The following is a 56881-nucleotide window of genomic DNA, read 5'->3' as shown; positions in this document are numbered from 1 at the left end:
CCACGCACCTTTACGCCCGTCCCGGTCGGCGGGCAGATGCTCAGCCAGTCGAGTCGCAGCGCGTTGCCGCAGGTGATCCAGTTCTCGGAATCGAGCGGCAGGAACTCGGCCAGCGCCTCCTTCTGCCCGCGATAGAGGACATCGCACTGATATTCGGCGATGATGAGCGCGAGGCGGGCGATCTCCGCCGGGAAGTCGCGCAGTTCGATGCCGCGAAAATTGGTCAGCGGGATATCGGTCCTGCGCTCGGGCTCGCCGCGCCGCCGGTTGATCTCCGCCTCGATCGCCCGAATTTCCTTGTAGGCGATGACAAGGAAGTTGCCGCTGCCGCAGGCCGGGTCGAACACCCTGATCTTCGCCATGCGGTTGCGCAGGTTGAGCAGCTTGCGCGCATTGTCGCCCGCCTCCTCAAGCTTGCCGCGCAGATCGTCGAGGAACAGCGGGTTCAGCACTTTGAGGATGTTCGGCACGCTGGTGTAGTGCATGCCGAGCGCGCCGCGCTCCTCATCGTCCGCCACCGCCTGGATCATGCTGCCGAAGATGTCCGGGTTGATCTTCGTCCAGTCGAGATTGCCGATGTGGATGAGGTAGGACCGAGCGATCTTGCTGAAACGCGGCACCTCGATCGAGCCGCTGAACAGCTCGCCGTTCACATAGGGGAAGCCATCCGCCCAGCGGGCGATGCCTTCCGCCTGGCGCCGGGCGATCGGCGTGTTCATCGCTCGGAAGAGTTCGCGGATCACCTCCGCCGTGTTGTCCGCGCCGCCCGAACTCATCTTCTCCACCGTGGCGGTGAAGCGATAGCTAGGGTGGAAGATGTCGGTGTCCTCGGCGAAGAAGCAGAAGATTAGCCGGGCCATGAAGTGGTTCATGTCCGGGCGACGCTCCGCGCTCGCCCAATCCGGGTTGTCCTGCAGCAGCGTCACGTAGAGCTTGTTGAGGCGACCGGTCGCTCGGATGTCGAAGGAGCTTTCGCGGATCTGCTCGACCGTGGTGATGCCGGCGAGCGGCAGGAAGAAGCCGAAATGGTCGGGGAAGTGGGCGTAGTCGCAGGCGACGGTTTCGCCGCTGGTCAGGTCTTCGGCCTGAAAATCCTCTCCGTCGGTGGCGAGGATGAATTTGGCTTTGTTGCTGGTAGTCTTGGGGCTGTCGCGCAGCGCGGTGAGCGTCGCGGCGACCCCGCCCGGCGCGCAGGTGGCGATGTGGATGTTGCTGCGCTGGAGCACGCCGCCTGAAAGGTCAGACTGATTGGTGTTGCCCTTCCGTAGCCGATCGAGCGTGGTCTTCTTGTTCCCGAAGGCGGTGAGGAACTGGAAGGGGAACTCGGCAGGGTCAAACGGGGCAGCGGCGACCTGGGTGACAGCTTCTTCGATCTCGACGGGGTTCATGCAGACGCTCTACCGGCAGGTCTCGGGCTGGTCACGTGGTCCTTGGGTCGGGGTTTAACGGCTTGCCTTTGAACGGCGCGACCTTGATCTCGCCTTCCCGGCGCCTTGCTTGGGCGATGTCATAGCTGTTCTGCATCCGCATCAGCGTGTCCATCGACACACCAAATGCTTTTTCGATACGCAATGCCATTTCGGGCGACAGGTGCGCCCGCTCGTTGAGCAGCGTCGACAGCGTGGCCCTCGTAACACCAAGCGCCTCGGCCGCCGCCGTCACGGTGAGTTCCAACGGTTCAATGATGTCGTGCTTGATGAAGCTGCCCGGATGCGCGGGGTTCTTCATGCGGAAACCGGCAATCGCGTTCATGGGTGGCCTCCTAGTGATAGTCCTCGTAGTCGAGGTCGATGATCTCGATGTCGTCGCCGTCGATCCGGAACGTCATTCGCCAATTCTTCGTCACGGACAGGCTCCACGTGCCTTTCCGGTTGCCGGTCAGCAGGTGTGCTTTCCAGCTCGGCACCGTTCGCAGCTCGTCCTCGCGCTCCATATCCTGGAGGAAGGTGACTATGCGCCTGATCTTGGGCACGGCAGCAGGCTGCAACCCATTGGCGTCGTCATCCTCGATGAAGCGCCGCAATCCCTTGTGGATCACGTTGCGAATTTTCATGCGCCTTGCTATGCTTTCATGTGTTAGGCGTCAAGCTACGCAATACGGGCAGCTCACAGGCATGATGACCCAATGAGGGGCGGCCCGGGCCACGGGATTCAACTTCTTCGAGGGCGGCGAGAGCACCATCAGTCGGCGTTTCATGGCAGTGGCCCACTGTGCGACTTTGGGGGCAGTCCGCTTCCGGCGGCTAAATCAGGCGCCGCAGTATCCAATAGACTGCCCAACTCCGTCGGAACGCTTCGCCAATGAGGCGCGCCCTCGCTATAACGCCATCATGTTTTCGCTCGAACACCCGGAGATTCTCACGCACCTCGGCAAGCTGATTTATGGATTTCAGCCCGTGCAGTTTCCCGATGGGCGCTATTGCCTGATTATAAAGGCCGGCAAGGAGTTCATCCTGACGGCACGCATCAACAACGGGTTCAAGATCTATCTTGTCCCCGACATGGCTGCTCCAGGTCAGTCGTTGGGTTTCATGACTGCCTTTTTTGACGATCATGACGAGCCGCTCGTTCTGTTCACGCCGCTTTACGCCGGTGACGACATGCTCCGGGACCTGGCCGGCGCCCTGCGCCAAGATAGCTTCGACCTCTACTTTTTCGACGAGCATGATCGAGAACTCATGGGCACGCGTGCTGCGGTACGCGATGGTGCACGGTTCCGATTGGCGATGGCCGAAACTCAGTTTCGGACACTCGACATGGACGATCTGGCCGCGACCTACGAGGCGATGGGCGGCTGGTTCGGGCTTCGAAATGCTGCTGATGATGATCAGGCATTCGCGGTTGAGTTAGGAGATCGGCTCTATGCCGACGATATGATGATCATCGACGCTCGCGATGAAGCTTATGATTTTCAGGGCTCGGACGGTCTGGTGATGGTGAACAGTCTCGAGCGTGACGAGCCAGGCGCATTTCAGGAGCGCGACATTGTGGCGCTCCTTCGCCGGGCCTTTCCAGGCGAAGCGATCTTCCTCAACCCCATGCGTGAGGATACCGGCAAAGAACTTACCGATGTCCTGGTCGTAACCGACGATGTCGTCCTGATAGTGCAAGCCAAGGACAGCCCCAACACCGAGCCATCGCTGCGCCGGTCGATCGACCGGAAACGTGCGGTGATCCGAAGCCATATCGACAAGGGCGCGCGGCAGTTGCAGGGGGCGCTCACTTACATCCTTGAGCGCGATTCCATCGTCTTGCGCGCCTCGAGTGGGTCGCGCGTCGTAGAGGTCGCTGATCGGGCGGTGGTTGGCCTCGTCATCGTGCGGGAGATGTTCGATGATGATTATACGGCCTGTAGCGCCCCCGTGCTTGCAGTGGCTGCTACCTGCGACCGGCCTTGCCTTCTTCTCGACTACGCTGCGTTGCACCTGATGGCGCTGCGGCTTCCCTCGCCAGCACGCCTGATCAACGGCTTGTATCAGATGTTCGCGGTGGCGATGGAGCATGGCGAGTTTCCCAAACCCCGGTTTTCAGGTGCCCCGCTGGAAAAGGCACCGGACGCATGAGTGCGATGTTCCAGAATGCGTTGGCTGCTATTCGGATGGGCATCGAGGATTATGCGCTCGATCGACCGGAGCGATCGTTATCGGCGGTACGTAATTTCTATGCTGGCGTTCTGTTGCTCGCCAAGGAGGTGCTCGTGCGACGAGCGCCGTTGGCCGATCCGGACGCGGTAATCGGCGCGCGATACAAGCCGATTCCTGACGGGCTTGGCGGGATCGCCTATATTCCAGATAGCCGCACGACCATCGATTTTGCGACGCTCGGTAAGCGATTCAAGGATTTCGGCCTCGAGATCGATCGCGCTTCGTTGACCGAGTTGAGCGACATCCGCAATCAGGTGGAGCACCGTTTCACAAACAAGCCGTCGCAGGTTGTTCGTGAGATTATCGCCAAGGCGTTCCCCGTCACGGCACAGCTGTTTCGGCTCGCGGGCGAAGATCCTCGCGTCCAGTTGGGAGAGGCGTGGACGACGATGCTCGAAGCGCGCACGCTTTACGAGCAGGAATTGGAACGCTGTCTGAAGACCCTTGGAGTCGTCGAATGGCGCTCGGCGACCGTGGCCGATGCGCATCTCCGGTGCGACGATTGCGGTTCAGATCTCATTGCGCAGAGCGACCCGCTCAACAGCGATCAAGCGAATATGGCGTTGCTCTGCCAAGCCTGCGGAGCCGCACCTTCCGTCGATGCCGTGATCCTAGAGTTGGTCGAACGTGCGTTGGAAGCGGATGCCTATATTCGGATGAAAGACAGCGGCGAATCTGGGCCTGTGTTCGAGTGCCGAGGTTGCGGTGAAGAGGCGTATATCGATTTCGAGGGCGGCTGCGCGCTGTGCGGCGAGGCGGTTCAGTGGGAGAACTGCATGGTCTGTCACTCGCGGATACCGCTTGAAGATGCGCTGGCGGGTTTTGACGAAGGCGTCTGCTCCTATTGTACCCATATCGCCGCGAAGGATGATTGAAGGCCTTTCGCGCAGATGAGATTGCGCAAATTTGGATATGATTGCGCAATCTTCCATTTAGTTGCGCATTGACTCATTTGGTTGCGCGGTTCAGGTTTCGCGCAACTAAGGAGTTTGTGTGGCACGACCGATTCCCGAAGCCGATCTGGCAGCAATAGAGGCAGCGGTAGCCCAGTACCCTGGCGGCGCGTCAGCAGCGCAGATCGCTGAGTCGCTCGCCGCGCCTGGTGCCCGCCGGACGCTCCAGTATCGCCTTCGCGCAATGGTTGATGCCGGCCGACTGCGGCTTGCCGGAGACGGCCGCGCCGCCCGCTACCATCTTGGTGGCGATGCTATTGCCGAGCTGGACGCAGCCGACATCGTTCCGATGTCGCCCGAGGGCAAAGCGGTCCTGGCCTATGTTCGCCAGCCCGTCACGGCTCGATTACCGGTCGGCTATGATCGCGGCTTCCTAGATGGCTACCGGCCGAACGAGACCTATTATTTCACCCAAGAGCATCGCGACCATCTGGCTGCGATCGGCAAGCCGCAGATCGAGGCTGCAGCCGCCGGAACCTACGCGAAGCAAATCTTGAACAGGCTGCTGATCGACCTAGCGTGGAACTCAAGCCGGCTCGAGGGCAACACCTATTCGCTGCTCGACACCCGGCGGCTGCTGGATTTCGGAGAGGCTGCCGAAGGTCGCGGGCCGCTCGAAGCGCAGATGATCCTCAACCACAAGGATGCGATCGAGTTTCTCGTCGCCAACGCCGACGATATCGGGTTCAACCGCTATACGATCCTCAACCTGCACGCGTTGTTGGCCAACAATCTGTTGGCCGACCCGGCGGCGGTCGGTCGGTTGCGGCACATCATCGTCGGCATCGATGGCTCAGCATTCCATCCGCTGGAAGTGCCTGGTCTTATCGAGGAATGCTTCGATCAGCTCCTCGCCACCGCAGCAGCTATCAAGGATCCTTTCGAGCAAGCCTTCTTCGTCATGGTACAGCTCCCCTACCTCCAGCCCTTCGACGATGTGAACAAGCGGGTGTCGCGCCTCGCGGCCAACATTCCGATGATCAGGGCCAACCTTGCTCCTCTATCGTTTACCGAGGTTCCGGGCGATCTCTACACGCGCGCCACGCTTGGCGTGTACGAACGCAACGACATAGCATTGCTGCGCGACGTCTTCCTCTGGGCCTATGAGCGATCCGCAGCGCGCTATGCGGCTGTTCGTCAATCGATGGGTGAACCGGACCCCTTCCGCTTGCGCTACCGCGAAAGGTTGCGCGACATCATCCGCGATGTTGTGCGCGGCCCAATGAACCGAAAGGCTGCGCGCGCGCACCTTGCTGAGATTGCGCGCGAGATCATTCCGGCAGCAGATCAAGACCAGTTTATCGAGGTCGCGGAGACCGAGTTGCTTGGCCTGCACGAGGGTAATTTCGCGCGCTACCAAGTCCGGCCTTCGGAATTCGCGGCATGGCGTGTGATCTGGAGCCCTGCATGACCGTCCCGACAATTCTCCGCTTGAAGATCGACCGCTTTCGGGGCCTCAAGACGGTCGACTGGAGGCCAAGCGCCGGCCTGAATCTGATCCTCGGTGGTGGCGATGTCGGCAAGACGACAATCCTCGACGCGGTTGCCTTGCTGCTGAGCCCGGTCAATCCAGCCAACCTGCCGGACACCGATTTCTACGGGCGCGCGATCAATGAGGGATTCTCGATCGAAGCGGTGCTGTCGCTGCCGGCGACCATTGGTATCCATAGCCAGCTCAAGCCGGCGTGGCCGTGGGACTGGAATGGCGCGGAAGCGATCGCCCCCAGTCTTGAGGGCGATGCTCCGGCGGACAGCAAGCCCGTCTATCGTGTGCGGGTCCGCGGAACCGAGGATCTCGAACTCTATTATGAGATACTGCAGCCCGATGGCAGCGCTGATCATTTTCCGGTCGCGCTCAGACGGCAATTCGGTCTGGTCAGGCTGGGCGGCGATGATCGTAATGATCGGGATCTGCGGCTGGTTCAGGGCTCTGCGCTCGACCGCCTTCTTTCCGACAAGGGGTTGCGATCGCGTATGGCGAGTACCTTGGCGGACCATGCCATCAAGGACGAACTCGCCGTTGATGCGAAGGCGTCGCTTGTAGACCTCGACAAGGCGTTCGGCGTTAGGAGCCTTCCGACCGGACTCGATCTGCAGATCACTGGCGGGCAAGGAGCGTCAATTGCATCGATGGTGGGGCTGACCGCCCAGCGAGGGACGATGACCTTGCCGCTCGCCAGTTGGGGAGCGGGCACACGCCGCCTTGCCGCCTTGGCGATCGCGGAGCAGAATCAGGGTGAGACGCCGATCACGGTAGTCGACGAGGTCGAGCGCGGCCTTGAGCCTTATCGCCAGCGCGTCTTGATGGAAAAGCTGCAGGAGATGCCGACGCAGGCGTTTGTCACGACCCATAGCCCGGCCACGATCAGCGCTGCCGCAAAAGCAACGCTTTGGTATGTCGATCATGCCGGGCAAATTGGGGAGATCAAAGGGAAGGTCACCGAGCAGCATCGTGCGCGTGACCCCGAGCTTTTTCTCAGCCGGATCGCGATCGTTGCGGAGGGTGCGACCGAATGCGGCGCCGTTCAGGCGCTCATCGGACGGGCGCTTGGCGGTGCATTGGCACCGCACGGCGTGCATGTCTGTGACGGCGGCGGCCATGAGTTCACGCTTGGGCTCCTACAGGCGCTGGCGAAAAGTCGCCTGCGATTTGGCGGGTTCGTCGACGAGGAAGGCAAGCATGCCGATAGCTGGAAGGCGCTGGAGGTTGGGTTGGGTTCTTTGCTCTTCCGTTGGGAGAAAGGCTGCATCGAGGAAGAAATTGTTGCCGCAATTGCCGACGACAAGCTGGAAGAGCTGGTCATCGACCCGACTGGGGAAAAGACCGGCACGCGGTTCTGGACCCTTGCCATGCGTCTCGGCATTGATGCGAAGGATATGGCGTCGATCCGAGCTGCCGCCGGCGACGGCCTGAAGGCGCTGATCCTCGAGGCCGCTCTCGGCAAGGTGCCCGATGGCAAGGAGAGCGAGAAGAAAGCCTATAGGAGCCAGAGCCAGTCCTGGTTCAAGACCGTTGCCGGAGGCCAGGAGCTTATCGACAAGATGTTCGGGCTTGGATTGTGGCCGACCTTCAAGCCGCGCCTCCTGCCATTCTGCAATGCTGTTCGGGGCGCGGTCGGGCTCGAAGGCCTTTCCGATCTCGGCGCATGAGCGATGCGTCGGTCACAGCGGCACTGCACTCGACCGCGCCGCTCGTCGTGATCGAAGCTCCGGCGGGTTGCGGCAAGACGCACCAGGGGGCAGCCTATGCACGGGATATGGCGCAAGGGACGCGAGAGCGCCTGCTCATCATCACGCACACCCATGCGGCCTGCGGCGTCTTTGCCGACCGCACCACCGGCCTCGGCCGCCATGTCGAAATCCGCACAATTGATAGCCTGATCGCGCAAATCGGCGGGGCCTATCATGCTGGTCTCGGTCTCCCGTCAGACATCGCGGCCTGGACCCGGCGAACCAAGCATGGCCATAAGATCTTGGCGGCCCGTGTTGCGCAGCTTGTTGCCCGCTATCCGATCGTGGCGGCCGCGCTCGCGACGCGCTATCCCACGATCGTCTGCGACGAACATCAGGATTCCAGCGCTGATCAGCATGCCATCGTGATGGCCCTGCTTCGGCAGGGCGCGCGCGTGCGCATTTTCGGCGACCCCATGCAGCACATTTACGAGGACGATGCTGCACAAGGTGTTTCGCCACCCTGCGATTGGGCTGTCCTGGTCGGACAAGCCAACGCCTTCGCTGATCTGGATACCCCTCACAGGTGGTCTGATGGCTGCCACGCTCTCGGCCAGTGGACGCTGTCGGCGCGGGCAACGCTGAAAGCCGGCGGAAAAATTGATCTTACTCGCGATCTCCCTGCAAGCGTCAGCGTCGCCTTTGCCGAGAATATTGCGCGCAATGCACAGGGCTATCAGTTGAACGACGCGAAATCGGTCTATGCCGCCGAGAAGAAATCGGACTCGCTGTTGATTTTGGCGCGCCACAACCATGTCGTGCGCGCGTGCCGCGGGATGTTCGGACGACGCCTTCCGATGTGGGAAGGTCATACGCGCAAGGCGCTAGAGATTCTGGTCGATGCTGTTCGCGACGCCAATGGGGCGCCAGTTATCATTGCCGCAGCCGTTGTCGCCTTTGTCGGCGCCACAGGAAAGGGGTTCAGTCCATCTGCCTTCGGCAATCAATTTGAACAGGAAGCGCGCGAACTGTGCGCAAAGGCACGGCGTGGCAAGCCTGCAACGATTCAGGAGCTGGCGAAGCATATTGTCGACCTGCCCGATCATCGCGGTGTCGCAGCGATGCTGCGTCATCTCGCCGAGCTCAAGGGCTCTGATTCCGGCTTCAGCGACGTCGCGTTCGATCATCACAGCGAATATTGGGATGCCGTCCGGCTGGGCAATTTCGACGACCCCGAAGCGGGCCTCGCCGAGATTACGAACCGACGGACTTATTCGCGGCCGAGTCCGCCAGCCAAGGCGATCAGCACGATTCACAAAGCCAAAGGTCTTGAGTGCCGAGGCGTCATCCTACTGGCCGGCGATGTGAAAAGTTTCCCCGAAAAGCCCGATGCCCGCTGTCTGCTCTACGTCGCATTGAGCCGAGCGAAAGATCGGCTCCACATTGTCGCGTCGCGAACGACACCCAGCCCTTTGTTCATCGTGTAGGAGCGCGCTGACGTGACGCTTTACATGACCAAAACCTGGGGGTTCAGCACCCCGTCTGGGCCGCTGCAGTTCAGTACCAACGGCTGGCGGACCAACGCCAGATCGACGCTAGAGCCAGGCGATATGGTCGTCATCGTGGGGACCAAGGGTGCCGAGACTGATGAAGATGAACAGGGCCGCATCCTCGGGTTGATGGAGCCAACCCGACATGTCGTCAGTTCGCTCGATTATGATCTGATCCGGGGACCGCAGGATCTCGATCCTGCTGGCAACTACAAATGGCCGTTCGGCTTAGAGTTGGTGCGTGCGTGGCGTTTCGACGATCCGCGACCGCTATTGACCGACATGGCGCCGCGGCGCTTCCACATGGATTCGGCACAAGGAATCGTTCGGCTTGAATCCAGTGAGGCAGATTCGATCCTCGCGCTTCCACGGACCGAGGTCGGGCTACTCAGCGCGATTGCCGCCCGCGCGCGGGTAGAAGGGGCCGATGCTGCACGACGCAAGGCCGCGCCGCCCCCGACCACCAAGCGAACCGGCATCATGCATATGCGACGGGCGCCGGCGTTCACCTATGCGATGGATATTCAGGGCGCGAAGCATTCGGCGGTCAAGATTGGCTGGGCATTCGACTGGTTGCAGCGCGAGCGTGTGTTCAATCATGCGGCGATGCCCGCTATCGGTGGGCTTCGCTACAAGACCAAGCTCCATCAGCTTTTTGATACCGCTAGGGATGCTTTTCGGATGGAGCAGTGGCTTCTCAAGCGTTTCGACCACCGGCGCCACGCCAACAATATCGAGATCGTCACGCCCCTTACGCTCGCAGAACTGCAGAGCGCTTGGACTGATTATCTTGTGATGGTTCGCCAGCAAGCTCGGTAGCCGAGTCCGGCTACAGGTTGAAATCTTCTTCGTAGAGGTCGCCTTCGCATTGCTCGGGCCGGAACTTCAGGAGCTCGGGTCTAGCAGCGAACCTGTGTCCGATATGGTATTGGATCTCCTTTGGCTTGCGGACGACCTTTGCGTCCAGAACCGGGGATGTCGCACTGTGCCGCGCGATCAGATCGTCGTGCGACCGGTCGCGAGCGAACGCCAAACCATAGGCGAAGCGTGCGGTAATGCGGTTGATCGACCGCACCTTTGACATATCGCTGAGTGTCCGGAAACGCGGCGTCTGCCCGAACCGGCGCAACCGGTTGGCGCCGTGTAGCGCGAGCGTCGGAGACAGTGGGAAGTAGAGTTCGACCTTCTCGTTGTTGATATAGGGATGACGGATGCCGGCGTCACTGGGGTCGAAATAGGCGACGGGATTATCGGATGTGATGAAGTCGACGCCTGTATCGTTGACGAGGATTTCGAACCCGAGCCGCAGCGTCAGGTCGCCGAAAGAGCGCATGTCGTCGGCCATCTTGCCGAGCGTCCGTTGCCGCTCGATCGCGATGTCGACGGTATCGAGTTCGTTTTCGTATCTTTTCAGCTTCTCGGGGAGCCTGCCCATCTCGGCGAATACCTTGAGACCGGTGCGTGTCTCAAGGGTCATGATCTCCTCGTTATAGTTGCGGGCGGCCGGAACGCGCGTGCGCATCATCGTCACCATCGCGTAGAGCCTGTGTAGCACCGCTCGATCGAGCGTCTCAATTTTCAGAGCTTTCATCACGGTCGGCCAATGGGTTTCGACGCCGCCAAACAGATCCTCGAAACTGTCGTTATCGCGCGTCCCGTCAGGCCGCGTCTGGCTATAATAATAATTCTCGAAGGCGATCTCGTCTGGACGGATATGAAGCGGCTTCGATGCATCGTCGCTACGGTAAGCGTGCAGTTTCTTTGCCGGCCCTGACACCCACGCGTTGAGGTAGGTCACAGAGACGAAATGGTGTCGTTTTCGTTCGGATGTCGATCCTTTAGATCCAAGCTGGTTCATCCACGGCATTATGCAAATCGGGCGCTGATCGGCTACCCTGCAATTGAATGATCGAGATTGGGGCTGGGCAAATCGTGGGTGATATCGCGGAGGATGAAGTGCGTGTGAGCGTGTGCGTGAATTGCGCCCGCCACCCGAGTCTCAAACACATCATACAGGCAGATAGCATTGCTGGTCTCTGCGCCCTTTGCGGTCGATCGGATGCGATCGTGCGCAGTCCCGACAGCACCGAGCCGATGGTGATGCTCATCCGCGCCTTGATCCGGTTCTACTGGGACGAGTTTGAATATAACGGCCATTGGGGCGGCGATTCAGTTCTCGACCTCTTTACCGACGACGGGAACCCGGTGTTGGAACCCGCCGTCACCGACGACTATCTCGATGATTTCGACTACCTTCTGCAGGAGCCTACCTATCCCCCGACGTCCGATGGAGTGGCGATCTACGCCGGCTTTGACGAAGGTGGCGGCCGGATGATCAACTTCGCGATCTCGCGCACCAATCCTAGGCCATTCGTTGAGTTGCAGCACCGGCTACTGAGTGAGAATTTCTTCGAAGTCGAGCCCGCCCTCGAAGCGCTGATCGATCCGTTCCTGTCGGATATAGCCCTCGAGTTACCCGTTGAGGAAATCTGGTTCCGAGCGCGGCTGGGAAACAAGGCAGTCTACCAGCATTTCGAAGGAGGCTGGACCAACAAGATCATACGCCAGCCTTGGCTAGGCAGCGATATCGGAGCGCCGCCGCCGCTCAACGCAGGGATTGGCAGGCTCAACCGGGCAGGCGTGTCGATGCTCTATCTCGCGTCGGACAGCTACACGGCTATTACAGAGATCCGTCCGCACCCCGGCCACTACATTTCGCTTGGCGGCTTCAGGAGCGTCGAGCCTCTGCGACTGGCCGATTTCAATCCGGACATCGCCCTGTTTTCGGCCAATGACGATCGGCTCGATCTGTATGCGGTCATCCAGGCCTTCGATCGGCTCATGAGCATGCCGGTCACGCCGGACGAGAAGACGAGCTATTTGTTGACGCAGTTGTTGGCCGAAGTGCTGCTGCGTCGAGGATTTGACGGTGTGCGTTTCCGAAGCTCGGTGTCCGACGGGATCAATATCTGCGTATTCCATCCCGCAAAATTCGAGTTTGCTGAAGGGCATTCAGAGGTCCGGCGATTGGAGAGCGTCAAATATGACGCGCCTGCTGTGCCGTCTCTCGTCGAGCCCAGCGGGGAGGATCTCCTTCTCAAGGGCTGAATGGCCTAGATGCTCTCGAGTCAAGCCGAGCGCTCATCGCTTTTCCGGCGCCGCGCTCAGATCAAGTTCGCTTGTCGGGGCAATTGCGGTTCGAGGAATGCTTCAGCGTCAAGCCCGCTCGCTTGCAGAAAAGGCGCGTCCCTCAGTTTGTCACGCAGCCCGAGCATTCGCTTCTCGGCTCGCTTAATGAATGTCGAATAGGTCATAGGGATAATCTTCACGCGACCATCCCATTTCGTGTCTTCGCCAGCTTCGGCGCGCTCGATCTTCGAGCCGAGTACATAGCAGGTGATCAAGGCGGACTCGGTCAGATATCCCTTGTTGATGAGTTCCGTGACATATTGCCATGGTTGGTTCTTTTCCTTGGCGCCAATGGTCACACCGACCCGCTTGATCTCCGCAATTACGAGACGTGCGACCCCATCCACCTCATGGCCGAGATCGTGGGAGTCGCGGCTATAAAAGCCGACGCTGCCATCGGGCAGCATTACGAAGTCGGGACGCAGGCGGCTGCCCAAATCCTTACGGCCGAACATCTTAGCGATGACCTCCGTCATGCCTCGGTTGCTGGTGAATTCCAGGCTTTCGAATTCCGGCCCAAACACCCACAGGCTGCGGTCGAACAAGGGCTGCAGATCGCCGACCTCGTCCATGGTTTCGTCGCGCAGCTTTTGGTCGAGCTCCTCGATGAGCTTCAAACGGGAGGCGATTTCGTCGAGGGCGAGCTTGGCGGTCCGCACCGTCCAATCGACGAGGAGTGCATAGAGCGCGTCGAGATCGCCGGGCTGCATGTCATGCAGCTTGGCAATCAGCGCGTATTTTGACGTGGCCAGTTCGAGATTAGCGAGGACTCCGGCGACCTGCTCTACCGTATCGGCACCGATCGTCGGGCAAGTGTCGATCACGGTGTCGACAAATTCATTCCAGCGATCGCGACTGACCGGCGGCAGCTTCGCGACGACAGGTCCGAATGCTTCGCGCACCGAGTCCTTGGTCTCACGGCGGCGCTCTGCACTAACTTCGCCCAGATAATCGCGAATCCGCGCATGGACCGCGGCGCGGGTCGCATGCCAGGCATCATTTTGGGGCCAAAATCCGGACCAGTCGGGCAGGACCGCATCGACGAGGAAGTCCGCGCGAACGATGAAGATGAAGCGCTTCGCTTCGCTGCTACGGCCGTCGAGAAGGCGTTCGGAATCGAAACCCAGCCAGCCGGGCGATCCCACCAACCGGGCATTGACGCGCCAGGCAATGCCGTGCTGCCGCGTCGTCTTATCCGCTTTCTGGGTGTCGATCACGATGAGATGGGCTGTGCCGAAACCAGGAACTTCGACATCTTCGGTCCGGCGCTGCCCCTCCGGAATGTCATCGAAGGTTACACGCGTCCCATTAATCGTCACTGCGAAGTTGGGATCGGCGAGAAAGCGCGTCCCAATGACCTCACGGGCCTCGTCAGACGTCATATGGGTGCCTGTAGGGCCGATCGCGCGAATCTCGGTGCCATGCCCCGCGACATTGGTTTCGGTTTCAGCGAGTAGGATCACAAAGGGCTGGGTGGCGCCGCGACGCACGTCGAAGCTGACGGCGACGCCCTCGCGCCAAGTCCGGACTCGGTAGGCTTCACCGAACCGAAATGCCGCATGGCGGCCTTTGCCGTTGCGCCCATAGGGAGCCCGGGCAGCCGCATCAGCAAGTTCGGGTGGCGGAGCCGACTCCTTCCCTTCCTCGCGGGTCTTATTATAGTCGATCGTGCCCCAGCGCTTGCGGAACTGCGGCTCGGTCATTCCCTTGCCATTGTCTGTGATCGAGAAACAGGCGCCGTCGCCACGATCGGGCCAGACGATATCCACGCGGGTTGCCCAAGCGTCCCAACAATTCGCCACAAGCTCGACGACGGCAACAGCGGGATCAGCAATGATCGATCCGGCATGCCGATCCAAAAACCGGCCATCAAACATAACACTCTGATCGTCGGCCATCTTCCCCCCTGTAAGGAACGTCCTAACAACCCGGGTGGCTGCCGTCACGTAATGACTGACGATGGGTGACCAGGAGAGGACTGCGCCATATCGACGATCGGCGGAGAAGCAGATGGTCGGCTCTTGGGAGTGGGAAGTTTGTGGCTGACTGACCGATACGGGTTAGAAGCGGCTGAGACGGCTTGCGCAAGGAATGTCCGCTTTTCCGTCAAACCATCTCACGAGCGGACAGTCAGGACTGTCCGACGTTTCGGCCATTCCAGCTCAGCGAATCGATGTCGGCTTTCGGGCAGTCGGAGCATAGCCTCCAATGGCCGAGATCAGGGCGCGAAGAAGCCGTTATCTGAGTGGCGAAGCTGGGCTCTCGTCCGGCTATCAAGTCCTCATCAGCGCCTCGACGCTTGCGACGGCGGAACCGCAAGCCGCCCGTCCTGGATAGGCAATGGCTATTGCATTAGCAGATCCCCAGGCAATCCCATCATCCGTTCGACCGCCGTTCCGATCTGTTCGGCCGCATCAAGGATGTGCTCGTCGTCGAGGTGGGCATAGCGAGACGTAGACTGGATGTTGGCGTGCCCAAGCAGCCGCCCGATCATCGGCAGCGTTTCCTTGTTCATCGCGGCGTGGCTGGCGAAGGTGTGGCGCAGGTCGTGGACGCGCAGCCCCGGAAGTTTTGCAGCATCGCGGAACTCATGCCAGTAGTGATCGAAGCTCGTCATCGGCCGCCGGTAGCGAGGGTTCCAGAAGATCCAGTCGATCCGATTGTAACGCGGAATCGTGCCGAAGATGGCTCGCGCCTCCTCCCCGAGCCAGACGGTCCGCGGACCTGTCTTGCCGTGGCGGAGCTTGATCCGGTTGCCGCGAAGGTCCTTCCAATGCAGGCTGAGGATCTCTCCTCGACGGCACCCGGTGAGCAGCAGGAGCGTGGCGGCGGTCGCGGCAAGTGCCCTAGCGCGATCTTCCGCCTGCCGTTCCGCCGCGAGTACCTCGCCAAGCCGATGGAGTTCATCCGTCGTGAGGAAACGCTCGCAGTGCTTGCGCTTGTTCATCCGGACGATGCGGCACGGATTGGTGTTCTCGAGCCGGTATCCCCAAGCCTCCGCCTTGTTCAGCATCAGTCTCAGTAAGGACAGCACCATATTGGCCGCGCCCGGCCCGGTCTGGTTGTTCAGGTCGGCGAACCACTCGGTGATGTGGGCCTCGTTGAGTTCGTCGATGAAGACGCCGACGAACGCCTGATCTAGATAGTTACGCCGGTAGCCAGAGTTGACCTCAAAGGTCTTCGCGCTCCAACGGACCGCCCACTTTGCCCAGAACTCATCGAGGAAGTCGTCGAACCTCGGCGCCGATCGAATGCGCGCGCGATCTGTCGCGGGATCCTGCCCTACCTGCGCATAGGCCAGCACCATGCGAGCAACCTTCGTCGCCTGATCGCGGGTGAGAACTGACGCCGGCCCGAGGGTGACGGTCCGCAGGCGGCCGCCCATGCGGGTCTGGACGATGTAGACACTCCGCCCGCTGGGATAGTGGCGGATGCCGAACCCGTGCTCGATCCCGAGCCATGTGGTTGAGCGCGCCTTACCTTTTGGCACGCGGACGAAGTTGCTGTCCGCGCCGACGCGGGCGAGCGCCTCCGCCACCACCTGCCTGAGGGCGAGCGCAGTCATCGGCCAAGGCCGATCGCGGCCGCGAGCGAGCCCGACACCCGCTGTGCGGCGTCAGCGATCACCTCGTCCGCCAGATGCGCATACTTGGCCGTGGTTTCCGGGAGCACGTGGCCCAGCAGCTTGCCGATGGTCGCCAGCGGCACATTGTCCATGATGGCGGTCGAAGCGAAGCTGTGCCGCAGATCGTGGATGCGCACGTCCGGCAAGGCGCAGCGTCGACGGAACTGCGGCCACCAAGGATCAAGCAGCATGGGCTTGGTCCTCTTCCTATTGGGGAAGACAAACGGGCAGCCTTCGATGCGTGGAACGGCCTCAAGGATCGCCAGTGCCTGGCTGTTCAGCCAGATGATCTTGGGGCCGGTCTTGCTGTCCGGCAGGACGAGCCGCGGCGGCTTAACCCAGTCCCATCGCAGGTCGCGTATTTCGCTGACGCGGGCGCCCGTGTAGAGCAGCAGGCGGACGATCGCCACCTCGCCCGGAAACGCCTCCTCGTCCTCGCGCAGCTCCTTGGCCATTCGGCGATATTCAAGCGGCGTCAGGTAGCGCTCTTTGGCCGGACGTTTATAGCGCGAGATGCCGCGACACGGGTTCGATCCCTTGCGCCGCAGATGCAGCGCTTCGGCATATTTGAGCAGCGCCGCCAACACCGGGATGGCGCGATTGAACTTCGGTTCCCTCTCCCCAACGCAGCCGTCCCTCCACCGCACCACATCCGCGCGGGTGATATCTGCGACCCGGCTCTCCCCGAAATGCTCTGCCAGGTCCCGACGCCAGGCATCCCGGTTGCGGGCTGCGGTCGAGGCCTTCCAGCCGCGCGCCAGGTCCGGCCAGTAGGTCTCTACAAAATCATTCATCGTCGGCGTGGCCTTGACGACAACTCGCTTGGGCAGGCCGTCCAACGCGACTTCGGCCAGCAGCCGGCGCGCCTGCGATCGAGCCAGCGTAGCATCGAGCTCATCGGAAGCGCCGAGCGTGATGCGCCGGTGCTTGCCGCGATGCCTGAGCCGAACGAACCAGGCGTACTTGCCCGACGGCCGCACGCGCAGCCCGAAGCCGGGAAGCTCGGTATCCCAGATGCAATATTCCTTGTCGCGCAGCGGCAGCTTGCGTCGCGCGAAATTGCCGTCGAGCAATGCCCGGCGAGGGGCCTCTTGGCCGTTGGGGACCATAAGGCCATCAAAGCTATACGAACTGCTCCTGAAAGTCTCGGAAATCCGCAGTTTTGCGGGGTGCAGATGGCCATCGACGGCACCCGAACTGCGGAGCGCTTCGCTGAAGGCCTGCGTTGATTCTATTGCACTTTTTCCCACAAACATGCGGCTAGCCGCGTTCGGTGTGCATAAATCAGGGACTTGGCGGTTCTTCTGTTGGTCTACTGGTCTGAGGGAGTCGTAGAGGAGCTGGTTATCCAGCTGGAGGTGCCGGCTTTCTAGCCGGAATGAACCTCACGCTTAGTTCGAAGGCCAGATCCTCGATGTTGCCATGGGCGGACAAGAGTGGACCGGAAGGTCCACGTCGATCGTTACCCGCAAGGCCGAGACGGGCAAAGCACGGCTCGGTGGAGCTTGGTGACGAGACTGCCCTAGCGAAGCCAAGGCAGCGAGGAACCTAGCGCAATAGAGCGCGGTCCTGAGCGGCCCAGGCCGCAAAGGATGGCCCTAAACCCTCCTTCCCGAAACGATCAGGCCGCAAGAGCAGATCGCAAAAAAACGTCTCGATATTGCAGTCAGGATCGGCCATCAAACTCCATCTCGAACATGCGGGAAATGGAGTCGAAAATGGTGTCGAAAGTGGAACGCGAACGCGCGGCGTTGGAAGCAGCCGAACAGGACATTGCCGAGCGCAAGAAAAGGCTCGCGCAGATGGAGAAGGAAGAGGCCGAAAAGGAGCTTGTGCGACTGGTCCGCAAGGTCGGGCATGAACGGTCCGTGAGACTGCTGGAACTGGCCGTCAGCGTGAAACCGAGGAGCGCGATAGAGGCGCTCGAAAAGATGGAGCCTGCGGGCCAGAAGCAGGCGTCCTGATGGGCGGCGTCCGAGAGGTCCTGGCGGCCGCCCTTACCTGTCAGTATTCGTCGTCCATTTTGCCGGTGGCGGTGTAGACGACGTCGTCGATGAGGTGCATCGGAAGCTCGCCGTAATCGCCCTCTTCGATCAGGATGTAGCCTTCTCTGGTCTGGACGACGTGAACGTCGAAGAAGGAGTGGTATGAGCGCCGCTCCGCTTCCAGAGTCTTTTCATCGAGAGCGATCGTATCGGTGTTGATCCGGCGCGTCGTGGCGGTGTCAGTTTCGAATGGTTCTGTGGTGTAGTACATGGTAGCCTCCTGTCGTTGGCGGCTCGTCCGCCATGCCATGAATCAGCGCTCCGGCGGTGCGCGGGTCACCGGAGCGAAGCGGAGGGGAAAGGAAAATTGATCGAGTGGTGCGGAAGGTGCGCAGCACCTTCACGGTCGGTCCATTTTCGTTTGACCCGTGCATGGCCGGAGTGCTCATGGCGATGGTGGCGGACGGGCCATCGGCGGGAGGCGGAAGTCCTGTCTGCACCGCATGTTCGCGGCGCTGCCGCGGTCCACCAGCGCTCCGATATTCGGGCATGAGAAAAGAGTGCCGCGGCGCTCTGGCCGTGCACCCTTCCCATGTCGATCCGGCGTGAGGCTAATCGTCGGCCGAAGGCATTTCGTTCTGCCGTTCGCCGTTGGCGATCGGACAACAGTGCGTGCAATATCCGACGCCGGTGGCCGGGTGAGGCTGCAGGTCGTGACCTTGTCCCGAAACGTAGCTTTCGGGCATTTCTGGATCGAGTGCGATGCCGACGCCTACGCGCAAAGCTTGATGTTCGGTGGCTTGTCTTCAGGCCCAGCAGGCACGACCGCGAACGCCCAGGGACGCGTCTGCGTGACTGTGGCATACAACATGGGTCGCGATGGCAGCTTTCGACCCCAGTTGCGGACATAGTTCCTTCGACATAGTGTGTTCACGTGGATGTAGTTCTGATTGCCCTCGTGGCCGCGCTCGCTTCGGCGCTGACCCTTTATTCCGGCTTTGGCCTGGGGACGATCCTGCTACCGGCCTTCGCTCTCTTCTTGCCTGCTCCACTGGCGGTCGCCGCGACCGGTGTGGTTCACCTCCTCAACAATCTCTTTAAAGGCTCACTGCTGCGCAAGCGAGCGGATTGGGCCACCGTGTTGAAGTTCGGAATTCCGGCAGTGCCTGCCGCGATTGCTGGCGCGTGGTTGCTTGCGGTTCTCGGCGATACGCCCCGGCTATTTGAATGGAACTCCTTCAGTAAGACCTTCGGCCCAACCGGTGCTGGTCTGACCATTGGCCTGCTCATGATCACCTTCGCAGCGCTCGAACTCCAACGTTGGTTTCAGGAACTGAAAGCACCGCCTCGACTGATGCCGGTCGGGGGACTGCTGACAGGCTTTTTCGGAGGGCTTACCGGGCAGCAGGGTGCGTTCAGATCGATCTTTCTCCTGCGATCTGAACTTCCTGCCGAACGTTTCATCGCCACCGGAGTAATGATTGCAATCCTCGTCGATCTGTCGCGCCTTGCCACCTACGCCGGTTCGTTCACGGGAGCCGGACTGGATCCGGCAGGAAGAGAGGGTCTGCTGGTCCTCGTGGGCACTTTCTCTGCGTTCGCAGGTGCGTACTTTGCGACTCGTCATCTCGACAAAATGACTATCGGCAAAGTGCGCTACAGCGTTGCGACATTGATGCTGTTGATTGGCTGCGCCTTGACGGTGGGCCTGCTTGGCTAAGCAGGAACGACCGCACTCCATCCAATTTACGACATGGTGATGCCGCCCATGCCGTTGCGAGGGCGGACAGTGCGCCCGTGACAGGCTGGGACATCGACGTAATGAGCCTCCGCTCGGTAGTAAGCGCCAAAACGGGCGACGGGGCTCGATGCCCCCTGAGCCGGTTCTGCCGAGAAAGAAAAGGAAGGGAGGCTCCGGCAGAAGCCGGAGCCTCCCGAGAGGCGCTCACCCGAAGGTGGACGCGCCGACCCGTTGCGTCTGCGGGCGCTGATCTGTGATCCGACGGATGTGGACCGGCACGCCTGCCTGACGCAGCCGCTGTGCAAGGTTCGACTGGATGCCGGAGCCTTCACCCACGATCCCTTCCACCGGGCCCAGCTTGACCATGTTCTCGTTGCGGAGAAACGGAGCGCGGTTGCCGTGGCGTCGGTCGGGCATGAAGAGGATCGTCTGCACGCCGTTCTTTTGTGCCCATGCGTGGGCCATCGCGTCGACACCCTTGCGCATTCCGGTCGTTCCGAGGACCATGTTGGGCACGCGCGACTTGATGTCGTCGAGGATGTTCCAGATCATCTCGAAGTCGTACCATTCCTTCATGCCGCCCGACGCGACGACCAGCGGCCCTTCGGGCTGGAATTGCGCCCTCCGGTCCTTTGCCCGGGCGGCGAGGAAGTCGCGTGCCTGGATCTGCGAGGCGGTCACGCCGTTCTTGCTGACTTGCGATCCGCGGGTTGCGGTGAACGGACGTCCGGTCTCAACCCGGTATACGTCCGAAGCGTGATCCCGCATTGCCTCGAGCGCTTCGCGGCATCCCTGAAGGGTCTGCACCAGCATTTGTGTCTCTTCGAGCTCGACCGCGTAGATCTCGGAAGGATCGAAGTGGCGTGCCATCTCTCCGAGCTTCTTCGCCGCATCGTCCTCGCGTCCTTCGACCAGGCGTGCGGTCATGTGGAAGGAATTGACCATCCCCCAGGAGAGCTGCTGGGCGAATTCCTCCATGCGGGTGTCCTTCAGGACGTCGAACACGGTGCCAATCGCCAGTTCCACTGCAGCCCGGGCCATGTCCGGATCGGGCATCTCGGCGGCCACCGGCTCGTCGACGACGGTCAGCTTCGCCATGTCGCTCTGCTCGAGGAAGGCGCCGTCATAGGCGGCGGTGACGTCGGAACGGGTGTCTGCCAGTTCCATGCGGGCGTTCGCGAGATCGGCGAAATTGTTGAACTTTTGCATTGGTAGCCTCCATTGGTTTGTGTCCGTCATCTTGTGATGACGGGGTCCAATGGTGCGCAGCGGACAAGCGAGGTCAGGGACGTTAACCGGGAAGCCGGCACGTCAGGGCCGGACCCCGGTTAACGCCTACGGGCCGTGGGGGAGCCGATTTTTTTGCCGTCGGGAAAAAATTGGGGGAACCGCGGATCCTTGACCGGATCCTTGCCGCAAGTATCCTTCGGACCCCATCACACGAGGATGCAATCAAACAGACCCTCCCCCTCCCCTTTGCTTGAGAATATCGGGCTCCCGCAGGAGCTGCGGCAGACAGGCCGGGGCGTCTCGCGCGCGCGGCAACGCCAGGGGTCGTTGCGCTCGCGCAGCCGTTCCGGACGCGAGCGGCGGGACCGATAGCCCGCGGGGCGAAACCGTAGAGTGGAGGCCCGCCCGTAGGCCGCATCGGGTTTCAAGGAACGTGGAAGTCTGTGGGGCGCCAGTTAGCCTTTGAGGCCATGCCGGCCGGAGGGCGAGCCGATGCATTCTGCCCCGCTCTTCTGGCCGCAGCGCGATAGCGCGGTGGGCGGCTGTCCCGCCATGCGATCGTGACCCGGATGGGCCGAGACCCGCAGGGGCTCGGTGGAGCTTGGTGACGCGGCGAGCCCTAGCGAAGCCAGGGCCGCAAGGAAGCTAGCGCAATAGAGCGCGGTCCGGCCGGAGGACGGGAGGCGGCAACGATTTTTGTGTCGCCTGCATAAGAGTCTCATTATCCTGACGACGATCATGGAGCGTCCAAGGCACTTAAACAGTCTCGGCTATGTAATCGCAGGCAGCGCCACTGAGCGTGCGTCCTCCCAGGCCATGATCGCATGGGGTGAGAAGCCGAACGGGGTGCTTGTGCATATTGACGACGCCGCCGCAGGGCTGGCCGATGGTCTCAAATGTGCTTGCGGTGCGCCGCTTGTTGCGCGCAAAGGCAAGATTCGGGTTCACCACTTTGCCCATAAGGCGGGCACCGTTAAGGCTTGCGAACAGGCCCAATTGAAAGCGCTTGGTCAGTTCGCTCGCAAAACCTTCCTGCAGGCTGGAGAGCTCATTCTGCCGCCCATTGGGGGACGGCGGTTGACCGTAACGGTCGATGACATCCGCAATGAGATTTTCGGGCAATGCGCGGGTGTCTGGATCACGACAGTAAGGGGAGAAAAGCGCAGTGAAATTGCGGTCTTGCTTGTTGTAAGACGTGGTCGGCAACGGCCGTCAAAGGCTCATTTCGAAGCCTTGAAAAAGTCTGCGATGTGGATTGATCTGACGGCCTATCGCAATCGCGCGGACCACGAAATCGTTCATGCCATGACCGCTGCCCATGATCGTGATTGGATCTTTAATGCTCGTCATCCCGATCGCAGGGTACGCAGCGCTTCAAATGAGGCGACGCCGGAAAATCCTCAGAGCTTGCCGCCGCGACGCGCGATCGCATCCCCACCCAAAGTGAAACCCTCAATTACGGAAGATGAGTGGCAAAGATTACATTACACGGAGCTGCGCCGCCGCGTATTTGGCTGGAGCGATAAGGAGTGGAGAGGTCGACGGCGGTGATGGACGTGGCGGTGTCGCGTATTTGCGGGAAGGGTTGCCATTGGTCGGTCCTTTCAGGCCGCGCGCGGTAGCGTTGCGGCGATCTCGGCACGTTGTGCTGCAAGCGTCGCGAGATGATGAACATAGATCGGGCCGAATGCGAGCGTTTCGGCCAGGTTTTCGTCGGTTTCCACAATGTCGAACGCAGTGTAGCGATCGAGTGCATCGAGATCGATGTGTTCGAGCAGTTGCTCGCGGCGGTCGGCGAAGCGGGTCAGTTCGTTGAGCTTGTGCTCGGCACGTGCGACGTCGCGCTCGGCGAAGAGGCCGAAGTCCTTCATGGCAATTCTCCTGCGGTAGTTGGTGAAAGGGCGGCGCTCGTGCGCCGCCCTCCTGGTCGATCAGATGAACTCGACGTTTTCGGCGATGATCTCGCAGCCGTAGCGATCGTTGCCGTCGGCATCCTGCCAGCGTGAGTAGTGCAGGCGGCCGGAGACAGCGAGCTGGTCGCCCTTCGACTTGTGCTCGCGAAGCGGAAGACCCATCCCGTTGAAGACGGTGATCTTGTGAAACTCGGCGTCCGTTTTGGTGTAGCCGGTTTCCGGATCCTTCTGGACGCGGCCGTCGCGGATGAGGGGACGTTCGGTGACGAGGAGCAGCTCGGTGACTTTGGTCTTGGCGCTGTCGCGGGCGACGGGGTCCTTGGCCAAGCGGCCCACCAGGTTGACGTTGTTCATTTCGTAAGCCTCCATTGGTCCCGGCGGACCGTCCGCCGGTGCCCTGAACGAGCCCCGGAAGGAGGGATGGGTCACCGCGCACTCGTGCGCGGGAAACCTCGAAAATCGAGGTGGTGCGGGCAGCTCGCGAAGCGAGCAACACGGCTCGCATTTTCAGGTTGGCCCTAATCCCGACCGGAGGGGCAGGGGCACTAGGCGGCGGACGGACCGCGCAGAGATCAATGGGACTGATCCGAGTATTAACGTCGACCGGCATGGTCGCTTGGCCTGTAGGATCCGGCCCGCGACATTGGCGAGATCGCTCCAGCCATGCTGATTTCGGCTACCGAGGCAATACGGCCACAAGACCGTGATATCCGGTTCGAACCGCTACTCCTCTGGGGCCGGTCGCAAGAGCATCGTCACCGGGTGTTTCACGCGGAAGTGGCCATGTGAGCGACCTCGCCCACCGGACGCTACGATCGTGCCGGGAAGCCGGGGGTTATCTGCCGGCATGGGGGTACCCACGACGCAGTTCGCAGCGCCGGGGCGGTGCGCGAGTGCCGCTTGTTTCTATTGCGTCTATGGCTCTGCCTGATTGGAGGGTGAGCTTTCGTCGGCAAGCTCGATCGTTGCAAGTGCCGCGTCGACGAGTGCCAGGCAGCGCCGGATCGAAAGTAAGAATGTCATGGCCGACGATTCTCATCTCACTTCTACTCGCCACCGCTTCATCTACGATGGACGTTAGTAACCTTGGCCCGAGGACGCCCTCGGAGATTGGCAAGCCTGTCGGAATTCAATCACAATGTCCGGACCGCAGCAACGCGGTTCACGCTCAATCGGCTGCAACGCTCGCCGAGATGCAGCCACCGGCCAAGCGGTATTTACGCGAACCTAAGCCTAGAATGCTGGCGTACGGATCATTCCCTTTCCCTTGCTGGCGGCGCAGGAGCTGGTGGCAGTAAAAAGGCCCGCCCGCGGGGGGTCGCGGACGGGCCTTCGGGGATGGCCGATGCGGGAGGGGTCGCACCGGCCCGGGGACGCGGTTGGTCAGGCGTCGGCGGTCTCCTTCGCCTTGCTCTTCGCCTTCGGCGAGGGAGCGGTGCTCTCGCCCAGGCCGTCGCCGCCGGCGGTCGAACCGGCCTGCTCGGGCTCGTCGCCGGTCGCGGTGGCGGTCAGCGGCGGCAGCGTGTCTTCGCCTTCGCTCGCCATGCCGGGGAGCGTGCGCTTGCGCTGCGGGCGGCGCCAGGCGACGTTGTAGGTGCCGTCTTCCTGGCGGAACATGGCGACGTCGATGGGCTTCTCCAGCGAGGGATCGTCGATCCGGCCCGAGAGGAACACTTCACCCGTCTCGTTGGACGAGTATTCCCACAGCGCGCCGACCTTCACCCAGCTGCGGCGGTCGGCCGACAGCGCCATGACGTCGAAGGCGGGGGCGCGCTCGTTGGTCGAGACGAACTCGCGCAGGGCGATGGTGGCGGCGAATGCCATGGTGACGATGCGGCCGATGTGAACGCCGTCTGCGTTGGCCTTGAGGGTACCGATGTTCATGGGAAGTTCTCCTGATGCTCTGTCCGAACCCCTTGTCCGGACCATTTTCCTTCATCCCTCCCTCCCCCCGGGCGCAGCCCGGCAGCGCGCGCCAATCGCCGTAGGCGCGCGCCAATCCGCACCCGACCCGCCGGGAGGGAGCGTCGCGTTTGAAAAGTTTTGATCCCCGGGTGATTGGCGCGAAAATTACCGACGCCAGGAGGATCGATCTCTAGGGAGCACGCCATGCGTGTCTTCGACCGCGACAGTCGTTCCGCCCTGCTCGTTCCAGCGCCAGAGGACGAGGTTGATCCCCGCCGCTTGGCTCGAGGGATAGATCAGACCATCGAAACCCTTCTCGATGAGATCGGCGGCCGCCTTTTGACTGGGAGCTGGTGTGTGTTCGAAATCCGGACCCCACCATGCGGTTTCGACGAGATCGTCGCGGAGGCCGAAGCGCGCTCGGAAGCTTTCGTCGCGGTAATCGCCGATCTTCCCGCCCGACACCTGGTAGCGCACGAGCGTGATCGGGATGAAGTCCTGGACCTGCTGGTTGGATTCCTTGACGGCGGTGAGCGGATCGAACGAGAGGTACAGGGCTTCCTGACCGCTCCTGTTCCACCGGCCCCCGGCGATTGCGGCTCCCGCTCCGCTTGTGGGCGTGGAGGCCCATTCGGGCGTGTGTGCCCGGAAACAGCTTGTTCGGTCCATGTCGGCAGGTTCAGGCGTAGACGCCGTTGTAAACATTCCGCAGGTGTCCCTGCACCCAGCCTGCGTTACCGTCCTTGACATGCTCCATTGCGGTCTTCGTCCCCATCGAGACGATCGGAGTGTACTTGAACCATACGACGGCCCGGTCCTCGGTGCCGGCCATCTCTGCTGCTTGCGACAGCAGCCTTACCAGCGGCGTCAGCGCATCGCGTCCCTTCTTGCCCAGTGGTTCGGTCGACAGCGTATTACGGCTTACGCCGACCAGCTCGGCGAGCTCGGACATCGAGATGCGCAGTGTAGCCGCCAAGGCCTTCGGATCGATTTCTCCGGCATCAAGAACGTCGTCGAGCAATTTAGGGATCATCATCGTTCTCCTTGACGCAATATAGGGCATTGCCTGCTCAAAATCCAGTTAAATGCGTATCAATTTTTGTGGATCATGCTTCTCCAAGCTCGGCGATTACCTGATCCGCATGGACGGGAGGGACAAACCATGCGCGGAACCTGGGTTTCCAGGCACCTCGGCATTGCATCAGTTCGGCCACAAGATCGCCCTGCGGTGATCCCGGGGGTGTCCAGAGCGAGACGTCGCCATTGTGGAAGTGTGTGATCCACACCTTCCCGTGACTCGTATCGATCGTTTCCTTCATCGGCATTGCCGCTTGCTGTGCGACACCGATCATTCGGTCAAGTTTGCGAAGCACGTCGCGCGTTTCGCAGATGTCGTGCGGCGATAGCGTGATCCTTCCGCCGCAGCTTGGCCTGGAGGGCCCCCGTCTCTTCGCGGTGCGCGGATCGGGCCGCGCCCAGATGGTGTTGGTATCGTCTTTCGTGCGCTGGCGTCCAGCTCGTCGAGTGGCGCCCGAACGTGTAGGGCAGAAGATCGGATGCTTTGACCTTGCTTTCCGCTTCTTGCGCGAGGCGGCCGTTGATACGGATCAGAAGTTGCCGCGTCTCCTCGCGCCGAGCACGCATCCTTGCAAGCTCCGGATCCGTCATTGCGGCCACCGCGGCATTGTGATCCATTCGGGCTCGTCGCCGGCGATCGGCGGGTCGGTCTTCTCAGCCTGTCTCGGCGTGTAGACGGTGGCGTCGGCCAAGCGGCCGAAGCCGCTATGGTCGTTCCAGAACGATAGGCCGTGTTCGAGGTCGCGCGTCGCGAGGACGAGCGGTCGCGCGTCCTCGTTTTCGATTTGCGCCAGGGCCTCCGATAGGCCTTCTTGGGTGCCGCGGAAAACGATCGCGTCCGCTGTTATTAGCACGAAGCCCCCTCCAAACTCGTCCGGACGAAGCTTGCTGCAGCCGTAGGCGTAGCAGAATCCCGTCGGCAGCGCGCTCGGACACGCGGCCTGCATGATCTTGGCTATTGTCTCCGGGTCAATCTGGTCTCCGCTGATGATGATCCGTTCGTGGTCCGTCTTCGTGGGGCCCATGTGGTGAATGTCGAAGTCGGCAATCGGATAGTTGCCATCGCTGAAAAGGGCTCGGTAGGCTTCGAATGGATCCTCGTCGGAGCCGGGAAAGGCATTCTTGAAACGTGCCGAGCGCTTCTCGAACTGCTGTCGCCATTCCGTTTCGGGCACCTGCGAAAGCTGGAGATCGACGATTTCGTTCAGAAACTCGATGTCTTTGACGTGCGCTTCTATTACGAAGGACGCCTTCGTGTAATGATCGGCCATTCTGGTTTCCTCAGGCTATTGCCGCTTCTGCGATTTCCGGGAATGCAGAGCGTAGATTGGTGTTCAATGTCTCGAATTCGTCGGGGAAGAAGCTCCCGCCCGGAAGCGGCCGTGTCGTGTTGATTGCACCGCGGATGGCTTCGTTGATAAATCGGGCGGCCTGCGTGGCGTTCTTCAGGTGGCCCGGGTCTGGCGGACTGAAGCCGGCATGGAGCCACCGCTCGAATCCTGTCTCGACCTTTTCGATGTAGTGGGCATGAGATCCATCGTCCTTCGCTGGATCCACGACAGCCTCGAGCGTGTGGTACGTTCCGAAGTCGTGACGGTTCGCGCGTGACCGTAACTCGATGCCTTCGGGCGGAGTTCCGTAAAGCGCGAGCAGGCCCGCCCTGTAGAGGGCGACTTCGGCTCGGTTGCGGGTCCAGAAGCCGGGCGTGTGACCAAGCTTCGCGCAGTCTTCTCCCCAAGGCGAACCTCCGAGGTCCAGGGAGTAGGGTTTCTTGTCCATTTGAGCCTCTTTCTGTTCGCCGTTTGCCCACCCCCTTTCCCTTGCTGGCGGCGCAGGAGCTGGTGGCAGTAAAAAGGCCCGCCCGCGGGGGGTCGCGGACGGGCCTTCGGGGATGGCCGATGCGGGAGGGGTCGCACCGGCCCGGGGACGCGGTTGGTCAGGCGTCGGCGGTCTCCTTCGCCTTGCTCTTCGCCTTCGGCGAGGGAGCGGTGCTCTCGCCCAGGCCGTCGCCGCCGGCGGTCGAACCGGCCTGCTCGGGCTCGTCGCCGGTCGCGGTGGCGGTCAGCGGCGGCAGCGTGTCTTCGCCTTCGCTCGCCATGCCGGGGAGCGTGCGCTTGCGCTGCGGGCGGCGCCAGGCGACGTTGTAGGTGCCGTCTTCCTGGCGGAACATGGCGACGTCGATGGGCTTCTCCAGCGAGGGATCGTCGATCCGGCCCGAGAGGAACACTTCACCCGTCTCGTTGGACGAGTATTCCCACAGCGCGCCGACCTTCACCCAGCTGCGGCGGTCGGCCGACAGCGCCATGACGTCGAAGGCGGGGGCGCGCTCGTTGGTCGAGACGAACTCGCGCAGGGCGATGGTGGCGGCGAATGCCATGGTGACGATGCGGCCGATGTGAACGCCGTCTGCGTTGGCCTTGAGGGTACCGATGTTCATGGGAAGTTCTCCTGATGCTCTGTCCGAACCCCTTGTCCGGACCATTTTCCTTCATCCCTCCCTCCCCCCGGGCGCAGCCCGGCAGCGCGCGCCAATCGCCGTAGGCGCGCGCCAATCCGCACCCGACCCGCCGGGAGGGAGCGTCGCCGGCTTGCCGTGGTTTCTATGTCCTGTTCGACCTGTTGCGTGCTTCAAGTCGAGCTAGGAAGGCTTTCGCTTCGAGCTGGTTAGGCCCGTCCACTTTCGCCAACGTCTTCATCCGATCGATTTCTAGGCTCGCCGCGATCTCTGCAGGAACATCGCAGTATGGTTCGAGCAGCCTGATCGCGTCGACTGGTCTCGGTAGTTCGGCCTCGCTGGTTCCCACCCATAGAATCTCGATTTCTTCGTTCTCGTCGTTCGGATATCTTGCGAAAACCTGGGCGTAGAATGTCTGTAAAGGCCGATCCCAGCCAATCCAGGCAGACGTCGCCTCGACACCCTCTCGCAGCGGGATCTGATGGCGGCTCATGACTTCGTCCTGGTCTGGCGATGTTCGCAGTGGCGTCGTGCTCCCTCTGTGCTGGCGATGGCGCGGCGCACTCGTTCAAGTGCGCGCGGGCAGTCCGCGCTGCGAAGTGCCATGCGTGCCGCGCGGAGGTGTCGAAGAGCCTTGTCGACCTTCGGCTTGGTCGTCTCGTCTGCCGGCCTGATTGCCATTGCTCAATAATCCTCCGGTTTCATCAGCGTGATCGCCCGTCGGGTTTCGGCCGCGTTCGCGGGATCTTGCGAACCATACTCGAAGTCGGCGTCATAATAGTCGATTTTCATCATCACCTTGACGTCGTCGACCTCGAACCAGGCCATGTCGCGTTCGGGCGAATCCTTGGAGAATGTGCATTCGCGCATCGCTTTCATGACGCGGGCCTGCGCAAGGATATCATTGCTGCGCTTCCCGTCGCTGAGGCTGTCGAGGAGGTTCATGGTCAAGATGGTCCGTGCGGTGCGGTCGAGGCTGAGCCGTGCGCGGTCGTTGAGTGCGGCTATCCGCTCGGTCGTCGAAGGGCGCGTTTGTGCTAGGGCTTCAGACATGAGAAATCTCCTGTGCGTGGAATCGTTCGAGCCACGTGGCCATCGGATCGCGAAACTCGACTGGCTGTTTCGCGGCGCGTTTCTGGAAGGCCACGAGGTCCGCTGGTGCGCTGTCGATGATGCGATCTATCTCGTCGTTTTCGAGCAAGCCTTCGTTGCGGATGAAGTCGGTCATTCGGCCGGGCTTGGTCTTCGTCGATTTTCGCCAGAGGCCTTCGACCGTCCTGAGACGAGGCGCTGCTCGTGCCTCGATCAGCACGATTGTCCGCAGCCATTCGGGTGAAAGCGCGCGCACCTCGTCGGGCTTCATTGCAGTGCAGAACACGCAGGACGATTTTGGAGGTACCGGGAGGCCGGCCTCGATGATGCGGTTCGTGCACGCCGCTCGATCCCACCCCCAATCTCGTAGCGGGTAGAGGTTATCGAACAGGGGATCGTCGATTGTTCGTGCATGTGCGTACCGCTGGCCATCGCGCGGCGAGGCGTCGTAGCCGATATAGCGGATCACCTTCTCTCCTTCCGCCCAGGCATCGATGGCGGGTTGCCAGGTCTTGATGAACGCTTCCTGCGGGGCGGCCTTGTATTTGAGCGAACAGCTGTGCCGGCCGAACGCGATTGATGGCAGGCATCCGTTCGTGAGCAACGATTCCGTGAGGTCGCGGTAGGGTGGCCAGTTCTTGAAGCGCTTGGCTTCGTAGCGGACGACCTCGTAGGCAATGGAGCGCTCCGCCATCCACCACCGCATTTTGTCCTGAAAGGCGTAGGTTTCGGGTTTTTCCGCTCCGGTGTCGGCGGTGAGAACAAGGTCGGGTGCTTCGCCCCGGCTTTCGAGCTCGATCAGGAGGGCGGTGCTGTCAACGCCCATGCCGTAACTCAGTACGCGCGGCGCGGTCATGCCGGTTTCGTTTCGTCGGAGACTTGGACCTCGATCGCGCTATCGTGCGCGAATGTTATCGCCACTCTTTTCCCTTTTGGAAGGATCCACATTATGCGCGCCACCGCATCGCGGAATTGTGAAGCAATGGCGGCGTCTTCGCCTACGAGAATGCGGAATGCCAGTTCGCGCGCGTCGCGAAGAAACCGGTCGTGCTGGGTATCCCAGCTGTCGGCATCGGAATCGTTCCATGCGGAGAAGCAGGCGTTGTCCAGGAGGTCCACGAGGCCTTCGGGCTGCATGCCGTCCGAAGGCAGATAAGCGATGCTAACGTCCTCGATTCCGTCGGAGCAGCAACCGTCGGGAAAGGTCAGCACGAGATCTGCGGTCACCCGTTCGCGCCGCGCATCGCTGCGACCCTGTTTCTCGATCGCGAATTCGAGGCTTATCTCTTGTGCGACGGTGACCGTTGCGAGCGGCGGCTCGGCGGCGATCGCGTCGACCTTGTGAATAAGGCCATCTGCGTGAACGATGAAGGTCGGATCGCTCAGCTCGCGCAGCTCGTCATACCAGCGGTACCCTTCGAAGGCGGTGTTGCGGTCGACCAGCTTGTCGCGGATGGGGCTTCCCCGCAGCGAGTCGGCGATCGCCTGTCCGAAATGTGCTTCGTGGGCGTCCATGAGGAACTCGTCGCCGGTGATCGTCCGGCTCCCATGCGTTGACAACGGCTTCGGCCTCCGCGAGGGGACGCCGAGTTCGATCGCCCGCCGGTAACGATCGAAGGTGAGGCTGTGCGAGGCTTGCGCCGCGATCGCGCGGTAGCAGGCGGCCTCGCAGGCGACTTTCAATGCGTCCAGCCCGGCGTTCTCTACGAATTCCTTGCGCGCCGGAAGAACGAGTTGCAGTTCGGGCGTGTGCCCGATGTCGATCCGGGCGTGGATTTCCTGTCTGCCGACCTGGGGAATCTGGAAGAGCCGTGCAAAGACCGTGACTCCGTGGAAGTTCACCGTCGGCGTCCGGTGGTAAGGTCGGCCTTGGAAGATGCCGATACGGCTTCCGCGCCAGTCCTCGATATGGATCGCCTCGCACAGGAAATCCTTTTTGGGCATTTCCTTGCCATGAAAGCGGACGGGCACCGGGAAGAACTGCACGGCTTCCCGAAGAGCATTCTCGGCTGTTCCTTCATCACCGTCGGGGACAACGAATGAGACGGAGGTCCCTGTGGTCCTGTTGGAGCGGTCGACAACGATATCGACATCTCCCGTCCAGGCATCAGGCGCGATTTCGATCCGCCAGGCATTGCTCGACGAGCTAGGTCGGGATTCGATTACCGTCGCCTTCCCGGCTAGGCTGAACACGCCCATTCCTGCGGGGTCTTCGCCGTTGGCGACGGCGGAATCCCATCGCGATGCTCCCAAGGCGAGAACGCGTGCCGGATCGTCAATCCCGCAACCATCGTCGTCGATGGTAATTCGCAAGCCGTCTTCTTGATGCATCGCGGTAACGTTGGCGACACTCGCGCCGGCCCGGCGAGCGTTCTGCAGGAGTTCGTTAAGGATGTCGCTCAGCGAGCCGTTGAACAGACGCGTTACCTTTCCTATCGTCTCGGGGCTCACGCTCGCACGAATGGGTTCGTATTTCATCGGGTGCCTCCTTGTTGGACTGATTCCCGGCTTCCTCTCCCCCTCCCCTTTGTCCGAGATGGCCTGGAGCGATGGCGCGGGCGTTGCCCGGCTTTCTTCATCGGTAGTCGATCAAGCCGCCTTGGCGGCGTGGAGCTCGGCAAACCGCTCGCGGATCGTCCGCGCGTCGGGCCAGTGGTTGGCGAGATTGTGGGCCGCGGTCATTTCGCTCCGTACGCGGTGAATAGTGCGTGCTTCGTCGAGCGTGGGAACGCGTGGTGGCCACCCCTTCATGAACCGGAGGTCGTCGGGCAAACCGCTCTCGATTGTACGGCGGCGTTCCGCCATCAATTTGGCTTTCCTGATCGCAGCCGTTCCCTGCGCGTCGAGGAGGTGTGGGCTGACGTCGGCGAGCCAGCGCCCCGGTTGGAACGAGAATCCGGATTTGGCCTCGATCCCGACGATTACGCGATAGGCGGGGTGATTGCCTTCGCATGTCGACGCGACTGCGAGGTTGTTGAGTCCTGCAAGCACGCAGTAGCTGCAGCTCAAACGGTCCGCACCGCGGCCGTAGGCCTCGTGCAGCGGGATGCGGCGCGTGGCGTGATAGGCGAACACGTCGCGCGCCGACCAGTCGACGATCGGATGCCACGTCAGCATGGTCGTTCCTGCCCGGTTTCCGACAGGCGCAAAGCGGGTATCAGGCTTGCTGATCGGGGCTTTGAACCTGGCGATGCTTTCCTCGCGGCGAATGCCGATCACAGAAATGACGATTTCTCCCGCAAACCTCTTTCTGAGATCGGCACCGATCGGTTGCACCTTGGTCTCACCCGTACAGAAGCGCAGGCGTGCGGAGGAAAACGGCGACACGAGCTGGTATGTCTCGAGGTTCTCATATCGGCGGAGCGAACTCTCCCAGCGCTGTTCCCATCGCTGAATAAGGCCGCCGGCCTTGCGCCTCACGACGGACAGCTCGGCGGCAAGCATGGTCGCGATTGTCTCGACGAACCCGGGCGTGGATGGCCATTCGATCATGCCAAGATCCGCATGGATGGCATGGCGCCGATCGCGCGGATGTCCGATCCGGTCAAGATGTGTTTCGACGGCAAAAGCGGCCGCGCTGGAATCCTTCCCGCCCGAAAGGCTGTAAACGACATGTGCACCATCGGACAGAGCCGAGGCGACCGCATCGTCGATGGAGATGGGTCGGTCCTGCGCGGTCATGCCACCCTCTTCGGCCGAAGCTCGGCAGGGGGATTGATGATCTCGTGGGGGATCGAGGCAAGAACTAAGACCTCGCCGCGCTGGGAATAGGCGTCCTTGTCGAGCAGCGCGCAGACCTCGTCGTCGGCGTACGTCGGGCGTCCAAGATGATTTACTGAGGCGAGCCGGCGGGCGATGACGCCGATCTTTCCCTTCGGCACCCACTCGGCCCAATCGCCCCACGCGCTGGTCGTGCAGAACTCGCCTATGGCGGCCTGGTATGCTGCCCGAGTGCGCAGGACATGCGATTCGTTGGGTGCGACGGCTTCGCCGGTATGTGCAGCGAAACGGTCGGGGTGCCAGCACCGGGCGGTGTCGCGCGCGAGCTGCAGGAAATCTGCAGTGCAGGTTTTCTGCAGTGCAAGTTCTCCTTCGAAAGCCAGGTAGACCAGACACCAGTCGGCGTCTTCCTCGTAGGCGTTTCCATCGAGACGGAGCACTTCGGGCATGGCGTCCTGTCGCGCATCCGAGAGGAGAAGGCCGCCGTGGCTGACCGTCATAACGGACCAGATGCCAGGTGCGAGCTGATCGCCCTGCTGGATTGCCCCCCAGGGCGATGTCTCCGGCCGGGGCGAGAAAGGGAATACCGGCATGAACGAAACCTCCTTATGGTTCGCTCAACCCCTCCCCCCTCCCCCTTTTAGCCTATGATCTGCCTCGCGCGTTTTGTGATAACGTCTGCGGTAATCTCGCCCAACGGCAGCGCGACGACAGGGCCGATTTCGAGAAGCCGGTCATGTTCTATGCCGCGAAGCTCAAGATATCCGGTGTCGGCGGACTGGAGTACCTGGAGCGCGAATGTGATCTGCCTCTGCGAGGCCTGGTCTTTGACCGCTACCAGGAAGTCGGGCCTCGCGGATCCATGTTCGGTCTCGACGTCGAAAAGGATTTTCTTGACCGCCATGCGGATGCCGTGACGCCGTAGGCTGTATTGCGCTTTCTGGAGTTCCAGCAGGATATTCCGATCGTGGTCTCGTTCTGCCGGCACGAACTGGTTGCCGGTGAATACGGGCTGCGCATAGGCCCGCAGGGCTCGGTAGCCCTCACGTTTACTGTGTTCACCGACGACGGCGAGCACGAGAAACGGGGGTTGGACTTCGGCTCGAATGATTCCGGTGTGCTGTATGCGATTTCGGATTTGCACTGTGCCGAGCCCGGTTACGATCTCGCTGCTTGTCACTTCGCTCGCTTCAAGAAGGAGGAAGGCCTGCGGCGCGTATTCTTCCGGCCAGTCGTCTTCGGCCTCGCGCAGTCTCGCATGGACCTTGCGTTTCTCGTACTCGATCGCGTTCGTGTAGAAATGATGAGCGAGCTTGATGCCCGGAGCGATTTCGAACTGTTCGGCCACCTCGCGCAAGCACTTCATCTCTGCGCTTATCGAGCCGTCGCGCGGACCCTCTGGCGGAAGCTCGCGCAATACGTTTGATCGCGCGCGTTCGAGCAGAAGCCAGAGGAGTTTGCCAAGCCTGGGGATGGCGACGCCGCGGGACCGGTCGTCCGGCTCGCTTTCATCGGGTTTCTGGGCGAGCTTCTCCGGCGCTTTCTGGTGCGCGTTGAACAGTCCCTTGGGCTGCTCGATCTCGTAGAGTGTGTCGCGGCCGGTTTCGCGGATACGTTGCGGCGCTTGCGGCATGTAGAATGGGCACCCAGGGCTGTGGCTCGGACGAGCGGTCAGGCGGCGGAGATAATAGGTTTCCTGGAAGCTGAGATAAGCGGGGCTCATGAGCGGCGGCGAGCGATCTTCCGCCAGGCAGTCGCAGGCGAGCCATTTGCCGTTCTCGCGTGAGGTCACGACGAGCGAGACCGAGGCTCGGTGATCCGCCTCATCGCCTTTGCCCGTATACCATCGCACCAGCGCTGCTTTCAGCCCGTCGCTGATAGCGACGCGGTTCGTCATGCCGCTGGTATCTTTGGGTATGAGCCACATGACCTAGACCAGTTGACGTGCCTTTTTGTTCACTCTATGTTCATCGCATAGAGGAGTTTTGTGTGATGAACAAGGCATTCGCGGTTGGTCAGTTCGATCTGGATATTGCGCTTCTTGATGCGTCGTTCGACGAGATGAACCGCGCTACCCGCCGGTCGCTTGCGAATGCGTCGATCGGCGTCGAAGCGTTCGACGCGTATCATTCGGCCCGGGAGCTTTTCGAGACTCTTGAGGCGCTTCACGAAGGCCAGTGCGGAGCCAAGCGCAAGCTTGCCCAGGTTCTTTCCTGCGAGTGCGACGATTATCAGCGTTGTCTGTATTACACGGTTGCCGGTCGCGGTGTCTTGCAGATGCTGGACGATCTCGAATGGTTGATCGACCTGCTGAAGGCGCGCTGCGAGGTTTCTGCCGGTCTCTTCCGTTCAGGGACGCCGCCGCTCGTGCAGATCAATCCCTACGTCTCTGCTGAGCCGGATGGACCTGTACCGGCCCGTGGTGGCGAGTTCGAGCAGGGCGCTTCGTGGTTCCTGGATCCGGCCCTCGGCGGCGAAGTCGGCGAGTAGTCAGAGCAGGATCACCTGCAGCTCGAATGTTGCCGGATCATGGCCATGTGACGGCGTGACGCGCAGCGGCTGCAGCGGGCACTCGGTGCGCACGACGGCGTGATCCTCGCCGGTGGCTTCCGAAAGCCGGAGCGCCAGCCTTTCGGCGTTGTTTCTTCCGCATAGCTGGTGGCGCCTGGGATCGAGACTTTCGCATTCCATCGTGGAAAATCCGGTTCATGCGGCAGGGAAGAAAGTCTTCGCGACCTTCGGTTCGCGGACGATCTCGAACCGGCGTTCGAGAAGGCCGGATATCTTAAATCGGCCGCGACCATCGGTTAGCGTCAGGACGGCCTTCTTCCCTTCCCGCCGAATTCGAAACTCGCGATGCTCGCTGCCGTCGGTGAAGCGCATCGGTTCCGGAAAGCGGATGAGGTCACCATCGTTGACGCGGCGCTCCTTCAGTGCCAGCAAACGGTAGCAGCGCCGTCGCCAGTCGAGCGCGAACGGATGCAACGTCGGTGAAAGAAGCGCGAGGACGCTGCGCGGACAGGTCGCTTCGCTTGGGCCCACGGTTTCGTCCATATCCTTGTAGCCGAAGATGTACCCGTCGGCCGCGCGGGGGTTCCAGCGCACCAGGCAGATGATTGCGGTGACATAGATCCTCGCGCCCTTCTCGTCGTAACGTTCGGCCGCGGCATAGTAGGCGCTGCCTGAGTAGACGCTTTTCAGCACGCGGAGGCCTTGGAAGGGTTTGTCTCCCTCAGCCCTGCGTTCGTAGGTCAGCTGGGCGTCGAGATAGGCCTTGGGCGTCTCGTGCCCGCCCATGCCCATGTGCGTCATCGTAAACCATCCCATGTCGGGTTCCTTCAGATGAGACCGGCTTGCGCCTGCACTGGAAGTTTCAGTTCTCTTGCGATCCGCTTCGCGAGGGCCGGAATGTCTTGCAGCACCGTGATCGGGGCCTTGCGCATCGTAGCCCCGGGCGGTTTCCAGTGCAGGTTTCGCCAAGCTACACCTGGTTCGCCGAAGCGCTCAGGGGAAATGCGGACATACAACCCTCTCGCTTCTAGCGTGTGATCTCCGGCGAGCGATTCCTGCGGCGTCGTGTATCCGAGGCGATAGTCGTTGAGCGTCATGCCGAGTTCGAACGCGATCATGCGGAGGGTCCGCGATCCTTCGCGGCGATAGTGGCGAAGCTCCTCTTGCCGGTAGTCGATACCGCGTCGTACCAGCGCCACGATCGCGGGCGATCGCTTCAAGTCTGCAAGCTTATCGATGCACTGCCGTCGTAGGTCTGCATCCTCGGTATCTTGGCGGGTTCGCACCCCTTCTGCGATCCGGGAGAGATGCCGCGTAAGTAGGAGCACCGCCGGACAATCCGCGGCCGTCCTTCCGGCAAGGCGAGCATCTTCGATCGCCTCATTGAGCGCGCGTATGGCGGTATCGTATGTCGTTAGACCATCGGGCTCGAGGGCTCGGCGGTAGCGGTAGTCGATGTCGCATGTCATGGGTTCGCCCTTCCATTGCTGAAGCAATGACCCCCTCCCCCTCCCCTCAATGCAGCGATCTAGATATCGCCGTCAGGGCATTTCCTGGCAGCGGCTCGAAGGCGATCGGCTTGAGGAATACCTCTGGTGCGACCTGCTCGAGGATGCGGGCGATGGCGGAGAAGGCGACGCCGGATCCCTCGGTGGAGATCACCAGCAATGATCCGCCGTCCTCGTGTCCTGAAAGGTTCCATCCGGCGGGACCTTCGCCCAGAAGGCTGTCGAGTACGTTGCAGGATTCTCTGGCCGGGAAGTTGTGCAGCATCCGCTCTCTGAGCGCCGGCCCGATCAGTACGCGCTCGCCATCCACAAGGTCTGTCGCGTATTGGTGGAGCTGTGCGAGGCGCACGATCGCTTCGAGACCGGGCTCAAGCGTAAGCCTGAAGTGCAGCCGTCTCATGGCCCTTCTCCTCGGCTTCGCTGTCGTATCCGGAGAACGCCGCGAGATAGTTGAAGGCCTGGTCGGCCTTGGCGGCGGCGGTGATGATGGCGCTCTTGTCGGACTTCAGGATTTCGAGCCAATGGCCGATATAGCTGGCATGGCTTTCGTGCAGGTCGGCGGGAAGGCCGAGCTCGTAGCAGATGCGGGCCGAAATCTGTTCTGCGACGAGCTCTTCGAAGGCGTATCCTTTATCTCCGAAGCGTTTTCCGAAGGTGCGGGCGAGCCTGCTGGGATGGCCCGTCCAGTGCCCGGTCTCGTGGGCGAGTGTCGCGGCGAGGCCATCCTCGTCGACGAAGCTGTGACGGTGAGGCATCTGGATGAAGTCGCTGCCCGGGGAATAGAACGCCCGATCCCCTCCGTAGCGGACGTCGCTCGGAATGGGCCTGAAGAACGCCTCTATCGCGGCAGTCTTCTGCGACGGCGTCGGCGGTGTCTCCGGGATCGGGGCGGGGTCGAAGTGGACCGGCAGGCCGTCGATCTGCGAGGCGTTGAACACGGAATAGGCGCGCATGAAGCGGATCGTGCGCGAGGATTCCTCTCCGGTTGCCCGATCAACCTCGGTTTTTTTCGTCGTGTTGAAATAGATGCTGGGTTCGGCGCCCTCGCCCTGCCGGACCTGTCCGCCGAGCTCCTGTGCCTGGCGATACGTCATCCAATAGCGCGACTGGTACCCCATCGCATCGGCCACGGCCCACAGGTAGAGCCGGTTGATGCCGGTGTATGGCACGCCGTTCGCGCGCAGCGGCGCGCCGCCGGCCCCCGTTTTCTTCCAGGGACGGCGCCAGGGCAGCGTGCCCTCTTCGATCTTTCGAATAATGAGGTTCGTGATGTCCTGCGCGACGTCGCGCTTTGCGGATCGTTTCATGATGTGTCTCCGGGCATGAAAAAGGCCCGGTCGCTCGGTGGAGCGGCCGGGCCAGTGCATCAGGAGGGTTGCGGCGCCTTCAGGCGTCCACCGCCGCTTCTTCGTCGACGTCTTCGGGTTCCTCGAAGGTCGGTTCTCCGTTTGCGTCCGCGCGATCGGTGTCGTCGTCGGGTTCGACCGGTGTATCGTCCTCGCCGCCGGGATCCTGTGCGAAGTCGAATTTCATCGCTTCCGGCAGCCAGGCGAGAGCGCGTTCCTTGATGTCTTCCTCGACGATCGCATCGCCAGAGAAGAGCTTCTCGCACGTCTTCGACAGTTCGGCCTTCTTCGAGGCTGCGTACCGCGCCGCCAGTTCGGCTCCCCCGATATCGGTGAGCGCGGCGAGGCAGGACGTCTTGTTGATGCGGTCGAAAAGGTTCTCCGAAGTCGGCCGCCACATGGTCGCGGCGTCGACGTCGAGGATATTTCCGAGGACCGCATGAATCGGATGATATTCCGAATTGTAGCCCTTCTTCGCCTCCAGCGAGACCGCGACCACGTAGGACAGCCATGCAGCTTTGGCCTCGTCGTCGAGTTCGCGGAAGGCCAGGAAACGCTGTGCGACCTCCTTGGGCTCGTGCCAGGTCTTGTCGAGTGCATCTTCCGCCTGTGCGAGGATGCCTTCGGCTGCCGACTGCGGGATGTCGCCGTAAGCTGGATCTTGGGGCTTGCCCGCCTTGAGCGAGGTTCCCTTGCTCTCGTAGCTGCGATCGTCGCAGAGTGCGAAAATTGCATAGTCGAGTGCAAGTCCAGGATCGCCGAGAAGCGATGCGGCGAGGATGTTTCGGCGCTGGACGGAGAGCTCGTCGAACAGCTTCGCGCTGATCGGCTTCTCACCGCCCGGGGCGACTGCTTCGGGGGTCGACGGGCGAGCGGTCGAGCTGCCGGTGCTCCCGCTGGCCGGCATGTCTTCGCTGGTCGCGGTGACGTTGCCGTCCTCATCCTGCTCGAAGCTGAGGCGCTTTTCGCTGTAATAGTCGCTTTCCAGCACCATCTCGCCCTTGCTGGTCAGGATGAGAAAACGGCCAGCTTCACCGTGCCATTCCCCCGGCAGCTCACGGACCGGATTGTTGAGATCGTCGCGTTCGTTCGACAGCGTGTCGTATTCGACCTCGAGCTTGTCGAGATCCACGCCCTCGTCTTCCCGCTGGCTCTCGTCCTCGAAGATCGCGTTGATGTCGTCCATCCGTGCGTCGATCTCGTCGATGCGAGTGCGTGCCTCCTCGGAGAGCGGCGCAGGGGGCAGGCGCACCGGGTTGACGCCGAGTTCGCTGCGGGCGCTCCACGAATTGGTGGCAGCGACGGGGTTGATCCAGGCGAGCCCTGTTTCAGCCGCCAGACGTTCGGCCTCCGCCTCCATCTTGGCGCCCGCGAGCTGATGCGCGATTTCCACGTCGATCCAGCGATCGTCGGCCGCTTCGCTGAAAAGGTCGCGTTCGATCTTGCCACCGGCCGCGACATATGCGTCTTCACCGACGAGAAGCGCGATTGGATCGTTGCCGCGCAGCGAGCCATCCGCGATCATTCGCCGGATGCCGTCCGCACTGGGGTTCCATGCGTGGCGCATCTGTTCGAATACGCGCAGTTGCACCTCGTGCTGGTCGGTTGCGGCGTAGGCCTTGGCGATGTCCAGCGTGATGTCGCCGACTGCGAGTGCTTCGAAGATTGGACCGGCAAGGTTGGCGAGCCGCAGACGCCCGTCGACGAAGCGCTGCGTCAGTCCGAAACGCTTCGCAACCGCGGCGGTGTCGCCGTCTTCCTTGATGAAATGCTGGAAGGCCTGGCATTCCTCGGCCGGCGTCATCTGCAGACGCTGGAAGTTCTCCGCCAGCGAGACTTCGCTCGGATTGTGTTCGCGGCGATCGATGACGAGGCAGGGCACTTCGAAGTCTGCATCCATGCCGCCCCGCTCGACGATGCGGTGCATCGCGCGCATCCGCTTCCCGCCGCCGATCACTTCGTAGCGGCCGCGCTTCTTCGCCTTGGCGACGATGAGGTTCTGAAGGACGCCGCGTGCTTCGATGTCGAAGGAAAGACGTTCCTCGAATTCGGGATTGGGCCGCTTGCAAACGTTGTCTTCGCTCTGGTCGAGCTTGCTCAACGGGATGAGTTGCATGATCGTATCTCCTGATGGTCGACCGGCGATTCACCGGACACCAATCCCCCTCCCCCTCCCCTTTGACCGGGCATGAGAAATTAGAGAGGCGCGAGAAGAGCCCTGATTACGGGTTCAGGATTGTCTACGGGAACGAATATGCGCGTCCGATATGCGATGATTTCGGTGAAGCACCCGATGCTTTTCAGCCATTCGATCTGGTCGACCGGCGCACCGGCAATCTCGACCCTGAGATCTCCCGCGACGCGGGAGCGCTTCAGGACTGCGCTAAACGGTTGCTCGATGGTGATGCTGCGATTTTCCATGAGCGCCTTGACGACAGCCTCATCGGTAAGCGTCACATTCGAATTGACGCCGAACGCTTTCAGCACGCCCGCTACATCCGTGTCGTAGACGATGCGGCCGAGCCAGCTGCGGCCCTCGAGGTCGACAATGCGGTTGACCTCGAGATAGTCGCGGGGAAGGTTCGACCAGATCGGGAGCAGCAGTCCGGTTGCGAGGTGGATCGTTTCGGTGTGCAAACGCGAAGCGCTGTCTTTGGCCTCGGCCTGCCACAGCCTCGCGAAGCGAGGCTCCGCACATTCGACCCAGGCGGATTCTTCGAGGTCGCGCAGCTGATGATATTCGCGGCGTAGCGGTCGGTGCAGGATGACCCGCTGGATCAACTCACCCTTCTCGGTCATGAAATGGCGCGACGGCTCGCACAGCGCCGCTTTGTCGCTCTGGGTGTTGCGCATGAGTATGCAGCCGTCCGACCATTCGCGCCGCTCCAGTACTCTTTCCAACGTGATCGGTTGATAGCGGGTCGTGAGATCGATGCGGAGCAGGTGGGACGTGGCGCCGGTGCGATCGTCGGTACGCAGTACTATATCCTCGACCACGCTGGCGCTTTCGACCTGGATCGTCTCGACCCCGACATCGAGCGTGCCTGCATCCCGCGCGGCCGATACCCGAGCTTCCACCAGTGCCAGGAATTCGTCGAATATTGCATTCTGCATCGCGATCGGGAGCGCCAAAATGCGATTGAGCCAGCGCTGTATGGGCGGGAGATCCTCCTCCAATATGCCGTCGGCGGAAGCGATCTTGAGACCGATGCGCTTTTGAAAGTCGATCAGCGTGGCGCTGGAGAGCTTGCCCTCGACCAGGAGGCCGAACCACGTGATGAGAGCCGCCTTTGCGTATTCGCTTTCGAGGTTATCGGCCGGGTCGAACAGGTTCTGCCCGCCCGTCTGACGCTGTCCGCGGGTCAGCGCGCCCAGGCTGTCGAGCCGCCGAGCGATGGTGCTGGTGAAGCGCAGCTCGCCCTTGCAGTTCGTCGTCACCGGTCGGAACAAGGGCGTCTCGGCTTGATGCGTGCGGTGCGTGCGCCCAAGGCCCTGGATGGCGCGATCGGCGCGCCAACCCGGCTCGAGGAGGAAGTGGACGCGCTGGCGCTGGTTTTCGGCATCAAGGCTGGCATGATACGAGCGGCCGGTCCCGCCGGCATCGCTGAATACGAGGATGTTCTTGCGCCCGTCCATGAAATGATCGGTCTCGGACTGATTCGTGCGCGCCGATCGCGTCTCCAGCTTCTGGCTCCCGTTCCCCTGGGTTACGAGGCGTTTGGAGCGTCCTGTCACTTCGGCGACCTTCTCGGTGCCATAGTGTTCGATGATCCCGTCGAGCGCGGGTTTGATCGGGGGAAGCGCGCATAGATGCTCGATGAGCCTCTGCTTCTTCTCGATCGCCTCGGCGTTGTGGACCGGGCGGCCCTCCTCATCGAACATCGGCATAGAGCGTTCTTCGCCCGTCTCATCGACGAAAACTTGCATCTGCTGGGTGGGGAAAGCGCGTTCGAGATAATCGATGACGTTCTCGCGAGGACTGAGATCGAGATCCAGCTCTGCTCGTTCTTCAGGGGAGAGACTGTCGAGCCTCCTGTCCAGAATGCTCTCGGCTGTTGAGACAAGCTGGACCACAATCGCCTTGCCGGCATCGATATGTTCGTTGATCGCCGCGATCAAAGTTGGCAGCTTCATCGAGAGAAGAACCTGGTTGAAGAAGCGCTGCTTTGCACCTTCGAAGCGGGAGCGCGCCGCGGCCTTCGCTCCGCTGTTGAGCGTGTCGCCGTCGAGATCGTTAACGACGTTCGTGAGCGCAAGCGCTTCCTCCATGTTCTGATGGATGATCGCCCATGCGTCCGCGTAAGTGTCGTAGACGGCGATCTGCTGGTTCGTCAGGTCGTGCTTGAGCACTTCGTACTCGACGCCAGCGAAGCTCAGCGCACGCGCTTGGTAGAGCCCGAGCGCCTTGAGGTCGCGGGACACAAGCTCCATCGCGGCGATCCCGCCCGATCTAATCTGGCTGATGAAGTCCTCGCGGTTGGAGAATGCGGTTCCCGGTCCCCACAGCCCGAGGCGAACGGCATAGGCGAGATTGTTGACATCGGACGCGCCGGTGGCGGAAGCGTATAGGACGCGCGCGTCGGGAAGGTGGTTCTGAAGAAGAACGCCGGCGATGCCTTGCAGAGATCCCGCCTTGGCGCCGCGGGCTCCCTCCCCCCCTGCGACGCCGCCCATTTCGTGACTCTCGTCGAAGGCGATGATGCCGTCGAAGTCGGTGCTGGCCCAATCCAGAAGCTGCTTGAGACGGGTCGCGTCTTGGCGCTGGCTGCGCAGTGTCGGATAGGTCACGAAGAGGATACCGTCGCGGAAGGGAAGCTCTTCATCGATCTTCCAGCTCGAAAGCGGTTGGATGTCGGCCGGCAACCCGCCGATCGCGGACCAGTCACGCCGGGCGTCTTCGAGAAGGCTCTCGTTCTTCGATATCCAGATCGCCTGTCTGCGTCCCGCCAGCCAGTTGTCGAGGATGCAGGCGGCAATCTGTCGTCCCTTGCCCGCCCCGGTGCCATCGCCGAGGAAATAACCCTTCCGGTAGGACCGTCCGTCTTCGGAAAGCGTGAGTCCTACGCCCTCCTCCGACGGGACGAACTTGCCCGGCAGAAATTGGGTCCATGCATTCCCGGCGTAGATGATCGTCTCGAGCTGCGCTTCCGAAAGCTGGGCCTCGCTCAAAATCCTATCATGAAGACGCGGCACATAGTCCGGCACTGGTGCGGGGATCGATCCCATGGCGACGCTTTCGACCAGCGGCGTCGGGTGTTCGCGTGATCCCTGGATCTCGATCCGGCTCGGCCGATAAGGAACGTAGACTCCGGATTGGGTCCCGAGCGCGCGCGGTGCGTCCAGCGTGGCGTAGCCCACCGCCACGATCTCTCGCGCCGCAAGCTTCCGTTCGATCTTGGGTGTCGTCCGCGGCTTGGCGCGCATCGACTTGAACAGGCTCGCTGCCTTCGGCTTTGCCGGAGCTGGTCGTGGCGGTGCTTCCGATCCGATGGGCGCGCGCTTCACGATCGGGAAGCAGTCGGCGAGCTCACTGACGGTATCCCGAGCGATGATCGACGGTTTCTTGTTGCCGGGAATCTTGTCGATGACCATCATCCGCACAGCCACGCTCGTACCCTGCTTGTGATAGCATTTGGCGAGCCTGCATGATGTCTGCACGGTGCAGTTCGTGAACGTGTCCTCGTAGATCCGAAGCATCTTCGCGCGTGTGGTGAACCAGTCTGGCATGATTGCCACGACCCGGCCCCCAGGGCTGAGCTTGGACAGGGCGGCACGCAGATGTCGGACAGCGGCGAACTCATCGACTCCCCTGCCCTGCGAGCGCGAGAATGGTGGGTTCATGAGGATCAGTGTGGGGCGGAGGTCGTGGGACGCGAGCGAGGTGAGCATCGCTCCGTCGAAACCGGTTATTATGGCCTGGTCGAAAAGCAGCGCCAGTTTCTCTTGGCGGCTTTGATCGAGTTCGTTGAGGTGGATCTGTGCGACGGGAGGCAACATGCTTACGAGGGCACCGTGCCCTGCGCTCGGCTCCAGGACGATGTCGTTACTGCGCGGTTGTGCGGCGACTATGGCCAATGCAGCGAGGTCCGCAGGGGTCGAGAACTGCTGGAAGCGGACCTGGTTCTCGCTCCTGACTGACTGTGTCGGGAGGGACTCTACGAGTGCGGAAATCCACGGTATGTCTTGCAGCGAGACGCTGGCGCGGGCGGACAGGTGAAGCGTCAATCCCGCTTCGAGAAGATCATAGGCATCGCGCTGCGTCCACGTACCATTCGCCGACGTGCAGCCATGCAGCTGCTCCATGGTCGCAAAAAGCGTCTTCTTGGTGAGGCTGTCCTCCGTAATAAGTCGAGCGACATCGCCAATCGCGGCTTTGAGGCGCTGGTCGGATATTTCGAATAGGTCGGTCACGGTCTGCTCCTGATGCTGATCCGCAACCAATCTTCCCCCTCCCCTTTCTGCTGCTCCGAAGGCGCTAGGTGCCAGTGCTCTCATTGACTTCCGCCCAGTCGGTCGCCGTCCGGGGCGGAGGGTCCCGAAGAACTCGCCGGGTTTCACTGGCGTGAGCTGAGACAGCTGCCAGCGCCCCAAGCCTCCCCACCCTGTTGTTATCTTCTGCGATCACGAGTGTCGTCACACTGTCCGGAATCCGGACCAGCGGTAAGCGCTCCGCCCCGAGAGTGCTCCAGCACGGCGGTCCTTTGAGCTTGGTGTAGGCTGCGGCGTCTTCCATACTTTCCGCAAGCGCGAGCGTTGTTCCGGAGAATGTCGGAGACCATGACGCCATCCCCGGCCGTCCGAGCATGTACTTTCCCTTGTGCGTGAGCCCTTCTGGCCCGAGCGCTATTCGCTGGATGGCCTTGAGGTTCAGCCCTTCCCTCACGGCGACCAGCAACGCGGGGCGGAATAGGGTGTCTGGTTTGCGGCCGAACGGACACCCGTGATGGTAGCGCAGATCCCTTGTTGTCGGTGAAAGCTTGCGCGAGCGAAGGTATGCCTCTGCCAGTGTTCCGCAGATCTCTGTCCCTTGATCCCAGATCCGTCTGGCGTTCTCCTTAGATGTGTTGGCCTGAAATTTGGGTACTGGCGAATTGAATACGCGCTGCGTTCGTGAGATTGCTTGCAATACGTCCTGATTCTTGCATCCGGCAAAGCAGTGCACCAATATCCCGCGCTGGCCTTGTCTGATTGAGAGAGACGGCCTGCTGTCAGCGTGGGCTGGACATCGGCACATGGCGTAGCTGCCATGCCACTTGCCGCGAAGTCCCGCTACGATGTCGATTGTTTCTTGAGTTGGGCTCAGAGCGGTCAGCATAGTTGCTCCTCCTTTACCCCGAACCCCTTCCTCCACTTTCAAGAATGAAATCGAGACGCGTGTTGAGGCTTCCGCCATGCTCACCGGTCTTTTTGGAGGGTTTGGCGACATCCAAATCACGCCAAAAGGTGTGTTTGTAAAAACTTTTCCCGATCCTAGGAATTGCCTCTGCTTAATGGTATCGGAGAACCCGTTTCGCGGGGGGCATGATAAGCTTCAGCGTGTTCGCAGAGTTTGCGGGAAATCGAGACGATGAAGCGCTTGTATTAGAGCATATGGCAACGTCGGAGGGCGCACCACCATAGGAGAATTTTGGTTGCTCTGCGTAATGCCCCGTACGAGCGACGCGCATTACTCCTATTGGTGCCCGGCTCTCCGCTTGGCATAAGAGATGACGAAGCCCTCCCAGATGCGAAGCCATTCTTTCTCGGTCCGAGGGCGTTCGAAATCCGGACAGCCACTGCGGAATTGGCTCGCCATCAGATCGACATCCCAGGGAGCACCGTTTTCCCGGCCGATCCGCAAAAAAGCTTCTTCGCGCTTTCCATACTGAAGCGACCCTGACGGAAACGCCAAAGTTTCGACTTCCGGCAACGTCTTCGCCCTGCCCTCGGCTTCCCTTGTCCTTTTGGACAGATCGCTCCGCTTGGTGCGCGGTTCGATTCCAACGAGCCGTAGATGGGCTCCAACGAGCTTCTTCTCGAGCGGCGCTGGTGAAGGGTAAAGGACGACCTTCCTCCCCGAAATATCAACATTGGCGTTTGGATAGACTGATGTAACAAGTTGCATTGTTTCACGGACGGTCTGGCGAAATCGTTTGCTGTCCGCGGCGTTGCCCAAATGCTTGGCCAACTGGTCCCACGAGAGTGTCTGGCCGCGTTCGGCGGTAACACGGGGGAGTCGGTAGGCAAGATAGGTGTAGAGATCGAGCGCGGTCGGCGCACCTTTCAGTTCTCGGATCGCCACTTCATTAAGTGGAACCGCATGTTCGAGGAGATGCTGATAGAAAACCTCTGACATTCGGATCTCGCGGGCGAAGGCACCTTCCTTGTCCAACGAGCCGGCATATTCGTTGGAAATTTTTACATCCCTGACGGCAAAAGCGTTCTGGTCCGTATCGGCGCCGTCCCATCTGATCTGCCATTCACAGGCAAGCAACCGATCGACCTGCTGCTTCATCAGATTGGCAGTACCTCGTGGCCCGTATGAAATCGTCTGATATCCGAGACGCCGCATCCAATCGGTGAAATTGCGGCCGAGGTAAACATCGCGCGATCGTTGCTGAACCGCTTGCGAGAGCATGTAGATAAGCGCCACGCGGGGATAGGATCCGAAAGGGACACCCAGACTCTTCATCACACGCTTGCCATCGATCTCCTGCAGCACCGGTCGGGGGTTGATCGCCAGCGCATAGCGACCGTCCTCGCGAATGATGGGCTCGAACTCGTCCTTGGGTCGCTTTGTTGGGAGCGACATGGCGCACAACGCCGAATGCAGAAACGCCGGAACCGGGTTTTCGTCCTGAACTCTCAGGAATGCGTCGAGCGTCAGCCGCGAGCCAGCATGCTCGGCAAGTGTCCGGACCTGTTCCTCGCCGCCAGCCAGCATTGCCAGGGCGTATTGGTGGCCAACCGGTTTCTTGTCATCCTGCGTCATAGTCCCCTCCCCCGATTCGGCGGGCCTCGGTCGCTGGATCAACAACAGGGTTGGAGGGCTAAATCAAGCCCTTTGGCGATTTACGGACGATTTGTGGCCAAAAACCTGCAAAACCACCGATGATGTCGGGTCCGTTGAGCCAAACATGCCAATATCAAATTTTTCAAACTCAAAATTTAATCGATTGCGAATCGGATTCGAAGGAGGAGATTCTCTATAAGTAGGTATGCGCTCTGAGATCATCGGTTCTTAGGCACCGAGATCATTGCATTTTTGCACTGAGTTCATCGGCCTGGCTCTGACATCATCGGTTTTCGTCCACAGCTCGGTTTTGCGAGTCCGATGGTTGGATCAAGCAGTTCAAAAGGGCTCGGAGATCATCGGCGGGCGCGTTTGCTCACCCGCGACTGCCCGCAAGTGGCTCGGAGATCATCGGTATGGCTGTAAGTTTTTTGGCCAAGTCGTTGCTGAAAGCCACAACTCCGGCTAAATTGATGTCCAGACTTCCAAGAAGGATAGTAGATGGCCACCAAGATTTCAGCCGATGGGCTTCCGGGCAGCTCAGCAACCGATGATCTCCGTTCCCTTCATAGCAAGTCACTGGCAATTCTCAAGCGACTCCAGACACACGCGCTCGATCCCGAAACCGGGGAGAAGGCGGGCCCGACCTTCCCTATCTCGAAGGCCGCAGAACTCGTCGATCGAACGGCATCGGCAATCCGGGAGGCCGAACGCGATGGCCGTTTGCCCGAGCGCAGTCGCACCCCTTCGGGTCACCGCTTGCCATACAATCTCACCGAGCTTGATAAGATGCGCAAGGTTTTCGGAACAAGGCCTTGGCGCGATCCGGAAGACACACCGGCGATTATCTCGGTGTCGAACTTCAAGGGCGGCGTTGGCAAGTCGACGATCGCCGTGCACCTTGCGCAGCATTTTGCGATTAAAGGGTACAGAACCTTGCTCGTCGACTGCGACAGCCAGGCCAGCTCGACCATGATGTTCGGATATCGTCCCGATATCGATCTGGGTGAGAACGATACGCTTTACGGGCATTTTCACGACCCCGAGCTGCTCGGGGTCCGCTCGATCATCCGGGACACGCACTTTCACGGCCTCAGCCTTATTCCTTCGAATCTCAAGCTCTATAATCTGGAGTATGAGATAGCTGCGCACCTGGCTCAGACGCGAAGCTTCGATGTGATTGATCTGATTTCGAATGCGATCGGCGAGGTCGTTCACGACTATGATGTCGTCATCATGGATCCGCCGCCGGCTCTCGGAATGGTGTCGATGGCGGTTCTCCAGGCTGCGAACGCAATGGTGATCCCGATGCCGCCGAGCGTAATCGACTTCTCTTCGACTGTATCCTTCGTCGATATGGCGAGAACCACTATGGAACAGCTCGAGCAGTTGGGGGGCAGGGCGCGACCGGCGTACAATTTCATCCGCGTGGTCGCGAGCCGCGTCGACGAGAACAAGTCGATGCATCGCGAGCTTCTGGCCATGATGCGTGATGTGTTCGGCGGGTCTTTGCTTACCTCGATAATGCCGACGAGCGCCGAAATCGACAATGCGAGTTCACGCCTCAAGACCGTTTTCGAGCTCGATCGGCCGGTAACGTCACGCGAGGTGCACATGCGGTGTGTGAAGTACCTCAGTGCGGTTTGTGAGGAGATCGAGCAGGAAGTTATCGGCAGCTGGGCGAGCCGGGCAGGGGAGGTGCTGGCATGATGTTGCCACGTGGCAACGATCTGGAAGGTCGTTCTGAGTCAATGAGATATAGCTCTCTGGCGAGTCCCGTGCCGGTGCCGGTGCATTGCCATGGTCAGCTGGTGTACGAGGCCATTCAGAGTGCCGTTGCCACGTGGCAACAAACCGCCGCCACGGCAACACACGAAAGGAGATTGAGTCTTGGCCAAGGGTAATAAGGGCTTCGGTTCGCTGCTTACCGAATCGATCGATGATGACATCGAGGAGGGGGAGGCGGCGCCGGCAAGGAGCATAATGGCAAGTCGCAGCGAGGCGCTCAATCGCCTGGCATCGGGTAAGGTTGTGACGGATCGCACCGAGTTCGTGGATCCAGCTCGCTGCCGGCCATGGCGTCTCCACAATCGCGATCTCGATCATCTATCGGAGGAGAGTTGCCGCGATCTCATCGACGCCTTCCTCTCGGCGAAAAAGCAGCGCATCCCGGCAATCGTCAGACGACTACGCGACGACCCAGAGCATGATTACGAGATCATTGCCGGCGTCAGGCGCTGGTGGACGGTGCAGTGGCTGCGCGAGCACAACCATCCAGAGTTCGATTATCTGGTGACCGTCCAGCAACTTACCGACGAGGAGGCATTCCGCGTATCCGATGTCGAGAATCGGTCGCGCAAGGACATCACCGACTGGGAGCGCGCTCATGAGTACGAAGCGGCCCTGGCCGAATTCTACGAGGGCTCGCTCACCCAGATGGCCGAGCACCTCAACATATCGAAGTCCTGGCTCAGCCGGATGCTCAACGTCGCGCGGCTCCCCGAGGAGCTCGTCGTAGCCTTTGCCGATCGTCACGACATCACCGTGCGTATCGCTCGTGACCTCAAGCCGCTCGCCAACGAAACGCGCTCGCTTTCGGCGATGCGCAAGGAGACGGAGGCGATCCTTGCTGAACGCAGCTCGGGGAGCGAACCGCTTTCCGGGCCTGAGACGGCTAAACGCCTGATCAGGGCGACCACCGCGCCTGGCAAGCCGAAGACGAAGGTCCAGACCGAAACCGTGCCGACCAAATCCGGCGTTCCGATGCTCTCGGTGACCAGGTCGCCTAATGGGGCGGGGCTCACCATCAAGATCCTCCCGAAATCAGGAGCTAACAAGACGACGATCCTGGCGGCGATCGAAAAGCTTCTCTAAGCTTCGGTGTGCTTACGCGAATGATCCGACAGCATCCGATCGATCTCTGCCATTTCTATGTCAAACTTGGCAAGAACAGTGTCGAGGGCCGGTGACGAGCGCGATGGGGAGGGCGGACGCCCGCGCGGGGGTGCAACAATCCCGAGGGCAATCCCGAGATCGGGAGTAACATAGAGACGCCAGCTCGTCCGTCCGCTTGTTTCCACCAGCAGACCCTTCTCGGCCGCTCTCGAAAGGAGCTTCCCGGCTCCCGAGAGCGTAATGTCAAATCGGTCGACAAGTGTTCGCGCGACTAGGAAGGGCGTCTCGAGTGCTAAGGTTCCTAACCGGGGCAGATGGCCAGGCCGATGCTCGGCACCGACAGCAGCGCCGTAGCGCATACGATAGTTCTCGAGGCGACCGAGACGCCGCAGCCCGTCGTCGCTTAGTTTTCGCAAGGATTTGAGCAAACGCTTAAGCTGGGCTTCCCGCGTGCCGTGAAGAAAGCGAAGGCCCGGGTCGCCGGTCACCAGGCAAGGGAGTGTGTTCCTGGTCAGTTTCATTAGCCGCAGCAACTTGGGAAACGCCAGCCAGGGAGCGTGCGTGTTGTCCTGCCGCGACCAGGAATCGAGAACGGCGAGCGCGCGGGCGAGGGGAGGGGCATCGCGCCAGCCATCGGGAATGTCGAAGGTAAAAGGTATGTCCTCGCGCCAATGACGGTCGTGACCGGCTACCAGATCTGCGGCCCAATCGGCGTAACCCCCGAACGGATCGCCTGCTGTGGCAACCGGAGGACGGCCAGGGATCAAAACGCCTGTGAAATGCGAAATTACATCGATTTCCTCGATTTCGTGTTGCTGCAGTCTCAAGGCTGTGGCGTAGCCGGTCCAGCTGGCTCGCAGCATCCACGCGGGGGCGACCGAACTGGCGGATATCCGGGCGTCAAGGCGAGCGATCGAAGCCATCGTCCGACCGAACTCGCTAACCAGATCGGGCGACCAGGGTAGCGCGCAAAGAGGAAGAACCGGGCGTGGCATATGACAATAGTAGCGTGAAAGACAGTGTTCAGTCCACTGAGCATGAGGCTTAGTGTTGATAATGCCTGCTTATCAACACTAGACAAAGCAACTTAATCCGCGCAAATCGCCATAGATGGCTTCCGAAATCGCTCCGAACGGCGTTCCAGCGCTAGTGTCGAACGGACTTGCCGATCACGAGAGCGAGCCCGTGATCGCGACGGTCGCCGCGCTAGGCGGTACTGGGGCAGCGGTCGATTCCGCCATGATCGATGCGGCCGCGCGTGCGTGGTCGGCCAACACCAAACGGGCGTTTCTTTCGGATCTTGGTCTTTGGAGCGATTGGTGTCGCGCGAACAGGGTGAGGGCCTCCGACGCGGACGCGCGACTGGTTGCGGATTGGGTGAGGGCGCTTGGCGGCCTGAAAACCGAGCGCCGGCTGCGCACTCCGATAAAGAAACGCGCGCCCGCGACGATTGCGCGCTATCTCGTCCATGTCGGGATGGCCTATAGGATGGCGGGGCTGGCCGATCCGACCGCGGCGCCGCTGGTCAAGCTCGAATTGAAGGCCATGCGCCGTGCGCGTGGAACCCGCCAGCGCCAAGCTAAGGGGATACGCTACAAGGGCGATATCGCCGACCTCGACGGACCACCCACGGGCGTGTGTCTCTCGCATCTTTTGAATGCCTGCCGGCGCGACTGGCTGGGCCTGCGCGATGCGGCGCTGCTGCGGGTCGCTTACGACACCGCCTGTCGGCGTTCCGAGCTGGTGGCGATCGAGATCGATCATATCGAGGCGGGCGAGGGCGGGGCGGGGGTGCTTTTCATCCCCTCGAGCAAGACCGACGCGGAAGGGGAGGGCGCCTATGCCTATCTGTCGCCTGTGACGATGCAGGCGATCCGCGCCTGGAAGAGAGCGGTCGATATCCGCTCGGGACCGCTGCTGAGGCGGGTCGAGGTGCATTTTGACGGGTCGGTCAGCCGGGTCGGCAATCGTCCGCTGCATCCCAACAGCATCACGCTGATCTATCGGAGGCTGGTGCGCGCGGCGCATGCGAAAGGACTGCTCGGCGAGATAAGCGAACAAAGTCTCGAGCGGTGGGTCGGGCAAGTGTCGAGCCATTCGATCAGAGTGGGAGTCGCGCAGGATAATTTTGCGGCCGGAGAGGGGCTCCCGGCGATCATGCAGGCCTATCGCTGGCGCGACCCGGCAACGGTCATGCGCTACGGGGCGAGGCTTGCCGCACAAAGCGGGGCCAGCGCGCGGCTTGCGAAGCGGTTCGCGTCGGGCTGATACGGCGCGACTGTTGATGTTCGCCCAAGAGATTATGACAGTCGCTTTTTTGGACTCCCACTCAACAGGAGCAATGTCGGCTTCGCGCCCTGATCCCGTCAATTGCAGCTCAACCGCCGATCGCCCAAAAGCAGACATTAACGTTAACCAGACGGGACGGCCGCGATATTGAACGCTGCCGCCGGTCCGCTTTTGAGCTTGAAAAGCCCTTAGCTACCCTTCGTTCAACAATCACGGCTCGGATTTCGGCAGCGCCTCCTCGACACCGCCATCGAATTACCCGATCACGCACAGCGCAAGTGATTCACCGGCCCCGAGCTTGGATTCTACCAAGTGCAGGACACAGGACTTACTTTAGAAAATCCGATTGATACAAGTGCAGTGAAGACGAGGGGGAATAATGTTTCATCTTACGATGCGGGTGGCTTGGCATGGCTCGAAGTGGAACGGCCGGGTATGTCCAGCTCCATCGTCGAATTCCTTTTGCGTCGCGCTTGATCGCATCCGCGAGGAAAAAGATGACGAGCGCTTGGACGAGCTCGCCGGTGTTTCTTGGGACGAACTTACTGCCGAGCAGCTCCCGCCCTGCAAGGCTGAGTCTGGCGCATTTATGAACGAGCGGCCTTGGGTCCGTCGGTTCGAGCATCCCTACTCAACGATCAAGAAAACCGCCGACACTCATGGCGTACTGAAGCCGACGGTGGTGAAAGTCCCAGAATACGCTGCGTTCGCGGTGCCGTTCGGATGGATGCTCAGAGGCGAGCAGCAAGGCATCGACGCAAAGCTGCCAAACCCGCTGCCACCAGACGAGAAATCACCGTTCGCAAGTCCTTGGGTCTTCGGTCGCGCCCGACAGACAGCGCTCGTCGATTTAGTCTTTGGGCGCCTGAAGCCGGAGCGATCGCTGGTGTTCTTCTATTGCAAGGAGGGGCAGCCGCTTGGAGACACTATTTCCAGGCTCATTATCGGTGTCGGACGGATCGAAACGATTGCTCCGACTAAGCAGTATGACGCCAATCCCGGCGAGGCGACTTACCCCATGTGGGACCGCCTGCTACGCCATTCGATCCGACCAGAAGGTTCGGAGGGCTTCCTATTGCCCTATCACGAATATCTCGAGCCCACAGGCGATGTCGAAGAGGATGAACGTCGCCGTCATCTACTGGATGAGATCGCAGTCTCCGCCGATCCAGCTCACACGAGGGTGTTTTCGTTCGCGGCCGAGCTGGCGCCGACAGACGTCGCCCTGTCAACACTCATCCGCTGCTTGGAAGCTGTCCGAAAAATCCGAGCGCACGGCATCGCCAAGGGTCCGTGGGAACGTCGCGAGGAGTGGCTCAACACCCAAATTGGGCTCGCGTGGACCGATCGCGGCGCGTTTCCTGGCCTCGGATCGGCGCTCGAAGCATTGGGGATACGCCTCGGTACGGCTTTAAGCCTTGAGTTGCTCGCAACTGGCGTCGTCGCCAGCGACGAAGATCCCTGGCCAACTGTCGATGCGCTTCTCCGTGGCAAGCGGAAGCCGCCGCAAGTAGCTTATGCCGCGGACCTGGAAGCGGTTCGGGCAACTTGGACTAATCTCGCAAGTGAGCGGCGAGCATTGCTTACGCTGCTGTCGCGAATGTCGCTAACACCGGGTCAGGCCACGCGTTGGTTCGATCCGGCCAAGCGGAAAACTGCGACAACAAGCCCGGTGACTGACGGTGAGATACTCGCCAATCCCTATCGAGTGGGAGAAGTCGATCTCGGTGACACCAGAGACCCGGCGATATCAATCGGCGTCATCGATCGAGGTATATTGCCAGACGCAACGATCGCCGCCAAGCACCCCCTGCCAGCTCCTTCGCGCATGCAGTCGAGCAACGACCCGCGTCGCTTTCGAGCCGCGATAGTCGCGGTGTTGAGACGCGCCGCAGATAATGGGGATGCCCTGCTGAGCGCGACTGAAGCGCTTGATAGGGTAGCTACAGTTGATCTTGCTCACCCGTGCATGATCGGTTCGGACTGGCCGGTCGCTAATGCCTCTAGCCTGACCGGTGTGATCGACATCGTAGATGTGATGACAGGGGAAGCGGACACGCCGCCGATCTCGGCGCTTCAGCTGTCGGATTTGAAGGCGCGCGAAGACCGGCTTCGTTCATTGATGACGAAGCGCGCGGGACGGGCGGCAAAAGTAATCCCCGCCGACTGGAAAGCGCTGCTCGTCAAAGCGATTGAGAACGCGGGCGGAACCTACGATCCGAAAAACCCGAGACACACACTCGCAATCGACGAACAGGCGGCTGCGCTTGGCCGCATCACGGGTCGACGCCTCACGGCGCTCGTGGGACGGGCCGGAACAGGCAAAACGTCGGTCATGGGTGCATTGCTGCTGAACGATGAGCTGGCACGCGGCGGGATACTACTGCTTGCTCCGACAGGTAAAGCGCGCGTCAGGCTGGGAAAAGCGGCGCGCGGCGAAGCGAAAACCGTTGCTCAGTTTCTCAACGACCTTGGACGCTATGACGGCTTGCGTCAGCGTCCTCGGTTCATTGGAGAGGAAAAGCATCGCAAGGAACGGACTGTCGTCATCGACGAGTGCTCCATGCTTACGATGGATGATCTAGTCGCGGTATTCGAGGCGCTCGATCTTGCTCACGTTCAGCGCGTCATCCTCGTAGGCGACCCCAATCAGTTGCCGCCGATCGGTGTCGGCCGGCCGTTTGCGGACCTAGCGTCCTTCCTTGAAACGACCACGGCGAAAGATGACACGGGTTCGGCCTTGGGCGACGCCTTGGCACGGTTGTCGGTCGAGGTACGCGCCGTGGCAGGCGCGGACGAGCCGTCAGATACGCTTCGACTTGCTTCCTGGTTCACGCGCGAACCGCAACCTGTCGATGCCGATCGCGTCCTCAGTGACCTTGAGCTTGACAGACCGTTCAATGACCTGGATGTGCTCTTCTGGCAGACGGCTGACGATTTGCGGACGCGTCTTGGCGAAGCATTTCAGAAGCATTTAGGGCTTGCGAATCCGTCGGATACGGCGGGCTTCAACGCTTCCTTAGGGATCGACGAGAAGGGCTGGGTTCCGTTCGACGATCCTGACGGTTCGGAGCGTTGGCAGATACTGTCGCCCGTACGCCTGCACCCCTACGGCGTGCACGATGTGAACCGCTGGACTCAGCGCCGGTTTCGCGCCCGTGAGCTGAAAGCGGCCGAAGACCCGTGGGTAGTGAGCCTCGGCGATGAGAGCATCGTCGCTCGCGACAAGGTTATCCAAGTCTCGAACCAATGGCGGAATGCCTACAACGGTTCGGCGTCGGACAAGCATTATGTAGCGAACGGAGAGGTCGGGCTCGTGGCTGGCGGAAAGCAGCCATGGTTGAATACACTCTTCGCCGGTCGGCCGAACCTGACCTTCGGTTATAGCGGTCGTGATTTTCCCGGTGGCTCGGGTCCACTGGAACTTGCCTACGCAATTACCGTACATAAGTCGCAAGGCAGCGAATTTCAGAAGGTCTTTGTAATACTCCCGAAGAACTGCCGCCCCCTGTCGCGCGAGCTCCTATACACGGCGCTCACGCGCTCTAGACGACAGCTCGTGTTGCTTGTGGAAGGCGATAACGCTTCAATGCTGTTCGACTACACGCGGCCTGAGAAGTCCGAAACAGCCCGCCGCAACACGAACCTGTTCCAGGGTGTGCTTCGTCGCGCCGAGTCTGAAGTGCCTTACGCCGAGAACCTGATCCATCGCACGGAGAAGGGCCACCTCGTCCGCAGCAAGTCCGAACTTGTGATCGCCAATATGCTCTTCCAGTCAGGTGTCGATTACGAATACGAGCGCGTGTTGGAAGGCGAGATCGAGCAAGGTCGCCTCAGGCCCGATTTCTCATTCGTCACAGCTGACGGCGATCTAGTCCTTTGGGAGCATCTCGGGATGATGCAGAGGGAGGACTACCGGAAAGGCTGGGAGTGGAAGCTCAAATGGTACGAGACCAATGGGTTTAAGATCGGGAGGAATCTTTTTACATCCGTAGATGACGATCGGGGCGGTCTCGACTCTGCTGAACTGCGGACGACAGTCTGAACCGCCCCGGGATTGCCGGAGGCCCTAACTCCTGAGAGGAAGGGT

The 56881-nt window shown here is 61.1% G+C and carries 49 protein-coding genes and 1 pseudogene (1 of these 50 cut by a window edge); 15 read left to right on the top strand and 35 right to left on the bottom strand.

Translation table 11 applies throughout. The annotated features are described in order from the left end of the window. The 3 genes and pseudogenes from RM533_RS09485 to RM533_RS09475 all read right to left on the bottom strand — a co-directional run. Positions 1-1388 (bottom strand): annotated as a pseudogene (locus RM533_RS09485) (class I SAM-dependent DNA methyltransferase); it reaches 1284 nt to the left of the window's first position. Positions 1389-1419: 31 nt separating this feature from the next. After that, positions 1420-1752 carry a HigA family addiction module antitoxin gene (locus RM533_RS09480; protein ID WP_311340997.1) on the bottom strand — a complete coding sequence of 111 codons (333 nt, stop codon included), beginning with the start codon at positions 1750-1752 and terminating at the stop codon, positions 1420-1422. Positions 1753-1762: 10 nt separating this feature from the next. Beyond that, positions 1763-2053 (bottom strand): type II toxin-antitoxin system RelE/ParE family toxin, encoded by a 291-nt coding sequence (locus tag RM533_RS09475; protein ID WP_311340996.1) that lies wholly within the window; start codon positions 2051-2053, stop codon positions 1763-1765. Positions 2054-2330: 277 nt separating this feature from the next. On the opposite strand from RM533_RS09475, the gene RM533_RS09470 reads away from it, so the two are divergent. The 6 genes from RM533_RS09470 to RM533_RS09445 all read left to right on the top strand — a co-directional run bounded on the left by RM533_RS09470 (position 2331) and on the right by RM533_RS09445 (position 10137). Then, positions 2331-3563, top strand: coding sequence for a hypothetical protein (locus RM533_RS09470; RefSeq protein WP_311340995.1), 1233 nt, complete (start codon positions 2331-2333; stop codon positions 3561-3563). Then, on the top strand, positions 3560-4519 hold the full coding sequence (locus RM533_RS09465; RefSeq protein WP_311340994.1) for a hypothetical protein: 960 nt from the start codon (positions 3560-3562) through the stop codon (positions 4517-4519). The genes RM533_RS09470 and RM533_RS09465 overlap by 4 nt, the downstream gene beginning before the upstream one ends. 367 nt (positions 4520-4886) lie before the next feature. Next, complete coding sequence (locus RM533_RS09460) at positions 4887-6008, top strand: Fic family protein (protein ID WP_311340993.1); 1122 nt, start codon at positions 4887-4889, stop codon at positions 6006-6008. Continuing rightward, positions 6005-7747: an ATP-dependent nuclease gene (locus tag RM533_RS09455; protein ID WP_311340992.1), complete on the top strand. Its 1743-nt coding sequence runs from the start codon at positions 6005-6007 to the stop codon at positions 7745-7747. The genes RM533_RS09460 and RM533_RS09455 overlap by 4 nt, the downstream gene beginning before the upstream one ends. Further along, positions 7744-9255, top strand: coding sequence for a UvrD-helicase domain-containing protein (locus tag RM533_RS09450; protein WP_311340991.1), 1512 nt, complete (start codon positions 7744-7746; stop codon positions 9253-9255). Before RM533_RS09455 ends, RM533_RS09450 begins: the two co-directional genes overlap by 4 nt. A 12-nt stretch (positions 9256-9267) precedes the next feature. Continuing rightward, positions 9268-10137 (top strand): hypothetical protein, encoded by an 870-nt coding sequence (locus RM533_RS09445; protein WP_311340990.1) that lies wholly within the window; start codon positions 9268-9270, stop codon positions 10135-10137. A 10-nt stretch (positions 10138-10147) separates the two neighbouring features. Here the strand turns inward: RM533_RS09445 and RM533_RS09440 are convergent, their stop codons facing one another. Beyond that, on the bottom strand, positions 10148-11176 hold the full coding sequence (locus tag RM533_RS09440) for a DUF4238 domain-containing protein (RefSeq protein ID WP_311340989.1): 1029 nt from the start codon (positions 11174-11176) through the stop codon (positions 10148-10150). 47 nt (positions 11177-11223) lie between these two features. Here RM533_RS09440 and RM533_RS09435 point away from each other — a divergent pair, with 47 nt between their 5' ends. Next, positions 11224-12426 carry an RES family NAD+ phosphorylase gene (locus RM533_RS09435; protein WP_311340988.1) on the top strand — a complete coding sequence of 401 codons (1203 nt, stop codon included), beginning with the start codon at positions 11224-11226 and terminating at the stop codon, positions 12424-12426. Between the two features lie 56 nt (positions 12427-12482). On the opposite strand, the gene RM533_RS09430 is transcribed toward RM533_RS09435, so the two are convergent. The 3 genes from RM533_RS09430 to RM533_RS09420 all read right to left on the bottom strand — a co-directional run bounded on the left by RM533_RS09430 (position 12483) and on the right by RM533_RS09420 (position 17205). After that, positions 12483-14405 (bottom strand): ATP-binding protein, encoded by a 1923-nt coding sequence (locus RM533_RS09430; RefSeq protein WP_311340987.1) that lies wholly within the window; start codon positions 14403-14405, stop codon positions 12483-12485. Positions 14406-14851: 446 nt separating this feature from the next. Further along, positions 14852-16072 (bottom strand): site-specific integrase, encoded by a 1221-nt coding sequence (locus RM533_RS09425; protein ID WP_311340986.1) that lies wholly within the window; start codon positions 16070-16072, stop codon positions 14852-14854. Beyond that, the gene (locus tag RM533_RS09420; RefSeq protein ID WP_311340985.1) at positions 16069-17205 is read right to left on the bottom strand and encodes a site-specific integrase; all 1137 of its coding nucleotides are present in this window, start codon (positions 17203-17205) and stop codon (positions 16069-16071) included. The genes RM533_RS09425 and RM533_RS09420 overlap by 4 nt, the downstream gene beginning before the upstream one ends. Before the next feature lie 624 nt (positions 17206-17829). On the opposite strand from RM533_RS09420, the gene RM533_RS09415 reads away from it, so the two are divergent. Further along, positions 17830-18096 carry a hypothetical protein gene (locus RM533_RS09415; protein ID WP_311340984.1) on the top strand — a complete coding sequence of 89 codons (267 nt, stop codon included), beginning with the start codon at positions 17830-17832 and terminating at the stop codon, positions 18094-18096. A gap of 40 nt (positions 18097-18136) precedes the next feature. On the opposite strand, the gene RM533_RS09410 is transcribed toward RM533_RS09415, so the two are convergent. Continuing rightward, on the bottom strand, positions 18137-18388 hold the full coding sequence (locus RM533_RS09410) for a hypothetical protein (protein ID WP_311340983.1): 252 nt from the start codon (positions 18386-18388) through the stop codon (positions 18137-18139). Positions 18389-19051: 663 nt separating this feature from the next. Here RM533_RS09410 and RM533_RS09405 point away from each other — a divergent pair. Continuing rightward, positions 19052-19837: a sulfite exporter TauE/SafE family protein gene (locus RM533_RS09405; RefSeq protein WP_311340982.1), complete on the top strand. Its 786-nt coding sequence runs from the start codon at positions 19052-19054 to the stop codon at positions 19835-19837. A 225-nt stretch (positions 19838-20062) separates the two neighbouring features. On the opposite strand, the gene RM533_RS09400 is transcribed toward RM533_RS09405, so the two are convergent. Beyond that, complete coding sequence (locus RM533_RS09400; RefSeq protein ID WP_311340981.1) at positions 20063-21067, bottom strand: DUF2493 domain-containing protein; 1005 nt, start codon at positions 21065-21067, stop codon at positions 20063-20065. A 759-nt stretch (positions 21068-21826) separates the two neighbouring features. Between RM533_RS09400 and RM533_RS09395 the strand changes: the two genes are divergently transcribed. After that, the gene (locus RM533_RS09395) at positions 21827-22639 is read left to right on the top strand and encodes a hypothetical protein (RefSeq protein WP_311340980.1); all 813 of its coding nucleotides are present in this window, start codon (positions 21827-21829) and stop codon (positions 22637-22639) included. A gap of 53 nt (positions 22640-22692) precedes the next feature. On the opposite strand, the gene RM533_RS09390 is transcribed toward RM533_RS09395, so the two are convergent. The 16 genes from RM533_RS09390 to RM533_RS09315 form a co-directional block, all read right to left on the bottom strand. Further along, positions 22693-22959, bottom strand: coding sequence for a hypothetical protein (locus RM533_RS09390; protein ID WP_311340979.1), 267 nt, complete (start codon positions 22957-22959; stop codon positions 22693-22695). A 60-nt stretch (positions 22960-23019) separates the two neighbouring features. Next, the gene (locus tag RM533_RS09385) at positions 23020-23355 is read right to left on the bottom strand and encodes a single-stranded DNA-binding protein (RefSeq protein ID WP_311340978.1); all 336 of its coding nucleotides are present in this window, start codon (positions 23353-23355) and stop codon (positions 23020-23022) included. Between the two features lie 1029 nt (positions 23356-24384). After that, the gene (locus RM533_RS09380) at positions 24385-24885 is read right to left on the bottom strand and encodes a DUF736 domain-containing protein (protein WP_311340972.1); all 501 of its coding nucleotides are present in this window, start codon (positions 24883-24885) and stop codon (positions 24385-24387) included. A 186-nt stretch (positions 24886-25071) separates the two neighbouring features. Further along, complete coding sequence (locus RM533_RS09375; RefSeq protein WP_311340977.1) at positions 25072-25611, bottom strand: RES family NAD+ phosphorylase; 540 nt, start codon at positions 25609-25611, stop codon at positions 25072-25074. Continuing rightward, positions 25586-25942: a hypothetical protein gene (locus RM533_RS09370; RefSeq protein ID WP_311340976.1), complete on the bottom strand. Its 357-nt coding sequence runs from the start codon at positions 25940-25942 to the stop codon at positions 25586-25588. The genes RM533_RS09375 and RM533_RS09370 overlap by 26 nt, the downstream gene beginning before the upstream one ends. A gap of 320 nt (positions 25943-26262) precedes the next feature. Beyond that, the gene (locus RM533_RS09365) at positions 26263-26574 is read right to left on the bottom strand and encodes a hypothetical protein (protein WP_311340975.1); all 312 of its coding nucleotides are present in this window, start codon (positions 26572-26574) and stop codon (positions 26263-26265) included. Next, positions 26571-27254 (bottom strand): hypothetical protein, encoded by a 684-nt coding sequence (locus tag RM533_RS09360; protein ID WP_311340974.1) that lies wholly within the window; start codon positions 27252-27254, stop codon positions 26571-26573. Before RM533_RS09360 ends, RM533_RS09365 begins: the two co-directional genes overlap by 4 nt. Before the next feature lie 10 nt (positions 27255-27264). After that, positions 27265-27762 carry a hypothetical protein gene (locus RM533_RS09355; RefSeq protein WP_311340973.1) on the bottom strand — a complete coding sequence of 166 codons (498 nt, stop codon included), beginning with the start codon at positions 27760-27762 and terminating at the stop codon, positions 27265-27267. A 157-nt stretch (positions 27763-27919) separates the two neighbouring features. After that, on the bottom strand, positions 27920-28420 hold the full coding sequence (locus RM533_RS09350; protein WP_311340972.1) for a DUF736 domain-containing protein: 501 nt from the start codon (positions 28418-28420) through the stop codon (positions 27920-27922). Between the two features lie 163 nt (positions 28421-28583). Further along, positions 28584-28931: a hypothetical protein gene (locus RM533_RS09345; RefSeq protein ID WP_311340971.1), complete on the bottom strand. Its 348-nt coding sequence runs from the start codon at positions 28929-28931 to the stop codon at positions 28584-28586. Positions 28932-29122: 191 nt separating this feature from the next. Continuing rightward, complete coding sequence (locus RM533_RS09340) at positions 29123-29491, bottom strand: DUF3768 domain-containing protein (protein ID WP_311340970.1); 369 nt, start codon at positions 29489-29491, stop codon at positions 29123-29125. Beyond that, entirely contained in the window at positions 29484-30386 is a 903-nt protein-coding gene (locus RM533_RS09335; protein WP_311340969.1) for an adenine nucleotide alpha hydrolase family protein, read from the bottom strand. Before RM533_RS09335 ends, RM533_RS09340 begins: the two co-directional genes overlap by 8 nt. Beyond that, positions 30383-32008 (bottom strand): hypothetical protein, encoded by a 1626-nt coding sequence (locus tag RM533_RS09330; RefSeq protein WP_311340968.1) that lies wholly within the window; start codon positions 32006-32008, stop codon positions 30383-30385. The genes RM533_RS09335 and RM533_RS09330 overlap by 4 nt, the downstream gene beginning before the upstream one ends. A 111-nt stretch (positions 32009-32119) precedes the next feature. After that, positions 32120-33211, bottom strand: coding sequence for a phosphoadenosine phosphosulfate reductase family protein (locus tag RM533_RS09325; protein ID WP_311340967.1), 1092 nt, complete (start codon positions 33209-33211; stop codon positions 32120-32122). Continuing rightward, the gene (locus tag RM533_RS09320) at positions 33208-33843 is read right to left on the bottom strand and encodes a DUF7007 domain-containing protein (RefSeq protein WP_311340966.1); all 636 of its coding nucleotides are present in this window, start codon (positions 33841-33843) and stop codon (positions 33208-33210) included. The genes RM533_RS09325 and RM533_RS09320 overlap by 4 nt, the downstream gene beginning before the upstream one ends. 47 nt (positions 33844-33890) lie before the next feature. Continuing rightward, complete coding sequence (locus RM533_RS09315) at positions 33891-35177, bottom strand: DUF8535 domain-containing protein (RefSeq protein ID WP_489752975.1); 1287 nt, start codon at positions 35175-35177, stop codon at positions 33891-33893. Positions 35178-35242: 65 nt separating this feature from the next. Here RM533_RS09315 and RM533_RS09310 point away from each other — a divergent pair, with 65 nt between their 5' ends. Further along, positions 35243-35740 (top strand): hypothetical protein, encoded by a 498-nt coding sequence (locus RM533_RS09310; RefSeq protein WP_311341065.1) that lies wholly within the window; start codon positions 35243-35245, stop codon positions 35738-35740. On the opposite strand, the gene RM533_RS09305 is transcribed toward RM533_RS09310, so the two are convergent. From RM533_RS09305 to RM533_RS09265, 9 genes are all read right to left on the bottom strand, one after another. Then, entirely contained in the window at positions 35741-35941 is a 201-nt protein-coding gene (locus RM533_RS09305; RefSeq protein WP_311340964.1) for a hypothetical protein, read from the bottom strand. A 15-nt stretch (positions 35942-35956) separates the two neighbouring features. Then, complete coding sequence (locus RM533_RS09300; RefSeq protein ID WP_311340963.1) at positions 35957-36577, bottom strand: DUF6927 domain-containing protein; 621 nt, start codon at positions 36575-36577, stop codon at positions 35957-35959. Positions 36578-36588: 11 nt separating this feature from the next. Beyond that, positions 36589-37230: a hypothetical protein gene (locus RM533_RS09295; RefSeq protein WP_311340962.1), complete on the bottom strand. Its 642-nt coding sequence runs from the start codon at positions 37228-37230 to the stop codon at positions 36589-36591. Positions 37231-37276: 46 nt separating this feature from the next. Beyond that, positions 37277-37669 carry a hypothetical protein gene (locus tag RM533_RS09290; protein ID WP_311340961.1) on the bottom strand — a complete coding sequence of 131 codons (393 nt, stop codon included), beginning with the start codon at positions 37667-37669 and terminating at the stop codon, positions 37277-37279. Beyond that, positions 37638-38576: an ArdC family protein gene (locus RM533_RS09285; RefSeq protein ID WP_311340960.1), complete on the bottom strand. Its 939-nt coding sequence runs from the start codon at positions 38574-38576 to the stop codon at positions 37638-37640. The genes RM533_RS09290 and RM533_RS09285 overlap by 32 nt, the downstream gene beginning before the upstream one ends. A 79-nt stretch (positions 38577-38655) precedes the next feature. Further along, positions 38656-40731, bottom strand: coding sequence for a ParB/RepB/Spo0J family partition protein (locus RM533_RS09280; protein ID WP_311340959.1), 2076 nt, complete (start codon positions 40729-40731; stop codon positions 38656-38658). A gap of 80 nt (positions 40732-40811) precedes the next feature. Beyond that, a complete protein-coding gene (locus RM533_RS09275; protein WP_311340958.1) occupies positions 40812-45026 on the bottom strand; it encodes a strawberry notch-like NTP hydrolase domain-containing protein in 4215 nt (1404 codons plus the stop codon). Positions 45027-45090: 64 nt separating this feature from the next. Continuing rightward, complete coding sequence (locus RM533_RS09270) at positions 45091-45930, bottom strand: DUF7146 domain-containing protein (RefSeq protein ID WP_311340957.1); 840 nt, start codon at positions 45928-45930, stop codon at positions 45091-45093. 357 nt (positions 45931-46287) lie between these two features. Continuing rightward, complete coding sequence (locus tag RM533_RS09265; protein WP_311340956.1) at positions 46288-47586, bottom strand: replication protein RepA; 1299 nt, start codon at positions 47584-47586, stop codon at positions 46288-46290. 522 nt (positions 47587-48108) lie between these two features. On the opposite strand from RM533_RS09265, the gene RM533_RS09260 reads away from it, so the two are divergent. Continuing rightward, complete coding sequence (locus RM533_RS09260; protein ID WP_311340955.1) at positions 48109-49317, top strand: AAA family ATPase; 1209 nt, start codon at positions 48109-48111, stop codon at positions 49315-49317. A 180-nt stretch (positions 49318-49497) separates the two neighbouring features. Beyond that, the gene (locus RM533_RS09255) at positions 49498-50481 is read left to right on the top strand and encodes a ParB/RepB/Spo0J family partition protein (protein WP_311340954.1); all 984 of its coding nucleotides are present in this window, start codon (positions 49498-49500) and stop codon (positions 50479-50481) included. Here the strand turns inward: RM533_RS09255 and RM533_RS09250 are convergent. Continuing rightward, on the bottom strand, positions 50478-51425 hold the full coding sequence (locus RM533_RS09250) for a hypothetical protein (RefSeq protein ID WP_311340953.1): 948 nt from the start codon (positions 51423-51425) through the stop codon (positions 50478-50480). The genes RM533_RS09255 and RM533_RS09250 overlap by 4 nt on opposite strands. 187 nt (positions 51426-51612) lie before the next feature. Here RM533_RS09250 and RM533_RS09245 point away from each other — a divergent pair, with 187 nt between their 5' ends. Together RM533_RS09245 and RM533_RS09240 are read left to right on the top strand one after the other, a co-directional pair. After that, positions 51613-52770 carry a tyrosine-type recombinase/integrase gene (locus tag RM533_RS09245; protein ID WP_311340952.1) on the top strand — a complete coding sequence of 386 codons (1158 nt, stop codon included), beginning with the start codon at positions 51613-51615 and terminating at the stop codon, positions 52768-52770. A 400-nt stretch (positions 52771-53170) separates the two neighbouring features. Continuing rightward, positions 53171-56836 (top strand): AAA family ATPase, encoded by a 3666-nt coding sequence (locus tag RM533_RS09240; RefSeq protein ID WP_311340951.1) that lies wholly within the window; start codon positions 53171-53173, stop codon positions 56834-56836. The last annotated feature ends 45 nt before the right edge of the window (positions 56837-56881 follow it).

It is taken from the genome of Croceicoccus esteveae (genome assembly GCF_031846435.1).
GTDB lineage: Bacteria > Pseudomonadota > Alphaproteobacteria > Sphingomonadales > Sphingomonadaceae > Croceicoccus > Croceicoccus esteveae.
Note: the sequence above shows the minus strand (reverse complement) of the source record. Positions and strands in the feature narration are given on the sequence as shown.

What these genes read in the sequence shown, in the direction of transcription:
- RM533_RS09320 (WP_311340966.1), bottom strand. Translation starts at nt 33,843, where the DNA reads ATGCCGGTATTCCCTTTCTCGCCCCGGCCGGAGACATCGCCCTGGGGG.
- RM533_RS09265 (WP_311340956.1), bottom strand. Translation starts at nt 47,586, where the DNA reads ATGACGCAGGATGACAAGAAACCGGTTGGCCACCAATACGCCCTGGCA.
- RM533_RS09460 (WP_311340993.1), top strand. Translation starts at nt 4,887, where the DNA reads ATGTCGCCCGAGGGCAAAGCGGTCCTGGCCTATGTTCGCCAGCCCGTC.
- RM533_RS09455 (WP_311340992.1), top strand. Translation starts at nt 6,005, where the DNA reads ATGACCGTCCCGACAATTCTCCGCTTGAAGATCGACCGCTTTCGGGGC.
- RM533_RS09300 (WP_311340963.1), bottom strand. Translation starts at nt 36,577, where the DNA reads ATGGGATGGTTTACGATGACGCACATGGGCATGGGCGGGCACGAGACG.
- RM533_RS09395 (WP_311340980.1), top strand. Translation starts at nt 21,827, where the DNA reads ATGGAGCGTCCAAGGCACTTAAACAGTCTCGGCTATGTAATCGCAGGC.
- RM533_RS09285 (WP_311340960.1), bottom strand. Translation starts at nt 38,576, where the DNA reads ATGAAACGATCCGCAAAGCGCGACGTCGCGCAGGACATCACGAACCTC.
- RM533_RS09295 (WP_311340962.1), bottom strand. Translation starts at nt 37,230, where the DNA reads ATGACATGCGACATCGACTACCGCTACCGCCGAGCCCTCGAGCCCGAT.
- RM533_RS09310 (WP_311341065.1), top strand. Translation starts at nt 35,243, where the DNA reads ATGAACAAGGCATTCGCGGTTGGTCAGTTCGATCTGGATATTGCGCTT.
- RM533_RS09245 (WP_311340952.1), top strand. Translation starts at nt 51,613, where the DNA reads ATGGCTTCCGAAATCGCTCCGAACGGCGTTCCAGCGCTAGTGTCGAAC.
- RM533_RS09465 (WP_311340994.1), top strand. Translation starts at nt 3,560, where the DNA reads ATGAGTGCGATGTTCCAGAATGCGTTGGCTGCTATTCGGATGGGCATC.
- RM533_RS09330 (WP_311340968.1), bottom strand. Translation starts at nt 32,008, where the DNA reads ATGAAATACGAACCCATTCGTGCGAGCGTGAGCCCCGAGACGATAGGA.
- RM533_RS09430 (WP_311340987.1), bottom strand. Translation starts at nt 14,405, where the DNA reads ATGGCCGACGATCAGAGTGTTATGTTTGATGGCCGGTTTTTGGATCGG.
- RM533_RS09260 (WP_311340955.1), top strand. Translation starts at nt 48,109, where the DNA reads ATGGCCACCAAGATTTCAGCCGATGGGCTTCCGGGCAGCTCAGCAACC.
- RM533_RS09425 (WP_311340986.1), bottom strand. Translation starts at nt 16,072, where the DNA reads ATGACTGCGCTCGCCCTCAGGCAGGTGGTGGCGGAGGCGCTCGCCCGC.
- RM533_RS09305 (WP_311340964.1), bottom strand. Translation starts at nt 35,941, where the DNA reads ATGGAATGCGAAAGTCTCGATCCCAGGCGCCACCAGCTATGCGGAAGA.
- RM533_RS09250 (WP_311340953.1), bottom strand. Translation starts at nt 51,425, where the DNA reads ATGGCTTCGATCGCTCGCCTTGACGCCCGGATATCCGCCAGTTCGGTC.
- RM533_RS09325 (WP_311340967.1), bottom strand. Translation starts at nt 33,211, where the DNA reads ATGACCGCGCAGGACCGACCCATCTCCATCGACGATGCGGTCGCCTCG.
- RM533_RS09270 (WP_311340957.1), bottom strand. Translation starts at nt 45,930, where the DNA reads ATGCTGACCGCTCTGAGCCCAACTCAAGAAACAATCGACATCGTAGCG.
- RM533_RS09355 (WP_311340973.1), bottom strand. Translation starts at nt 27,762, where the DNA reads ATGGACAAGAAACCCTACTCCCTGGACCTCGGAGGTTCGCCTTGGGGA.
- RM533_RS09475 (WP_311340996.1), bottom strand. Translation starts at nt 2,053, where the DNA reads ATGAAAATTCGCAACGTGATCCACAAGGGATTGCGGCGCTTCATCGAG.
- RM533_RS09365 (WP_311340975.1), bottom strand. Translation starts at nt 26,574, where the DNA reads ATGACGGATCCGGAGCTTGCAAGGATGCGTGCTCGGCGCGAGGAGACG.
- RM533_RS09345 (WP_311340971.1), bottom strand. Translation starts at nt 28,931, where the DNA reads ATGAGCCGCCATCAGATCCCGCTGCGAGAGGGTGTCGAGGCGACGTCT.
- RM533_RS09470 (WP_311340995.1), top strand. Translation starts at nt 2,331, where the DNA reads ATGTTTTCGCTCGAACACCCGGAGATTCTCACGCACCTCGGCAAGCTG.
- RM533_RS09280 (WP_311340959.1), bottom strand. Translation starts at nt 40,731, where the DNA reads ATGCAACTCATCCCGTTGAGCAAGCTCGACCAGAGCGAAGACAACGTT.
- RM533_RS09290 (WP_311340961.1), bottom strand. Translation starts at nt 37,669, where the DNA reads ATGAGACGGCTGCACTTCAGGCTTACGCTTGAGCCCGGTCTCGAAGCG.
- RM533_RS09340 (WP_311340970.1), bottom strand. Translation starts at nt 29,491, where the DNA reads ATGTCTGAAGCCCTAGCACAAACGCGCCCTTCGACGACCGAGCGGATA.
- RM533_RS09360 (WP_311340974.1), bottom strand. Translation starts at nt 27,254, where the DNA reads ATGGCCGATCATTACACGAAGGCGTCCTTCGTAATAGAAGCGCACGTC.
- RM533_RS09440 (WP_311340989.1), bottom strand. Translation starts at nt 11,176, where the DNA reads ATGAACCAGCTTGGATCTAAAGGATCGACATCCGAACGAAAACGACAC.
- RM533_RS09370 (WP_311340976.1), bottom strand. Translation starts at nt 25,942, where the DNA reads ATGATGATCCCTAAATTGCTCGACGACGTTCTTGATGCCGGAGAAATC.
- RM533_RS09350 (WP_311340972.1), bottom strand. Translation starts at nt 28,420, where the DNA reads ATGAACATCGGTACCCTCAAGGCCAACGCAGACGGCGTTCACATCGGC.
- RM533_RS09385 (WP_311340978.1), bottom strand. Translation starts at nt 23,355, where the DNA reads ATGAACAACGTCAACCTGGTGGGCCGCTTGGCCAAGGACCCCGTCGCC.
- RM533_RS09240 (WP_311340951.1), top strand. Translation starts at nt 53,171, where the DNA reads ATGTTTCATCTTACGATGCGGGTGGCTTGGCATGGCTCGAAGTGGAAC.
- RM533_RS09380 (WP_311340972.1), bottom strand. Translation starts at nt 24,885, where the DNA reads ATGAACATCGGTACCCTCAAGGCCAACGCAGACGGCGTTCACATCGGC.
- RM533_RS09315 (WP_489752975.1), bottom strand. Translation starts at nt 35,177, where the DNA reads ATGTGGCTCATACCCAAAGATACCAGCGGCATGACGAACCGCGTCGCT.
- RM533_RS09410 (WP_311340983.1), bottom strand. Translation starts at nt 18,388, where the DNA reads ATGTACTACACCACAGAACCATTCGAAACTGACACCGCCACGACGCGC.
- RM533_RS09480 (WP_311340997.1), bottom strand. Translation starts at nt 1,752, where the DNA reads ATGAACGCGATTGCCGGTTTCCGCATGAAGAACCCCGCGCATCCGGGC.
- RM533_RS09335 (WP_311340969.1), bottom strand. Translation starts at nt 30,386, where the DNA reads ATGACCGCGCCGCGCGTACTGAGTTACGGCATGGGCGTTGACAGCACC.
- RM533_RS09390 (WP_311340979.1), bottom strand. Translation starts at nt 22,959, where the DNA reads ATGAAGGACTTCGGCCTCTTCGCCGAGCGCGACGTCGCACGTGCCGAG.
- RM533_RS09375 (WP_311340977.1), bottom strand. Translation starts at nt 25,611, where the DNA reads ATGTTTACAACGGCGTCTACGCCTGAACCTGCCGACATGGACCGAACA.
- RM533_RS09435 (WP_311340988.1), top strand. Translation starts at nt 11,224, where the DNA reads ATGATCGAGATTGGGGCTGGGCAAATCGTGGGTGATATCGCGGAGGAT.
- RM533_RS09415 (WP_311340984.1), top strand. Translation starts at nt 17,830, where the DNA reads ATGCGGGAAATGGAGTCGAAAATGGTGTCGAAAGTGGAACGCGAACGC.
- RM533_RS09450 (WP_311340991.1), top strand. Translation starts at nt 7,744, where the DNA reads ATGAGCGATGCGTCGGTCACAGCGGCACTGCACTCGACCGCGCCGCTC.
- RM533_RS09400 (WP_311340981.1), bottom strand. Translation starts at nt 21,067, where the DNA reads ATGCAAAAGTTCAACAATTTCGCCGATCTCGCGAACGCCCGCATGGAA.